The following is a 55716-nucleotide window of genomic DNA, read 5'->3' on the forward strand; positions in this document are numbered from 1 at the left end:
GATTACATCGAGATGTTCTATAACCCTAAGCGTCGACACAGCAGTGCTATGCAGCTGTCTCCAGTAGAGTATGAGAAACGCTATTTCCTGAGCTTGGAGAGTGTCTAGGAAAGCAGGGGCGATTCATGCTTCCACTGTCATTTTAGATAAGAAGGATTTAGAGGGTACCCAATACAAGAGCTTCGTTTTTTACGGCTACCAGCTCAACACTAATTTACATTTTCTTATTTTGAATTACATGATTGAAATTTTACATCAGCAAATGTCTAATTTCCCTATTAGTATGGATTATTCTTCAACATCAACCGTAACTATTGATGTTGATTTGATGATTAAAGACTTAGGTTTGGATACAAAGAGCAAGGGATTCTATAAAGAAGTTCTATACGACCTAAATAGCAGATTAAGCCACTCATCGACAAGATTTGAAATGGTTAATGGAAATATCGTTAATGATAGATACGTTTACAAGTTTGGTTATGACGAAAACAAAAACGTATTCTCCACTGTCTTTGGTGATATCTTCATTGAGTCAATAATCAAGGATACATGGAAGCTTAAAGTTGATTATCTAAGTCAAATGGCATTGAACTCGGGAACCACTAGGATTCTATTCAATCTTTTAAATGCACTAGCTAGGGTTATTGAGGTTAATAGAAAGAAAAAGAAAGTTGCTAGAATTTCAGTTAATACTGCAATAAAGACCCTAGGGCTTACTGGGAATAGGAAAACGAACGTTAGAACTCTTAATGAAGCTTTCGCATATCTAAAAGAAATAGGTTTTGTAGAAAACGTGGATGATGAGAAATCTGGTAATACAGTTACTGTCAAAAACGTTTATCTAAACTCTTCATTTGATTTGGTTAAGTTCGCTGAAAAATTAACCGTTAGTGATAAATCCGCTGGTAAGAAAGATATTGAAGTTGAATATACTGTTATTGAAGAAACTGATTATTTCCCAAATGTCGTTGAACCTACGTTTGTTGCCTCAGAAGAATCATTAACTACTGACCAGCACTTAGCCAAAATTGTTATGACAATGGCTAAGATTGGGATTAACCCCGAGGCTCTTAAAGCTTCTATCCCAGAACAAGCTGTTGATGTTGAGAATTCTGATTCCTCAGCTCCTGAGATTGACCCATGGAATGTTGTTCCTGACTTTGACGCATGGGAACGTGAATCGGATAATTCACCTAAGCCAGAACATACACCACGCAAGGTATGGCCAGATGATGAAATCTATAGCCAATTTGACTGAATACCAGAAAACAATAGAAACGCCATTGGCGTTTTTTTTTGACTTAATTTTCTTATGGTGTATTTGTATGAGTAACAATTACGGAATTTTCCATGTCCTACATACCGGGTTCATTTCTCAAAACAGATGAGTCTCCAGCGTTCTCTGATGCTTTGTATGGCGTAGTCGCTGAGCTTAAAGCACTGGCTTCATACAAGCCCCAAATTACTCATTACAAAGACGAAAAGCAGTCTTATCATGTGAGGTTCATCCTCAATGGAAAGGGCTGTGAAAGCCTCGTTCTGGGTGTTTCACATATGGTAGAGAACTATGCAGATGATGACCGTGTGACGGCTGTTAGCTTACAGTGGCGTGATGGGGTAGGGGAGCTGGAGCTTTCGTTTGTCTAGTCTATGTAACGTGTAGCTTTACATGTATGTAAACTTCTGTTTTACGTTTTGTAAAGTCTATGCGAAATAAAACCAGCTTAATGCTGGCTTGATTTTTCTACAATTAATTTCTGCCTTTAAGGGTAGAATATCTTATTCTAAATATTAGATGTACGATACATTGCGTTACAATAAGGATTATTAAGAAGATTATTAAGAAGATTATTGGGTTTTTTAGAAATAAATCTTTAATTGTGTTGTTGATGCCTGATTCTTCATTATTTACATTAAACATAGCAGATTCTAAGAATGTTATTGGTTTTTTACTAGATATAGCAGATTCATTTCTTTTCCAGTAAATCTCTAACAGATTTTCAAATTCATACCATTCTTCTTTGGTTAATCCATTAGTTTCTAATCTATTGGTATAATAATCTATTTGTTCCTCATAAATTTCATTAACTATCAAATCAGGGTTTTTCATTTTTTCTCGCAACAATTCAACCTTGGATTTATAGCTATTGCTTTCCATAACAGAGGACGTTAAGACATCTATAAGCTGATTTCTTTTTAGTTCGCACCATTCTTTTTCTTCAATACTTTCCCTGACGCATTCCTCATTTTTGTAAATCACTGAGGCTGATACTAATTTGATGTAATCTTTGCTCATGACTCCGTAGATTGTGATTTGAGAGTTAACATCATCAATCATTGTGTTGTATTGCTTATTAAGCTCGTCGTGAGTCTTTTTGCTAACATAAATCAAATCGGTCTTGTTTGTGAAGGTTGGGGTTACATCAGCTATTGCGATGCTTGATAACGCCATTAGTGTCAAAGTAATTAATAATTTCATATTGCTCCTTTTTGTTGTTGGGTACTATAGTTATAGCATTTCATTTAATATTATCAACCCCCTTTATTCACTTTTTTGAATATATTTAGTTTTCATCGAGCACAAAAAAACCAGCTTTTCGCTGGCCTTATTGTTTCTGTTCAATCCTTAAATCTATTTCTCCTTTCCCATCATTCATCATGCTAACGGCACCAAAGCACAATGCTATAACTCCGATGATGAATAATCCCATTACTGTCTTATCTATAATTACAGACGCCTTTGATTTCTTTACGGTTAAGTCTACATATTTGCTCATTCAGTTTCCTTTATTGTTGTTGGGTACTCTAGTTATAGCATTTCAATAATTATTATCAACCCCCTTTATTCACTTTTTTATCAATTATTTCAATTCAACAAAACCAGCTATTGCTGGTTCTAATTTAGGTTGTCTTTGATTTTGCTATTTCTTCAATCAATTTTGCTCTATGTGTAGTGCTACGCTCTTTGCAGCGATAAAGCCTTACTAACGTTTTATTCTTGAATTCATTAATTGCTTTATCTTTTCTGCAGGGTAGGCTGTCTATCTGAATTAATAATGACCTTAATGCAAAACCAATCACTGTCATTGGGAATACAATTGTAAGCAATATCTTCACTTGAATTTGTAATTGATAGGCTTCTTTGAACATATCTGATGGTAGTTTTGTTAAATCCATTTCATTCAATGACTGAATACCAAGGAAGCATATTAATATTACTGTCAATCCAAATAGCACAAATGCTTTTGCGTCCAGACTGTCTTGTTTATTTTTTACGCTTTCAGCATTGATTTCTATTGCTGTTATTCTTTTATCTAGTGAATCTATTTCGCTGTTTGTTCTGCTCAATAGTGTTTCTAGGGTTTTTGAATTTGCTGCTTTCAGTATCGTTTTGAATTTATCCATCGGCTTATAATATATGTTAACTTAAGAATAATGTAGCATTTAGTATTATAATATCAACCCCCTTTATTCACTTTTTTCAATATCATTGGTTAATAAAAAACCGCCTTAGCGGTTAATTACTTCAAGAATACCTTGGTCCCCTTATATTTTTTACTGATTTTGTGCCTAGGGACGTGTTCGTTTATGAAGTCAATAACTTCATCAGATATGATTTGCAATTCTTCGCCTTTGGAACATGCATCTTCTTCTAACTGCATCGCCTTCTCATCCGCTTGCAAGGCTTTAATTTGCTGGTCAGATAAGAAGCCTTCTGAATCATCCCATCCATCTACTCTGGTGTATTTACTTTTTTTAGACATATTATTCTCAGTTGTTTTTATTAGCGTATCATTTAATGACGCAATTTCAATGGCAAAAAACCGCCTCAGCGGTCTTTGTTGATTTCCTCCTTAAATGCTTCATAATTATTTTCAATATGGTTGTCTTTTATTTTCCTGTAAATCTTATCTACACATACGCCATTCGGTATAGCGTCGTTCCTTATAGTTTTTTCTTCATTGTAAATAACCAAAGCCGAGAAAAGATTCCACAATGTAAAGCATGTTAAGAAGCCAGCTAAATTACATATTAGGGGGCTAGTATCTGGAGTCATGGTCAAAATTGAATCAGAATATATATATATGGCAATAGCATTAAAAGTTACATCAAAAGCAAAAGATGCAAGTAAAAGGTTAATTGCAGTCTTTAATTCTTTTTCTTGTTTCCCAATTTTACGCAAGACGAAAAATAATGCTGCACTGGACATTAGCAGCAGACAATACAATTCTGCAAATGATAGTTTGTTAAAAACCAATAATAATCTATGCGTTGTAATCTCCAATGGCTCTAATAGCTTTAGTAAAAATAAATTAAATAACTCACTAGGTATAGGGTCTTTAATTTGTCTAAACCACAACATAACTGTTTGATACGGAAATATTATTAGGTCAGCAAAAAGTCTGAATGACAATGAAATTACTTCAAATATTGCAGGAAGGTAAATGTTAATTAGTATGAGTGTTAATGCTGGGAGACAAGCTAATTTGACAATGTTCTTTATGCTTATCTTTTCTGTTTTGTTTGTTGTGTTGTCCATAATGAGTAAGGAAGTTGGTTAATATATAATTTATCACAATGAAAATGTTAATCAACCTCCTTTATTCACTTTTTTGAAATGATTATTTCGGTCGTGTTGGTTTTATATATTGCCTCAAGATATGCGGTGCAAGGAAATACATAATTACAGTAGTTAAGCATCCTAACAATGACATTTCGCTGTTATTGATGAATGCAACACCTCCAACCCATAGAGCTATAAAGCAGCAATGTAGTCTTCCAATCTTACGGTTATATTTGCTTTCAAGTCTTTCAAGGTAATTTTCTTCATCAGTCACATCTGATGATAAGAACTCGTAGTCTTCTTCTTCAATTTCTTTTAGGCCATGGCTGCTTATCAAGGCAGATTTCAGTTCTTGAATATTCATCATTGCGTATGACAAGTCGTTGAAATGTGAATCGGTGCCTGCATACAAATCTCTGAATGCTAGTAGCTGATTGCGTTTGGTCTTCCTAAGCACGTCTAGCTTTTGCTCAATCATTGCTATGTGGGCTTCATAATCCTGTATTTCAGCAACGATTTTCCTACGGTTAAACCTACCAGCTCCTCCAAGAGAATCACGGGCCATTTTGAGGCTTTCTGTTTCCCATGCCCTGTTCTTGATAAGACGGGTAGCTACCTTTGCGGCGGGAAGAATATCAAAGCTGTAATAGTTGGCTACTGATGATTTGAATACTTCATCTTTGCTCACTGACCAGAATTTGTTCTCTTGTTTTAAAAAATCAAAGGTTTGTTTTTCATCTGCATTTATTTTCATAATAAAGTGTCTTGTTGGTTACAAGTACAATTATCATGATTTCATTATTTATCAACCCTGTTTATTCGTTTTATTCGATATATTATTTTTCGATAAAAAACCAGCTTCGTGCTGGTTGGTTATCTTTCAGTTTTACTTTATGATTTTATTCATGATTTTTGGCGGTAGCCAAATCAAAGCTGATACTATTGCGATTGTTGAAAGAGCCACGCTTTCTTGACTGTAATCTTTCAGGTATTCAGCAATATCACTTTCAAATGTAACTGAGATTAAGAGTGAGCATAGGAACCACCAGAAGAAAAATATATCATTGTATTTTTTGATTTTGGATTTTTTGGTGATTATATCGTTTTGTCTATTGAATTCATCCTCTGTGATTTCCTTAACTTTGTATTCCTTATCAAGCCTATTCTTGAATGCTGTGAAGCTTTCAACTCCGTAATCAGGGCCGTTCACTGAGTTCCTTTTGTTGAGTACCACAAGCTCATATTCATAGAGCATGTTCAGTTTGTTCATGCTATTGGTGATGTTCTGGCGTAGAGCATTGAGCTTCACAATGGCTCTTGGGGTCTGCTTACGGCCATACCAGTTACTTTCTAGGGGTAGGTCTTTCATTTCAGCTATGTAGCCTTCACACATAGCTTTATGCTTAACCAAATATGCTAATGCTTTCTTGGCGGTTAATGCTTCTACGCCATAATGTTCAGAAATCGTTTCTTTGAAAACAGCTTTACCAGCAACGGACCAGAATTTACTGGTTGAATAGATAATTCCTTTGTTCTTAGAGTTCTGTTCTTTGAGTTTCATCTTAATAATCGAAGTTGGTTAATAGTACAAATACCATAACCGTAAATATTATCAACCCTGTTTATTCACTTTATTACTAAGTTTGTGAAAATAAAAAACCAGCATATGCTGGTCTTGGTCTACATAGTAGGCTTGTGTTTTTTCTTGATATCATCATTCTTGTATCTATCTTGGAAGTCGCTGACGTTAATTTCATTCTCTTTAAGCCTAACCATTAGGCGTTTCTTAGCTGTATCATCAAAGTTAGATATTGACTCACGGATTTGGCTCTTATCACCAGAATCGCTTTTGAAGCATCTGATGATACGTTCAATCTCTCTGTGGTCGTCTCTAAATTCCACGGGGAATGACTCAATACCTTTCACTTCGCCTTGATAACTTTTAAGGTATTGTTGAAGCCCATTTTCAGTACCAACAAATTCGTTGCTGAATTGCACTGTACCTTTCTGGGCTTTTATCCAATAGAACAGCTCTGGTTCAGGTGCTACTACTGCAGCTGGTTTTTCATTGAGCTTATCTGCTAAAAACCTACTGTCATTCTCATTGAGCGTGTAAGCCATATCCTTTGCTACATCAGCTAACGGCAAGTCATTTTTGATTGTGTGTAGGAGGGCATTCACATAAAGATGGTCTAATGCACCTGATAGGTAGGTATCAGGCTTTATACCAATTTCACCAGAAATTCTAGCTCTAATTTTCTCCATTGTTTCTGCATTGGTTCTGCATTTTACAGCTACTGCTTCTTCACCTTGATTGCATAACTTGATATCTATCCATCCATCACCTGACCTTTTGATTGTTATTCCATAACCTAATTCCTCAATCCTTTCTACGCTTTTGTATTTCATAATGCACCAGCATTGTTAATTATATTTATTTTATCATGTGCATTATATTGTTCAACTTTGCAATACTAAAATACTGATTCACTTATTTTAGGCGTAAAAAAACCAGCTTAACGCTGGCATTGTTTATTTTTTGTAGTTCGTTTTTAGGAGGATTTTGAAGTAATCTAGTGAGCCATCTGTTATCAAATTCGCTTCATCCGGGTTTAGGTCTTTCGGGAACGAAAGTGTTACAGACCTTCCATTGCCGATTGGCAAGCTGATTGACGTTTCATTAGCTAATTGCTCAGGGTCTATCGCTGCTATCTCTGATATAAGCTCTTCTTGGGTGCTTTCGTGCAATGTCTCAGGGACTGGCAATGGTTCTGTCTGGGCCAAGCCTAGAGCCTCTAAAACTAACCTTCTACCCTCTTGAATGCATGATGTTTCAAATTCAGTATGGGTTTCACTTTTGTAGTTCTTGTATTCATGATAGCAAACCTTGTAAAACCAGCTTTTCAACATTGGTTCAAGTTTTGATGTTTCCATGAATCTTGTTGGATTTTCATTGAAGGTCTTAACCATGAAATTGCAAACATCCAGCACAATGCGTTTTCTACCTTCTCCTAATACTGCAAATTTCAATGTTCTTCTTTTTGGTTCTAGCTTAATGTATTGGTTGTTGTTTTTTATGTGTGCAACATCTACAAATGGAGTAACCGTTAGTTTAATTGTTATTGTCATAATAATCCTCATTGTTGGGTTAATACTAATTAAATCATAGATAATTTTATTATCAACCCCCTTTATTCTATTTAATTAATATATTTTCTATTTCGGCAAATATTAGGTTTTGTCAAAATGGATACTTTGTAGCTGGTTTGTTCTTTGTCTTAAGGTCTTTCTGGAATTCATCTATGTCTATACCACTTGATTTCAGCTTTTTCTCAAGTAGTGAAATGGTGTAGTCATCAAATTTTTTAGCGATTTTCAATAATGTTTCCATTGGGCTTAAATCGGCTTCGTAGTGACTTACCAACATATTCACTGCTTTGACCTCTTTCGATTTATTGGATTCTTCAACTCCTGAAACCAAATCATACACATCATGATTGTATTCGCTGAGCTTGTATTCAGGCTGGTTGTGCATGAAATGGCTTATTGCTCGTAGATTTCCGTCATATAAATGGTCTTCTCTCAAAGATTTGACAAAGCTAGTTAATTGCTCCCTAGAATCTTTAGTAAAAGCAAAGCCTTTATTGTGTTCATTTACTGTATCTGACGCTAGGCACTGCAAGACGTGCCTGTTATCTTCAAGCGTTGATTCTATCAAGTAATCGCCGTTATACTGGTTGTTGTGTTCCAGTAAATAACCAATCGAAAAAATCACTGCCTCCCTAGGCGACATGTTGTTGGTCTTTTGCTTTCTGGATACCTCAGAAAGACACATTTCAATCATGACTCTTACGGATTCGCTTTTTTCAGGATTGTTTTTAATATCCTTGAAATCAATTGTGTAACCGTCAATGACTAACTCATCATCCATTTCTTTGAATATGAATTTTCTCTGCTCATCGGTCCCTATGACAAAATATCTGTCATCTTTGGATATCAAGTATGTGTCACCTGAAATGTGAAAGTTGAAATCTAAGCTTTTAGAGTATTTGTTGCAGAGTAGTGTAAATATGTCATCCCTTTTGAATTCCCTGTCATGGTGAAATACTCTATCTTCTTCGTAACAGGTAGGTTTCATGATATTTGCCATAAATCCTAACTTGTCATTTGTTAGCCTTGTAAACAGCCCGCACTCTACCAGTGTCTTAACTGATTCAATTTCTTGTGTGTCAACGTGGTTGAGTCTTAAATTCAAATAGCTATCAGCGTTACGATAAATATTGCTCCACGACTTATGCACCTTTTGTATCTCTTCAAAGATTGCCGTAGATAAAATTTCATCTGGATTATTTTTTAATCGTTCAAGTAATGGCTTGAAGCTTTCCCCTGTAACGTCATAGGTATTTAGGAATTTAGAAAATATTTTGGTGTGTCCGTATGTTGTGTTATCAACAGATGCGTAATTATAGGTTTGCTCTTCATTCCAGTATTTTGCACTTACATCAGGATTTATAAATTCGCACCTAGCTCTAAGCTCATTGATTAACACTAATACGAATTTTGCTGCTTTCTTTGTTTCTGGTGATTCTAAATCTGCTTTGCCAGCAATTTTTTCAAGTAATACATCGTTTGAGAATTTTTTTAGGTGGTCTTCTTTAAACTTCGAGCGGCTTAAAATTACCTCGGTTATTTCTTCTATTGTATTCATGCTTGTACTCGTTGATATTGTTTTTATAAATCAGTTAGTTTTTTTATGACTGGTTTTTTGCTGGGTTCTTTTCCAAGCTCCATGTCAAATTCTCTTTTCAATCGCATTACGTTTGAGTTTGTATAGTTTTTGAAACGTTGTTCAAGTTCTGCAACAAACTTTTTGTCTTTAAGCAATGCTGTTAATTCGTAACCGCCACCGTAACCATCACTAATATCAACCTGTTTTCCCGGCTGAGTGAGCATTGCTTTTTTTGGTAGGATTACTTTTCCGTCTTCAAATCTCAAATCATCCATATCCTTAAAGTTTGCATCCATGTTTGAATAGTTATCTCCAAGCTCAATTAGTATGTGGTAGATATGCTTATTCATTAGCTGCTCTACATTGAATCCTTGCTTTGTGTGAAGCATATAATCACACATCAATTCACCTCCTAGGTCTTTCAAGCGTTCACTATTTAGTTTTATGCCACGGCCACAATTACAGCCCATTTCCTCTAAGAATCGGATTGATAAATCAGTTAGCTTATCGTAATTGTTTAAGACTTTATCGGATAGGTCGTTAATGTCTATATCGACCTCAAGGCGAATGCCTAATATTTTGTGAGCTATTGCTTTGAATTTGTTGTTGGAGATTTCAACAAGGTTTTCTTTGATGAATTCTTTTATTTCTTCAACGTTCGTTTTAGAGAATTCATTTTTATAGAGCATTGATAGCTCTAAGGCGTTGTCAAAATTTAGTTCTTTTTGTGTAAGCTCTCTACCAATACCTTCCTTTATGGATTTTGATGTTAGCTCATGCTTGTATTTTATAAATTCCTCTAGGAATATCTCATTGTTTATGTCTTCACTTCTCATTATATTTCCAGTAGTTACATATATATTATAATACTTTATTTTAATATTGCAATTATTTCCATGTCATATTTCCGTTTAAATATGGCCTATTATTTAAATTTGTTATTATTCTTTTAGATAATTGAATTTGACAATAGTTATTTTGATGATAAATTGAGTGTAGGGTTTAAGGATTTGTTATATTCTTATTATTTTAATTGTTGGTTGCGGTGCCCCCTAATTCTGGTTGAGATTAGGGGGTTTACTGCATCTATAGGCACAAAAAAGCCCCGATGAAGGGGCTTTGTGATTTCTCTGATTTATCAAATCAGGTAGCAAGCTCTGTTGTATGCCATAGTAGCTAAATCATGTAGGTCAGTGCCTTGGAGCTTCACTTGAAGCCGGGAAAGCTGGCTGTAACACCGGATACTGATGATTTCAGCACTGGTTTTCACCTCGGCATTCACTAGCAGCTCAAACGCTGATTTCAGCTCGTCTTGGGCCGTTTCCGTTGATTGGTCATGGTCGTAGGACTCGATCACCGTTACAGCGTCTTTCAAGGCTTTTAGAGCCTCTGGCTCATTCCAGCCAATGGCTTTGGGGTAAGCCTTCATTGCCAGTTCTACGGCCTTCCTGCTGCCCGTGCTAGTGGATGATTCACTGAACAGGACAAGCTTCAATACCTCAGTCAATTCCTTCTCCATGTGAGGCACGAACAAGGCCCGCATGAAGATAGAGTAGGGTGCAAAGCTCCCACTGCTCAGAAACCGCTTGTATGACCTTGAATGGCTAGGCTCAACAGCTTTTGCAGCAATAGCTTCTGAAATGGTCTTTTTCAGCCGGGGCTTTTGCTTTTCAGTAGCAATGTTGTGAAGCCTGCGAATCTCACTTGAATAGCGTGAATTCCAGTAGGCACGTTTCAACAGGTCATCCACCTGACCTTGAAAATCCCTGTCTTTCATTTCCTAATCCCATTGCATGAAAGCCCCAGTGAAGGGGCTTCGTGGTACGTAATCCGTTCGTACTGGATCATGGCAAATTGCCGTAGCGTTGTCAGTCAGTACCTGACATTGCCTTGTGAATCCTGTGTTCAGCTTCGACCAATGCCGGTGTCTTCCCAGCGTCTGCATAGACTGATTCACCTTCCTCTACCCGGATGACCTCAGAACCTTGCACGTATGGGATTGCCGTTTCTGCTTCCTTTATAGATGTTGTCAGGAGGGTGGCCGTGATGGTGGATTCAGACAGCCCATACACCTCAGAAAACGCCTTGATTTTCACTAGGTCGGCTCGGTGGATCGAGACGTTTACCTCTACCAGATCCTGAGCTTCTGCACCTTTCTCTTCCCAGCTTTTCAGCAGCTCGCGGAAAGTGTTCATGGTTGATCCTCTTTTCACTGGAAGGCACGGTTTACGCGGTTCTCATGGGTTTCTGAATTTTTCCTATTGTGTGCTCGCTTTCTTCATACATCGGGTCACCTTCTTCATCGGTGGCGATGACCTGGCGACCGGGCACATAGGGAAAACTGGCTTCCACTTCTTCAAGCGCGGCCGCGACCAGTTCGCCGAGCAGTTCCTCGGCGGTACGTTTGGGGTACATGTCGATCAGCGCGGCCAGGCGCGCTTCGGACTCCAGGTCCAGATGCAGGACATGGCCGGTTCGGCTCAAGGTGCCGGCGGCATTCTGTTCCCAGTGCTGGGCGAGTTCACGGATTTTCATGATGACCTCTGGTTACGCCTCGAAGGCTGCATGGCATGTGAGTGCTCAACCTTCACTTTAGTTTGCTTTGGCCGATCCCTGCTTGCCATCGCTGCTTGGCTGGGGGCACTCTTGGGTGAATGTCACCGCCCCAATGTGGGAGCGGGCATGCCCGCGAACACCGGCGAAGCCGGTGCCAGCCACCGCGTTGGATTTTTCGCGGGCATGCCCGCCCCCACAGGAAGGGCGTGGAGCCTGGAAGGGATGCAACGGAGAGAGGGGCCAATGACCGATATCGATGTGCGCTTGCGTGAAGATGTGCATGTGTTGGGTGAACTGCTGGGCGAGACCATCCGCCAACAGCATGGCGATGCATTCCTGCAGAAGATCGAAGCCATTCGCCACAGCGCCAAGGCCGACCGTCGCGGCCCCGGGGAGCAACTGAGTTCGACCCTGGCAGACCTTGCCGAGGAAGACCTGCTACCCGTGGCCAGGGCCTTCAACCAGTTCCTTAACCTGGCCAACATGGCCGAGCAGTACCAGTTGATCCGCCGCCGCGATGCCGACCAGCCCGAGCCGTTCGAAGCGCGGGTGCTGCCCGAGTTGCTGGCGCGGCTGAAGCAGGCCGGGCACAGCAACGATGCCCTGGCCCGGCAGCTGGCGAAGCTGGATATCCAGCTGGTGCTCACGGCACACCCCACCGAAGTGGCGCGGCGCACGCTGATTCAAAAGTACGATGCCATTGCCGGCCAACTGGCTGCCCAGGACCACCGCGACCTGACCCCGGCAGAACGCGAGCACGTGCGCGAACGCCTGCGCCGGTTGATCGCCGAGGCCTGGCACACCGAGGAAATCCGACGCACCCGGCCGACCCCGGTCGACGAGGCCAAGTGGGGCTTCGCCGTGATCGAGCATTCGTTATGGCACGCCATCCCCAGCCACCTGCGCAAGGTCGACAAGGCCTTGTTGGACGCTACCGGGCTGCGCCTGCCGCTGGAGGCCGCCCCTATCCGCTTTGCCTCGTGGATGGGCGGGGACCGCGACGGCAACCCCAACGTGACCGCCGTGGTGACCCGCGAGGTGCTGCTGCTGGCCCGCTGGATGGCTGCCGACCTGTTCCTGCGCGACATCGATGCGTTGGCCGCCGAGTTGTCCATGCAGCAGGCCAACGCCGCCCTGCGCCAGCAGGCCGGCGACAGCGCTGAACCCTACCGGGCGGTGCTCAAGCAGTTGCGCGACCGCTTGCGCGCAACGCGTGCCTGGGCGCACTCGGCGTTGAACAGCAGCCAGCCGCCCAGCGCCGAGGTGCTGGTCGACAATCGTGACCTGATTGCCCCACTGGAACTGTGCTACCAGTCCCTGCATGAGTGCGGCATGGGCGTTATCGCCGAGGGGCCGCTGCTGGACTGCTTGCGCCGCGCGGTCACATTCGGCCTGTTCCTTGGTCGGCTCGACGTGCGCCAGGACGCGGCCCGGCACCGTGACGCCCTGACCGAAATCACCGATTACCTGGGCCTGGGCCGCTACGCCGACTGGGATGAAGAGCAGCGCATCGAATTCCTCCAGGCCGAGCTGAAAAACCGCCGGCCGCTGCTGCCGGCACACTTCAAGCCGCAGGCGGATACGGCCGAGGTGCTGGCCACCTGCCGCGTAGTGGCGGGTGCACCCGCTGCCTCGTTGGGCTCTTACGTCATCTCCATGGCCGGGGCTGCCTCGGATGTGTTGGCGGTACAACTGCTGCTCAAGGAAGCTGGCCTGACCCGGCCGATGCGCGTGGTGCCATTGTTCGAAACCCTCGCCGACCTGGACAACGCCGGGCCGGTGATGCAGCGCCTGCTGGGCCTGCCAGGTTACCGTGCAGGGCTGCGCGGCCCGCAGGAGGTCATGATCGGCTACTCCGACTCCGCCAAGGACGCCGGGACCACCGCAGCGGCCTGGGCGCAGTACCGTGCCCAGGAAAACCTGGTGCGTATCTGTGCCGAGCATCAGGTCGAACTGCTGCTGTTCCATGGCCGCGGCGGCACTGTGGGCCGTGGCGGTGGGCCTGCCCATGCGGCGATCCTGTCACAGCCACCGGGCTCGGTGGCTGGGCGTTTCCGTACCACCGAGCAGGGCGAGATGATCCGCTTCAAGTTCGGTTTACCGGGCATTGCCGAGCAAAACCTCAACCTGTACCTGGCTGCCGTACTCGAAGCCACGCTGTTGCCACCGCCGCCGCCGCAGCCGGCCTGGCGCGAAGTCATGGACCAGCTGGCCGCCGATGGCGTCAAGGCGTACCGCAGTGTGGTGCGGGACAACCCGGACTTCGTCGAGTATTTCCGCCAGTCGACGCCGGAACAGGAACTGGGGCGCCTGCCACTGGGCAGCCGCCCGGCGAAACGCCGCGCCGGTGGCATCGAAAGCCTGCGGGCCATCCCATGGATCTTCGGCTGGACCCAGACGCGGCTGATGCTGCCGGCCTGGTTGGGCTGGGAAACCGCGCTGAGCAATGCCCTGGCGCGTGGCCAAGGCGAACTGCTGGCGCAGATGCGCGAACACTGGCCGTTCTTCCGCACCCGCATCGACATGCTGGAAATGGTACTGGCCAAGGCGGATGCGCAAATTGCCGAGGCCTACGACGAACGTCTGGTGCAACCGCAGCTGCTGCCTTTGGGGGCGCACCTGCGCGACCTATTGTCGCAGTCTTGCCAGATAGTGCTTGGCCTGACCGGGCAGCCGGTGCTACTCGCGCACAGCCCCGAGACACTGGAATTCATCAGCTTGCGTAACACCTACCTGGACCCGCTGCACCGCCTGCAGGCCGAATTGCTGGCGCGCTCGCGCAGCCGCGAAGCCGCTCTGGACAGCCCATTGGAGCAGGCCTTGCTGGTAACGGTGGCGGGCATTGCCGCCGGCTTGCGCAACACCGGTTGAGCGCAGGGCCGTGTGCGGCAGTCGGCATGCCGTAACGGCTGTACGGCAGCAGCGAAAGGGTGGTTGCGCCGGGCGCAACCACCTGCCTGCTTGGTCGCAAGTGGCGCATTCCTGCAACTTTGGGACGCTTGTCTGGCTGCCGGGCGCTGTGTATCTTGAGCAGCCCTCTGACCGAATTATGGTCATACCCGATTTTCCGGACTTGGCCCTGGTCGCCGAATCCATTGAAGTTCATAAAAAAATTTGAGGAGCACAAGATGCGCGTTATTCTGCTGGGAGCTCCCGGGGCCGGTAAAGGTACTCAGGCAAAGTTCATCACCGAAAAGTTCGGTATCCCCCAAATTTCCACCGGTGACATGCTGCGTGCTGCCGTCAAGGCCGGCACCCCGCTGGGCCTGGAACTGAAGCAAGTCATGGATGCCGGCCAGCTGGTGTCCGACGAGCTGATCATCAGCCTGGTCAAGGAGCGCATCGCCCAGCCGGATTGCGCCAACGGCTGCCTGTTCGACGGCTTCCCACGGACCATTCCACAGGCCGAAGCCATGGTTGCGGCCGGTGTCGATATCGACGCCGTGGTTGAAATTGCCGTCGACGATGAAGAAATCGTGGGTCGCATGGCAGGTCGCCGTGTCCACCTGGCCTCGGGCCGTACCTACCACATTCAGTACAACCCGCCGAAAGTGGAAGGCAAGGACGACGTCACTGGCGAAGACCTGATCCAGCGCGACGACGACAAGGAAGAAACCGTTCGCCATCGCCTGTCGGTCTACCACAGCCAGACCAAGCCGCTGGTGGACTTCTACCAGAAGCTGTCGGCGGCCAATGCTGGCAAGCCGAAGTACAGCCACATCGAAGGCGTAGGCTCGGTTGAAGCCATCACTGCCAAGGTCCTGGCAGCCCTGAGCTGATCCAGCACCTGGCGCACGGTCCGCTTTTTGTGGGAGCGGCCTTGTGTCGCGAAAGGACTGCACAGCAGCCCCATCAATTTTTGCCACGTCGCTGACACCCTGGGGCCGCTTTGCGGCCCTTTCGCGACGCAAGGCCGCTCCCACAGGGGCCATACAGCGGCCCCTTGGGGACACAACGGCGCAGCTGCTCTATAATGCCGCACTTTTTCTTCGCACCTGGATACCCGTTCGATGACCACCCTGTTGGCCCTGGATACCGCCACCGAAGCCTGTTCCGTTGCGCTGCTGCATGACGGCAAGGTAACCAGCCATTACGAGGTGATCCCGCGCATGCATGCCCAGAAGCTGCTGCCGATGATCAAGCAGTTGCTGGCCGATTCCGGTGTGGCACTGAATGCGCTCGATGCCATCGCCTTTGGCCGGGGCCCGGGTGCATTCACCGGTGTGCGTATCGCCATCGGTGTGGTACAGGGGCTGGCGTTCGCCCTCGAGCGCCCGGTGCTGCCGGTCTCCAACCTTGCCGCGCTGGCCCAGGGCGCGTTGCGCGAGCAAGGCGTGCAGCAGGTCGCCGCGGCCATCGATGCGCGTATGGACGAGGTGTACTGGGGGTGCTACCAGGCCACGGCGGGGGAAATGCGCCTGGTCGGCAGGGAGGCCGTGTTGCCACCCGAGCAGGTGGCGCTGCCGTTAGAGAGCACCGGTGCCTGGTTCGGTGCCGGCACGGGTTGGGGTTATGCCGAACGCCTGGCAGTGAAAGTCGCGGCCAGCGATGCCCAGGCCCTGCCCAGCGCTGTGGACGTACTGGCCCTGGCCGGTTTTGCCTGGGCGCGTGGCGAGGCAGTTACCGCCGAACAGGCGCAGCCGGTGTATCTGCGCGACAATGTAGCTACCCCGAAGCAGCAATGACTGCTGTCCGTCGGTTATTGCCGATCACACTAAAACCTTTTGCGCAATCTGTGGTCCAGTTATCAATGAAGCATTAGCGACGGAGCTCTGATGCTGCTAAATTGCCATCATTGATCCCGAGTGCTCATGCCATGCGTATCGACGGTTTCTCATCGCAGTACCCGATCAAGCGCACGCCGCGCAAGGCCGCGGTGCGCGAGGATGCGGTCGATGATGCAGAGGTCGTCGATGACCTTGAAGCCGCGCAACCTGAGCCCGCCGCTCGCCGCCTTGGCGCTGGTCTGCCAGCCCGCCAGCAGGACATGGTTTTCCCTCGCGCCCGTGACCGGCGTACCGCCAATGCCTTGGCCAGTTACCTGAGCACCGCCGGTTTTACCGACTGGGACATGGAAGTACTAGGGCTCGACCTGTACATTTGATGGATGAGTCCATCACCCCTGCCTTACTTTCTCGGTTGCCCGTCATGGAGTGAAAACGCCTGGCGCGACTACCTGTACCCCGCCGACGCCAGCAGCGGCCAGATGCTGGGCTTCTACAGCCAGGTGTTCAACGCGGTAGAGGGCAACACCACCTTCTACGCCCGGCCTGCCCCTGGCACCCTTGCCCGCTGGGCACAGGTAATGCCCGCACATTTCCGGTTCACCGCCAAGTTCCCCCGCGACATCAGCCACGCTGGTGACCTGCGCGACCAGCTGGAGCCTGCCTTCGATTTCACCCGGTTGATGGCGCCATTGGGCAGGCGAGTGTCCCCCTACTGGTTGCAATTGCCGGCCCAGTTCGGCCCTGCGCGCCTGGGCGAGCTGTGCCATTTTCTGGATGAGCTGGCGGTGCCTGTGGCAGTTGAAGTGCGTCACCAGGCGTTTTTCGCCAAGGGTGAAGAGGAGCGCATGCTCAACCGGGTGCTGCACGAGCGCGGCGTCGAGCGTATCTGCCTCGACCCGCGCGCGCTGTTCAGCTGCACTTCGCGTGACCCTGCCGTGCTGCATGCGCAGTCGAAAAAGCCCAAGGTGCCGCCGCGCCCGGCCGCCTTTACCCAACACCCGCAGGTACGCTTCATCGGCCACCCGGAACTGCAAGCCAACGACGTGTTTCTCACCCCGTGGGTAGACAAGGTGGCCAGCTGGATCGAAGAAGGCCGCAGCCCCTATATCTTCCTGCATACCTCGGACAACCGCCTGGCGGCGGCACTTGTCCGGCATTTTCACCAGCGCCTGATGCTGCGTTTGCCGGGCCTTGCCGCGCTGCCGGAATTGCCGCGCGCACCCGAGGTCGAACAACTGGGGCTACTGTGACCCTTCCCTGACTGCCGGAGGTTCCACCATGGATGTGCAAACCCTGCGAGCCGAAGCCTTCAAGGCCTTGCACCAGCGTGACGGTGCATTCGTCATCCCCAACCCGTGGGATGCCGGGTCGGCCAGGCTGTTGGCGAGCCTGGGCTTCGAAGCGCTGGCCACTACCAGCGCCGGCCTGGCCTTCAGCCTGGGCCGCCCGGATGCCGAAGGGGCCCTGAGCCTGGACGACACATTGGACAACGCCGGTGAAATCGTCGACGCTACCGCGTTGCCGGTGGCCGCCGATCTGGAAAACGGCTTCGGCGACCTGCCCGAGGACTGCGCGCAGACCATTCTGCGTGCCGCCGAGGTTGGCCTGGTGGGTGGGTCTATCGAAGACGCCAGCGGCCGCCATAATGCGCCCATCTATGATATCGGCCTGGCGGTGGAGCGTGTACGCGCCGCAGTGCAGGCTGCCCGGAGCCTGCCGTTCCCGTTCACCCTGTGCGCCCGTGCAGAAAACTTGCTGCACGGGCGCATGGACCTGGACGACACCATCCTGCGCCTTCAGGCCTACGCCGAAGCGGGGGCCGATGTGCTGTATGCGCCTGGCCTGCGAACGGTGGAAGAAGTGCGCGCGGTGGTGCAGGCCGTGGCCCCGCGGCCGGTGAACGTGCTGATGGGCATGGCCGGCGTGGCGTTGAGCGTCAACCAGTTGCAGGACCTTGGCGTGCGCCGCATCAGCCTTGGCTCGTCGCTGGCCCGTGCGGCCCTGGGTGCGTTGCAGCGGGCCGCACTGGAAGTCCATGACCAGGGCACCTTCGGCTACGCAGACCAGGCTTTGCCGTTCGCTCAGCTCAACGACCTGTTCCGCCGTTGATGCGGGCCCTGACGCTGCTGGCCGGCCTGCTGTTGTTGGCCGTGCTTGCCTGGCAACAGGGCTGGCGCCTGCCCGCGCCGTGGAACCCCTGGGCGCCGTTGGATGTGCGCCAACCACCCAATTGGCTGACCCCCTACAAGCTGGCGCGGCTGCGGGATGACCCCGCGCTGTGCCGCCAGGCACTGGCCACCAGCCAACTGCGCTACCGGGCACAGGCCGACAGCCCGGCCTCGGCCAACTGCCCGCTGGAAAATGTGTGGCGTATCGAAGCCGGCAAGGCGCGCCTGAGCAGCAGCTTTCTGGCCAGTTGCCCGCTGGCGGTGGCGTATGCACTGTTCGAAAACCACGCCTTGCAGCCTGTCGCGCAGCGGGTGTTGGGTCAGCCGGTGACCCAGGTCGACCATTTGGGCAGCTTTGCCTGCCGCAACGTCTACCACCGCAAGCAGGGCCGCCTGAGCCAGCACGCGACGGCCAACGCCCTGGACATCAGCGGCTTTCGCCTGCAGGACGGTCAGCGCATCGTTCTGGCGCGTGACTGGCAGGCGGGTGGGGCCAAGGCGCAATTCCTGCGCGAGGTGCAGCAGGCTGCCTGCCAAAGCTTCAGCACTGTGTTGGGGCCCGACTACAATGCCGCGCACCACAATCACTTCCACCTGGACATGGGCCGCTGGCAGGTCTGCCGCTAAGGTCAGGCGTAGGCGCGCACGTTGTTCAGCACCACCGGGCGCGCCCAGTGGAGGTCGAACGCCAGGTCGGTCTGCTGCTTGCTCAGCGTGGCATCGTCGAACGGTTCGGCGGCGGGTGGCAACAAGTCGCTTTCCAGTTCGGCGATGGGCAGGAACAGCGGGCGTGGGCTAGGGCCCGGTCCGGGCTCGGGCAGCGGCTGACCCTGGCTCATCACCACCGGGCGCAGCCAGCTGTTGTTGATGTCGAGCTGGCGCTGTTGCTCGATCAGTTCCATGGCGCTGAAAGGCTCGGGGGCCGGCGGCAGGAGGCTGGCTTCCAGCTCGGCCTTGGGCAGAAACAGCGGCTCGGGTGGGACTACGCGGGTATCCTGCACCGGGCAGGCGCGCTGCGCGTCGATCATGGCCAGCGCGCGGGCGCCGCCGGTCGGTTCGCCGCTGTCCTGGTCGTACTGCACGAACGACTGGCTGATGCTGTCTACCGACTCTTCCTGGCGCTCGGCCATGGCCCGGGCGAAAAAATCCTGCCACAGGTGGCTGACGCCCCCGAGTGCCTGGGTGTTGTGCTGACTGTAGTTGCCGACAGGCGACAAATAGGTCAAGCCGATGGGAAGAGTATCTGACATGGCAGTCGCGCGCGTTGTGCTCTGGCAGAATAGCGGGATATTGCCTGTATCGGCCGTGGCGGCCGATACCTTAACGGCTGGGTTCAATTTCTAGGTGTTGAAGATGGAAGAGCAGGGCGCAGGTATCCGGGTCGAGGCGCTAACGGCCGAATTCGCAGCACAGGCCGCTGCATGGGCCGAGCGCCTGGCGCTGCCGTTGCAGGGCGATGAGGCCGGGTTTGCCGTGCAGGTGGGCGTTGATGGCTTGCAGATCCAGCAATTGGGCCCGCAGGCACCGGGGCCGGTGCGGGTGGACTTTGTCGAAGGCCAGGCCGCGCACCGGCGCCAGTTTGGCGGTGGCAACGGGCAGATGATCGCCAAGGCCGTGGGCATCGCCCAAGGCGTGCGACCGCAGGTGCTGGATGCCACGGCGGGGCTGGGCAAGGACGCGTTCGTGCTGGCCAGCCTGGGCTGCCAGATGACCTTGATCGAACGCCAGCCGCTGATAGCCGCGCTGCTGGAAGATGGCCTGGCGCGCGCCCGGCTGGATGAAGAAGTGGGGCCGATTGTCGGGCGCATGCGCCTGCTGACCGGCAATGCCATCGAGCGCATGCGCGCCTGGGAAGGCGAGGCGCCGCAGGTGATCTACCTCGACCCGATGTTCCCGCATCGCGACAAGAGTGCTTTGGTGAAGAAGGAGATGCGTGTGTTCCGGCCCTTGGTCGGTGACGACCTGGATGCCCCGGCCCTGCTCGAAGCCGCCCTGGCGCTGGCCAGCCACCGGGTGGTGGTGAAGCGCCCACGCAAGGCGCCGATCATTGACGGGCCGAAACCCAGCCATAGCCTTGAGGGCAAGTCGAGCCGGTACGACATCTACCCGAAGAAAGCGCTTAAAGCCTGACCTTTATCTGACCGGCTATTGCGGCCGATGTGGGAGCGGGCGAGCCCGCGAAGCAGGCACCGCAGTGGTTGGCACGGGCTGCGCCCGTGTTCGCGGGCCTGCCCGCTCCCACAGGCATTGAGCAAGATTCAGCATTCGAGACAACAGGGCTGCCGCCAAATGCCCGTGTCTGCTTCACGGCTGAAACGCCCGCAAGAACACCCCAACCACCTCGCGCACATGCGCTTCTGCCTCATCACCTTCCAGCGGCCCCGCACAGCCGAGCAATAGCCGGTAATCCGGGGCCCCCTTGACCAGGCAGAAGAAGTGCTCCGCTGCCCGCAGCGGGTTGTCGATACGCAGCAGCCCACGCTCATCCGCCTCGCGCAGCAGCGCTTCCATCCCGGCCAGCACACGCTTGGGCCCGGCCTCGTAGAAGTACTCGCCAAAGCTTGCATCCAGGCTGCCCTGGGCCATGATCAGGCGGCTGAGCTTGACCGCTTCGTCACTGCTGATCAGCGCCTGGAAACCACGGGCGATGTTCAGCAGCACGTCTTCGACCTGCGCACCCGCGGGGTACTCGAACAACAGGTCCGGCAGCTGAGTCTGGCAAGTGGCCATGACCGCTGCACAGAACAGCGTCTGCTTGTCGGTGAAGTGGCTGTACACGGTGAGCTTAGAAACACCTGCCGCCGCAGCGACCGCATCCATGCTGGTGTTGGCGTAGCCAAGGCTTAAGAACAGCGACTTGGCAGCTTCGAGAATCGCCTCGCGCTTGGCCAGGTCCTTGGGCCGGCCTGGGCCGATGGGTGCGTCGTTGGGCATTGTGGTCTGCATGTGGTTGATCAAGCTCCCATATTACCGGCTGGAGCGGTTTCCAGCAGTGATCGTAGCCATCGTCAGGCGATTTCTTATCGACGCTGGCTTCTCGGCAGCAGTTCCCTGACTTAATATACCCGCCAGTACAAATATTCGAAGTACCCTCTGCGAAAGGATTCATCATGTTGCGCCAGGCCTTGTCCATCGCGTTGCCCGCCGCCGTCGCCGTGCTTCTGGCGGCGTGCGAACAGGAAGCCGCCGCCCCCGCCGCCCCGCGCCCGGCGTTGGTGGTGCAGCCGCAGCCAGCCGAAGCGGGGGCCGCCAGTTACCCCGGTGAGGTGCGTGCGCGCTTCGAGCCGGAACTGGCGTTCCGTATTGCCGGCAAGGTCAGCAAGCGGCTGGTCGAAGAAGGGCAGCAGGTCAAGGCCGAGCAACCGCTGGCCGAGCTGGACCCGCAGGACGTACGCCTGCAACTGGAAGCTAACCGCGCACAACTGGCCGCCGCCGAAGCCAACCTGGCACTGGTGCGCACCGAGCGTGATCGCTACCAGAAGCTGCTGGACCGGCAGATGGTCAGCCATTCTCAATATGACAATGCCGAAAACCTCTACCGTGCCGGCCTGGCCCGCCTGAAGCAGGCCAAGGCGCAGTTCGACGTGGCCGGGAACCAGGCAGCCTATGCCGTATTGCGTGCGCCCCAGGCCGGGGTGATTGCCAAGCGCCAGGTGGAAGTGGGCCAGGTGGTGGCCGCTGGGCAAACCGCCTTCACCCTCGCCGCCGATGGTGAGCGCGAGGTGGCCATCGCCCTGCCAGAGCAGCAGTTCGCCCGGGTCGCCATCGGCCAACCGGTGAGTGTGGAGCTGTGGTCGCACCCGCAGGCGCGCTTCCAGGGGCGCATCCGCGAGCTGTCACCCGCGGCCGATCCGCGCTCGCGCACCTTCGCCGCCCGCATCGCCTTCACCACGTCGGCTGCCCCGGCCGAACTGGGCCAGAGCGCCCGGGTATTCATTGCTACCGAAGGCCTGATCCCATTGTCTGTACCGCTGTCGGCGGTCACCGCCGAAGACGGCCAGGCCTATGTCTGGCGGGTGAACAAGGACAGCCGCCTGGAGCGGGCCGTGGTGCGCCTAGGTGCGTACGGCAACGATAGCGTGCCCGTGCTCGAAGGGCTGGCCGCCGATGACTGGGTGGTGGCCGCCGGTGGTCATGTATTGCGTGAGGGGCAGCGGGTACGCCCCGTCGACCGCAGCAACCGCGTAGTGAACCTGACGGCCAAGGAGTAAGTCCCGATGGGTTTCAACCTTTCTGCCTGGGCGCTGCGCAACCGCCAGATCGTCCTGTTCCTGATGATCCTGCTGGCGGCCATTGGCGCCATGTCCTACACCAAGCTGGGCCAGAGCGAAGACCCGCCGTTCACCTTCAAGGCCATGGTCATTCGTACCCTGTGGCCCGGTGCCACGGCCGAGGAAGTGTCGCGCCAGGTAACCGAGCGCATCGAGAAAAAGCTGATGGAAACCGGTGAGTACGAGCGGATTGTCTCGTTTTCCCGGCCTGGCGAATCGCAGGTCACGTTCATGGCCCGCGACTCGCTGCACTCCAAGGACATTCCCGAGCTGTGGTATCAGATCCGCAAGAAGGTCGCGGACATTCGCCATACTTTGCCGCCGGAAATCCAGGGCCCCTTCTTCAACGACGAATTCGGCACTACCTTCGGCAATATCTATGCACTGACCGGCAAGGGCTTCGATTACGCCGTGCTCAAGGACTATGCCGACCGGATCCAGATCCAGCTGCAGCGGGTCAAGGACGTGGGCAAGGTCGAGCTGATCGGCTTGCAGGACGAGAAAGTCTGGATCGAACTGTCCAACCTCAAGCTGGCTACCCTGGGGGTGCCGCTGCAAGCGGTGCAGAACGCCCTGCGCGAACAGAATGCAGTCAGCACCGCCGGCTTCTTCGAAACCCCCAGCGAGCGCCTGCAACTGCGGGTAAGCGGTCGCTTCGACAGCGTCGAGCAGATTCGCCAGTTCCCGATTCGGGTGGGCGACCGCACCTTCCGCATTGGCGATGTCGCCGAAGTGTACCGTGGCTTCAATGACCCACCCGCACCGCGCATGCGCTTCATGGGCGAAGAGGCCATTGGCCTGGCGGTGTCGATGAAGGATGGCGGCGACATCCTGGTGCTGGGCAAGGCGCTGGAAAGCGAGTTCGAACGCCTGGCGCACAACCTGCCGGCCGGCATGGAGTTGCGCAAGGTCTCGGACCAGCCCGCGGCGGTCAAGGCCGGTGTCGGCGAGTTCGTGCAGGTGCTGGCCGAGGCGCTGGTCATCGTGCTGCTGGTCAGCTTCTTCTCCCTGGGCCTGCGGACCGGCCTGGTGGTGGCGCTGGCCATCCCCCTGGTGCTGGCCATGACCTTCGCGGCCATGCATTACTTTGGCATCGGCCTGCACAAGATTTCGCTGGGGGCGCTGGTACTGGCCCTGGGCTTGCTGGTAGACGATGCGATCATTGCCGTGGAAATGATGGCGATCAAGATGGAGCAGGGTTACGACCGCCTCAAGGCGGCCAGTTACGCCTGGAGCAGCACGGCCTTCCCGATGCTCACCGGCACCCTGATCACCGCAGCGGGCTTCTTGCCCATCGCTACGGCGGCCTCCAGCACCGGCGAATACACCCGCTCGATCTTCCAGGTGGTGACCATTGCCTTGCTGGCATCGTGGCTGGTCGCCGTGGTGTTCGTGCCTTACCTGGGCGAGCGCCTGCTGCCCGACCTGGCCCGGCTGCACGCCGCCCGTCATGGCCAGGCGCCAGACCCTTATGCCACGCCGTTCTACCAGCGTGTGCGGCGGGTTGTGGCGTGGTGTGTACGGCGCCGCAAGACGGTGATCCTGCTGACCATCGCGGCCTTCATCGGCAGCATCCTGCTGTTCCGCTTCGTGCCCCAGCAGTTCTTCCCGGCGTCCGGGCGCCCGGAACTGATGGTCGACCTGAAGCTGGCCGAAGGTGCATCGCTGGCCAATACCGCCGAGCGCGTCAAGCAATTGGAGGCGCTGCTCGCGCAGCAGGATGGCATCGACAACTATGTGGCCTACGTGGGCACCGGTTCGCCGCGCTTCTACCTGCCACTGGACCAGCAACTGCCGGCCGCCAGCTTCGCCCAGTTCGTGGTGCTGGCCAAGTCGATGGACGACCGCGAGCGCCTGCGCAGCTGGCTGATCGCCACGGTGGACCAGCAGTTCCCCGAGTTGCGCGCCCGGGTCACCCGCCTGGAAAACGGCCCGCCCGTGGGTTACCCGGTGCAGTTCCGGGTCACGGGCGAGCACATCGAGAAGGCGCGGGCGCTGGCCCGTGAGGTGGCCGCCAAGGTGCGCGAGAACCCGCATGTGGTGAATGTGCACCTGGACTGGGAGGAACCGAGCAAGGCGGTGTTTCTGAGCATCGACCAGGACCGTGCCCGTGCGTTGGGCGTGAGCACCGCGCACCTGGCGAGTTTCCTGCAAAGTTCGCTGACCGGCACCACCGCCAGCCAGTACCGCGAAGACAACGAGCTGATCGAGATACTGCTGCGCGGTACGCTGCAGGAGCGCAGCGAGCTGGGCAACCTGGGCAGCCTGGCGTTGCCGACCGACAACGGCCAGAGCGTGGCGCTGTCGCAGGTCGCGACCCTCGAGTATGGCTTCGAGGAGGGCATCATCTGGCACCGTAACCGCCTGCCGACGGTGACCGTGCGGGCAGACATCTACGACAAGGCGCAACCTGCGACACTGGTGAAGCAGATTCTGCCTTCTTTGCAGGGCATTCGCGCCAAGCTGCCCGACGGTTACCTGTTGGAAGTGGGCGGCACGGTGGAAGATGCCGAGCGCGGGCAGAAATCGGTGAACGCCGGCATGCCGCTGTTCATCGTGGTGGTGTTGAGCTTGCTGATGATCCAGCTGCGCAGCTTCACGCGCACGCTGATGGTGTTCCTGACCGCGCCACTGGGGTTGATCGGCGTGACCCTGTTCCTGCTGGTGTTCCGCCAGCCGTTCGGCTTTGTCGCCATGCTCGGCACCATTGCCCTGGCGGGGATGATCATGCGCAATTCGGTGATTCTGGTTGACCAGATCGAGCAGGACATTGCAGCAGGGATGGACCGCTGGCAAGCGATCATCGAGGCCACGGTGCGGCGCTTCCGGCCGATCGTGCTGACCGCGCTGGCCGCGGTGCTGGCCATGATCCCGCTGTCGCGTAGCGTGTTCTACGGGCCGATGGCGGTCGCGATCATGGGTGGCCTGATCGTGGCCACGGTGCTGACGTTGTTGTTCCTGCCGGCGTTGTACGCGGCCTGGTTCAGGGTAAAGCAGCGTTGAAGACCCAGGCGCGAGCGTGCAGGCAGCTTGCGCCCTGGGTGTTGAAGGCGCCGGCCCTTACCAGCTCAGGCAGCTGTTGGTGCGGCCTTTGCACGGGCCGTGGCCGCTGACGGCGGCAGGTGCTATGCGGGCCTGGTCCTGAGCGACGAAAGTCTCTTTCCAGGCCAGGCGCTTGCCGTGCGGGTTACGGTTGGTGGCCTGGTAGCGCAGGCTTACCTGGTAAGCATGGCCTTCCTTGAGCGTTGCCCCATCGATCATGAAGCTGAAGGTCTGGGGCAGCGCCAGTTCGCCTTGCTGCTCGATGGTCAGCACGGGCTGCAGGACGGAACTGCCTTTGGCAGCGCCGAAGCCCTCCAGTTTTTCACTCAGGACCAATACGTAACTCGCCGAAGCGTCCGGTGTTATCCGGTCTTGGCTTTCGCAGTCGATGAATATCTGGAAATGTGGGGTGGAGGGCATAGCGGAAACTCCTCGTCGAAAAGAGCCGCCATCCTGCACCCTGCTGTTGGCCGAGGGAGCGGGGAAAGGCGGTACAGGCAAAACGACGCAGAGGCAGCGGCCGCGCGGGTTCACGCAGACCGCTGCTGTGGCACCACGCGTTATCAGAGCGTGCCGAAGACCTTCTTGGCCAGGCTGGTAGCTGCGGCGGCCGGGTTCTGGCGAATGTTCTGCTCTTGCTTGCCGATCATCTCGAACAGACCGTCCAGCGCCTTCTCGGTCACGTAGTTCTCGATGTTGGCGTCATCCTTGACCAGCCCCAGGCCTTTGGCCTGCGCGGCGAAGGCGTTGTACTGCTGAGCCACGCCAACCTGGTCGGTGGCCTGCTTGACGACCGGCAGGAACTTGGCCCGAATCTGCTCGCGGCTGCTCTTGTTCAGGTACTGGGTGGCGGAGTCGTCACCGCCGCTGAGAATGCCCTTGGCGTCGGTCACGCTCATGTTCTTCACGGCGTCTACCAGAATCGCCTGAGCCTGCGGCACGGCCTTTTCGGCGGCCTTGTTCATGCTGGCTTCCAGGGCTTCGACCTGTTCGCCCTTGCCGAACATCTTCATCGCTTTGGCGGCCTTGCCCAGGTTGCCCGGCAGTTCGATACGCACGTCCGGGTTGTTGTTGAAGCCGCCTGGGGTGCTGAGCTGCTTGACCGCCAGCTGCGCGCCTTGGGTGAGGGCATCTTTCAGGCCGCCGGTGGCGTCCTTCTGGCTCAGGTCGCCCAGCGACAGGGCCAGCGCGCTGGCCGACAGCAGCAGGCCGGCGCACAGGGTGGTGAAGCGCAGGGAAGTGCGGATCATGAAGCGTTCCTTGTAAACAGATGAATACGGGTATCAGCGAACCTGGTCGAGCTTGACGCGCACGGGTTGCGGGTCGGAGCCGTCGAGCAGCACGCCATGGTGTTCGGTATTGATGAACAGCAGTTTGCCGCCCAGCTCGATGCGCGCGCTCAGCGCATAGCGGTGGCCGGGTTTGACCTGGCGCGGATCGTAGCTGAGGTGGAACGGCAGCGGCACGTTGCCTTTGACCGGGCCGGCCTGGCGGGCCAGGGTCACGGCCGGGGCGTCCAGCAACGACACGTCCTGCAGTTCGACGCTCAGGGTGGCGGCCGGGGGCAGGGCAATGCGCTGCAGGTAGAAGACTTCGCCATCCAGGCTGGCCTGGGCGGGCGGGGTTTGGCTGGAGCAGGCTGCGAGCAGGGATGCGCAACACAGCATAAAGAGCTTTTTCATGGAATCTCCGTTGTCCTTGGAGCCGGCTTGTGGCCAACCCCAGGGACTTTAGCGGATTTTCCCTAATCAATCATGGAGCACGACCAGGGGCGTCGCCACGTTATCGACCACCACGCGTTCGGTGCCAGACAAGGTGTGAGGGTTTACGGCGTGGTGGGTGGTGTTGATGAACTGCAGTTGCCCGTTCTGCTCGATGCGCACGGCCAGCACGTAGCTGCCGCGCGGGTCGAGCTTGCTGAGGTCGCAGGCCAGTTGCAGCTTGATCGGCAGTACACCGGCGCACTGAAGGCGCAGCTCGGCCTGGCTGACGGCCGGCGCGTCGGCACGGGACACGTCGAGCAGGCTCAGTAGCACCTGGGCGGAGGCTGGCAGGTAGTTGTCGCTGGAAGAAACGATTTCGACGTCGATCGATTTGATCTGGTTCATGGTAGTGCTCCTTGAGAGGGGGAAAGCACGGCGATGCTGTCCCCTCTCAAGGCCTGGCGGCAGACAGAAAAGCTACCCTTGCACCACGTCTGAAGGCTCGTCGCGATGCAGCGCCACCTGGCGGATGGACAGGCGCAGCTCGGCCGACAGCACGCGCTTGGCCACGCCCTCGGCCAGTTCGCCGAGCTTGTCGTGGTAACCCAGCTTGCCTTGGGCATCGGCATGCAGCACGCCTTGCTGGAGCAAGGTCTGGATGAAGTGGCGGAACAGCGTCTTGTCGAAGAACTCCGGGGCATTCAGGCCATGCAGGATCGACAGGCGCTGGGCCATCATCACGCACAGGTCTTCCAGCGCTTCGGCGCTGAGGCTGTTCTGCCCGCTGTTGAGCAGCAGGGACGTGGCCATGTAGAAACGCTGCAGCGTCTGGGTGATGGTGCGGGCGAGCAGGGTCAGCAGCACGAACTGCCGCGAGCTGGGCGGCGGGCGCACATAGATGTCGTTGTCCTGGCGCAGCAGGCCTTGCTCGACCAGCGCCGCCAGCCACTGGTCGATGACGTCGTCCAATTGCTGCGGCGCCCAGCGCAGGAACAGTTCGGCCTGCAAATACGGGTACAGCGCGTGCACATATTGCCCCAACAGTTCGCGGCTCATGCGCGAGCTGCTGAGGAAGAAGCTGGCCAGCAGCGCCGGCAGGGCGAAGATGTGCAGCACGTTGTTGCGGTAGTAGGTCATCAGCACCGCATTGCCTTCGTCCAGGTACAGGATGCGGCCCAGGGCGTCCTTCTGCTCGGCGACCAGGTTCATGCCGCGCACGTGTTCGATCAAGGCCTGGCCGTCACCCTCGGGCAGGGTGATGTGCGGCGAGTAGGGCACCTGGCGCAGCAGGGCCAGGTACAGGTCGAGCACGCGGACCAGGGCGCGTTCATCCAGGGCCAGGCGGCTGGTGGACAGCAATGCCATGGCCACCAGGTTGACCGGGTTGATGGCCGCCGCCTCGTTGAGGTGGCGGGCCACGGTCTCACCCAGGCGATGGGTAGTGGCGTTGAGCCAATCCGGGCGGTATTGCGGGCCATGCTCCTGCTCACGCCAGCCAGGTTGTTGCTCGTCGAGGAAGCCGGCCAGGCGGATCGGCTCGCCAAAGTTGACCGACACCTGGCCAAAGCGCTGCCTCAGCGCGCCGAACACCTTGAAGATATCGAATATCGACTCTTTCTTCTTGCTGGCACCGCGCAGCTCGCCCAGGTAGGTGCGGCCTTCGAGCACGCGCTCATAGCCGATGTAGACCGGCACGAACACGATGGGCGTGCGCGACGAACGCAGGAAGCTGCGCAGGGTAATGGCCAGCATCCCGGTGCGCGGTTGCAGCATGCGCCCGGTACGGGAACGGCCGCCTTCGACGAAGTACTCCACCGGGAACCCCTTGGTGAACAGGGTGTGCAGGTATTCGTTGAACACCGCGGTATAGAGTGGGTTGCCCTTGAAGGTGCGGCGCATGAAGAACGCCCCGCCACGGCGCAGCAGGTTGCCGACCACCGGCATGTTGAGGTTGATGCCCGCGGCCACGTGCGGTGGCGTGAGGCCGTTGCGGAACAGCAGGTACGACAGCAGCAGGTAGTCGATATGGCTGCGGTGGCAGGGCACGTAGATCACTTCGTGGCCGGGCGCGATGCCCTGCACCTGCTCGATGTGGTTGACCTTGATGCCGTCGTAGATCTTGTTCCAGAACCAGCTGAGCACCACCTCCAGGAAGCGGATGGCAGTGTAGGTGTAGTCAGAGGCAATCTCGTTGCCGTAGCGCAAAGCCTGGGCTTCGGCCTTGGCCAGCGGCAGGTTTTCGCGCTGCGCCTCTTCGGCGATGGCCTGGCGCACCAGCGGTGCATGAACCAGCCCCTTGACCAGGTTGCGCCGGTGCGAAAGGTCGGGGCCGATGACCGCGGTCTTGAGGTTGCGAAAATGCACGCGCATCAGGCGCTGGGCCATGCGCACGGTGCGTTCGTGGCCTTTGTTGTGCTGCACCAGTTCGCGCAGGTGGATGGGGGCAGAGAACTGCACGCGGGTTTTGCGCCCGAGTATCAGTACGGTCAGCAGCCGCCGCAAACGCCCGGTCACTGCCCAACTGTCGGCAAACAGCAGTTTCCACGGGCTGGACTCGCTGGCCGGGGTCTGGCCCCAGAACACGCTGACCGGAATGATCTGCGCATCTTCCTCGGCATGCTGGGTAACGGCAGCTACCAGGCGCTCGAGGGTGGGCGGGGCGCCACGCTTGTCCTGGCGGCCCAGCCAGTCGGGGTCGGGGGTCAGGTAGAAGAACGCAGCGGGTTCCTGCAGCGGACCGACCGTTACCGGCAGCACCGGGCGCGGCAGCCCTGCCTTGGTGCACTCGTGGTCGAGTACGACCAGGTCGGTGAGCGCCGGCGTAGGCAAGGCGTAGATCACTGGCCGGCTGCGGTCCAGGTTCAACGACATGGCCGACTGGTTGATGGTTTCGGAGCGCACCCACAGGTACAACAGGCGACGCAGGGCGCCGAAAATCAGGCGGCGCAGGGGGGAACGGGTCATGGGGTGTGTGCCCTGGGTGTGATGTTCAGGTGAGTATCCAGTTAATTAGTCTGCCGTATGTGCGTAAGTTCAGCAAAAATCGGCCAACAGCGGGACCGTCATCAATTTTTTTTGTGCTGTGGCATATACTCGGCCTGCCACTTGCAGGTTATTTCGGCAAGCGGCGTTGGCACGGGGCAGGTAAGCCCATGCCTGCACGGCGATCTTCACAATAAAAAACCGGAGTAGTTCAGATGTCGTCTCGTGAGACTGGGAATGTAAAGTGGTTCAACGATGCCAAGGGTTATGGCTTCATTCAGCGCGAAGGTGGTGCGGATGTATTCGTCCACTATCGGGCGATTCGCGGTGAGGGCCATCGTACCCTGGTCGAAGGGCAGCGGGTTGAATACGCTTGCGTGCAGGGCCAGAAAGGCCTGCAAGCCGAAGACGTGGTAGGCCTCTGAGCCTTAAGCTATAAGCTTCAAGCTGCAAGTGACCGTGTACTTGCAGCCTGATGCGAGCCTTCTTGAAACTTGCAGCTTGAAGCTTCAAGCTCAAGACGTACGCCAGGTGATTTCCTCTTCACCGTCGGCGCTGATGCGGACCCAGCGGTCGGCATCTTCCTCGCCGTCTTCCTCGACCCAGCCACCCGGCGCGCAGCGTACTTCCACCCCCAGTGCGGCGAATGCAGCGCGGGCGCAGGCAATATCGTCGGCCCAGGGGGTCTGGTCGCTTTCCAGGTACAGGCTGTTCCATTTCCCTACAGCCTTCGGTAACCAAGTGACCGGAATGTTACCGGCCTGGCATTTGAAGGTCTGGCCTTTCTGCTTCCATTCGCTGCACGGGCCGATCGCCTGGGCAAGCCACCCGGCAATCTGTTTGTGGTCGACGTCGGCGTCCTTCAGGTAGATCTCGATATCAGGTTGGCGCATAAGGGCTCCGGGTGTGCTCAGTCTTGGCGCACAAAATAGTCATAACGCATGGAAACCGTTACCTCGAACGGCTCGGGCTGGTCGATTACCCGTGCACGTTTTTCGGCGCTGGCGCGCCAGCCGTGTGGGGTCATGGCCAGCAGGTCGGCGCGGGCCTTGGGGGCGGCCAGGCTCAGGCGCAACGCCAGGGTTTCGCTGTGGGCATGGACCATGCCCTCGGGGACCAGGGCCAGGTGCTTGTCGTCGGCGTAAGGGCGTACTTCATCGTAGAGCACTTCGCGCAGTTCCATCAGGTGGCCGCTGGTCGGGCCTACCCGCATCAGGCCACCGCCGGGGCTGAGCAGGCGTTTGGCTTCGGCCCAGTCCAGCGGGCTGAATACGCTGGCGATGAACTGGCAGCTGGCATCGGCCAGCGGTACGCGGGCCATGCTGGCGACCATCCAGGTGACAGCCGGTGCGCGGCGGCAGGCACGCTTGACCGCCTCGCGGGAGATATCCAGGGCGTAACCGTCGGCCGCGGGCAGGGCCTGGGCCAACTGCGCGGTGTAGTAGCCCTCGCCGCAGCCAATGTCCAGCCACGCACCGGGCTGGCGCTCGGCGGCCAGTTCGGCCAGGCGCTGGGCCACCGGCGCGTAGTGGCCGCCGTCGAGAAAGTCGCGACGTGCCTCGACCATGGCCTGGTTGTCACCCGGGTCACGGCTGTTCTTGTGCTGCACCGGCAGCAGGTTCAGGTAGCCCTGGCGGGCCCGGTCGAAGCGGTGGCCTGCCGGGCAGGCCACGCCGTTGTCGACTTGCGCCAGCGGCGCCTGGCAAAGGGGGCAGGCAAGCATCAGGCGAGCAACCGGACCAGGGTCTGGTAGTAGATTTCAGTCAGCAGGTCGAGGTCGCTGGCCAGAATCCGCTCATCCACCTGGTGGATGGTGGCGTTGACCGGGCCCAGCTCGACCACCTGGGTGCCCAGGGTGGCGATGAAGCGGCCATCGGACGTGCCGCCGCTGGTCGACGGTTGGGTGTCGCGGCCGGTGACACCTTTGATGCTGGCCGAAACGGCACCCAGCAGCTCGCCCGGCTCGGTGAGGAACGGCAGGCCTGACAGCGCCCAGTCGATCGACCAGTCCAGTTCGTGCTTGTCGAGGATCGCCGACACCCGCGCCTGCAGGCCTTCGACGGTGGACTCGGTGGAGAACCGGAAATTGAACAGCGCAGTCAGCTCGCCCGGAACCACGTTGGTGGCACCGGTGCCGGAGTTGAGGTTGGAGATCTGGAAGCTGGTCGGCGGGAAGAATGCATTGCCTTCGTCCCAGTGCTCGGCTGCCAGCTCCGCCAGGGCCGGTGCGGCCAGGTGAATGGGGTTGCGCGCCAGGTGCGGGTAGGCCACATGGCCCTGTTTGCCGCGCACGGTCAGCTTGGCGCCCAGCGAGCCACGGCGGCCGTTCTTGACCACGTCACCCAGCAGGGTGGTGCTGGACGGTTCGCCGACGATGCACCAGTCCAGGCGCTGGTTACGTGCTTTGAGGCGTTCGACCACAGCCTTGGTGCCGTGGTGGGCCGGGCCTTCCTCGTCGCTGGTGATCAGGAACGCGACCTTGCCGCGGTGGTCGGGGTAATCCTGCACGAAGCGTTCGCTGGCAACCACCATGCAGGCCAGGCTGCCTTTCATGTCAGCTGCGCCGCGGCCGCAGAGCATGCCGTTGGCGTCGATCAGCGCATCGAACGGTTCATGTTGCCATTGCTGCACCGGGCCGGTGGGCACCACGTCGGTGTGGCCGGCGAAGCACAGTACCGGGCCTTCCTGCTGGCCATGGGTCGCCCAGAAATTGTCGACGTCTTCGATGCGCATCGGCTCGAGCTGGAAGCCCACGGCGCCGAGGCGGTTCATCATTTGCGCCTGGCAATCGGCGTCGACGGGGGTGACGGAGGGGCGACGGATCAGGTCGCAGGCCAGTTGAAGGGTAGGCGAGAGCTCGGCAGGGGCCGTCATGGGGAACTCCGGGGCAAGGCAAGGCGGGGAAATCTGAGGGGCGTTATCTTATAGCAAACCAGTCGCGAAAGGGGCGCCAAGCGCCCCCAACATCTCAAGCCTGCTGCGCCTCGGCAGCCTTGTGCGCAGGCTTGGGCAGCGACGACAGCAGCGCCATCACCAGTGCCGCCACGTACGGCAACGACTGCACCAGCAGCATGGCCATCCAGAAGCGCATGTCCGAACTCGGCAGCCCCTGCACTAGGTAGATACCCAGCGCTGCGCCCCACAACAGCAGCATGATGAACAGTTCCTCGCGCGCCTCGGCAATCGCCACCAGCAAGCCATGGCTGTCGGCATGCTTTGGCGTGCGGATGAACGGCATGCTGCTGGTGAAGAACCCGTACAGCACCGCTTTGGCGATGGTATGCGACAGCGCCAGCCCCGCCAGCGCCGCCGCGAAGGCATCCTTCATGTTTACCCCCACCGCGCGCCGGTAGAGGAACAGGATCTTGCCGACCTTGAAGAAGAACAGCGCCAGCGGCGGGATGGCGAAAATCATCAGTGGCGGGTCGACCCGGTGCGGCACGATGATCATCGCGGCCGACCACAGCAGCGCGCCGATGGTGAAGAAAATGTTCATGCCATCGGCGATCCAGGGCAGCCAGCCGGCCAGGAAGTGGTAGCGCTGGCCGCGCGTCAGCTGGCTACCCGTGCCGCGCAGCAGGGCGCCGGCGTGGTGCTTGATGATCTGGATGGCACCGTATGCCCAGCGGAAGCGCTGTTTCTTGAAATCGATGAACGTGTCGGGCATCAAGCCCTGGCCATAACTGTTGTGGGCGTAAGCCGCCGACAGGCCTCTCTCGAACACGCGCAGGCCCAGTTCGGCGTCCTCGCAGATACACCACTCGGCCCAGCCCAGTTCTTGCAGCACGCTGCGCCGGGTCATGGTCATGGTGCCATGCTGGATGATCGCGTCACGGTCGTTGCGGGTGACCATGCCGATGTGGAAGAAGCCCTTGTATTCGCTGTAGCACAGCTTCTTGAATGCACTTTCGTGTTGGTCGCGGTAGTCCTGCGGCGACTGCACCACGGCAATTTTCGGGTCGGCGAAGTGCGGCACCATGTGCTTGAGCCAGTTGCGGTCGACGCAGTAGTCCGAGTCGATCACCGCGATCACTTCGGCGTCTGGCGCGGTGTGCGGGATCAGGTAGTTCAGCGCGCCGCCCTTGAAGCCAGCCAAGGGTGCGACGTGGAAGAACTTGAACCGTTCGCCCAGTTTCTCGCAATGGGCCTTGAGCGGTTCCCACACGGCCGGGTCCTTGGTGTTGTTGTCGATCACCAGCACTTCATAATCGGGGTAGTCCAGCGCGGCCAGGGCGTCGAGGGTCTGCTTGACCATTTCTGGCGGCTCGTTGTAGCACGGTACATGCACCGACACCTTGGGCCGGTAGGCGCTGTCGGCCTGTACTGGCAGAAACTCGCGGCGGCGCTTGTGGATCCACACCGCCTCGGCCAGTTCATGCGCCTCGGTGAGTAGCACGATGAACACCCCCAATGCGCCGAGCGCCAGCAACACGCCGACGGTCAGGCTGAACCAGGTGCTGTATTGCTGGCTGTAGTCGTAGGCGATCCACACCAGCACCGACCCGCACAGGAAGGTGATGAACGTCAGGAAGGTCCGGCCGCGTTGGCGCAAGGCCGAGCCGTCGATGAACAGCACCATCAGCGCGATCATGGCCAGCACCACCGACGCGACCGCCAGGGCGCGCCACTGCGGAATCGCCACCACGGGCCCCTCGAAATTGAACTTCTGCTGGCGCTCGGCGTTGTAGACGCCCCAGTAAGCGCCTACCGAGCCTTCGTCACTGGCCTTCCAGGGCTGGTCATAGGCTTCGATTACAAAATAGTTGTAGCCACGGCGGTTGAGCGTGTTGACCAAGGTGCGCAGGTAGATGGCCTGATCGGCCTGGGTGGCATCGGCCCCCCCGCGCATGCGGCCATTGCTCGGCCAGCCGACCTCCGACAGCAACAGCGGCTTGCGGGGGAACTGCTGCTTCAGCTCGCGGGCACGGTCGAGCACGAACTCCACCGAGTCTTTCATCGGCACGAATTCCCAGTAAGGCAGGATGTGCGCGGCAATCAGGTCGACGTGCCTGGCCAGCTCCGGGTGTTCCTTCCAGATATGCCACTGCTCACTGGTGGTTACCGGGACCTTGACCGCGGCACGTACCCTGTCCAGGTACTTGATGAGGTTTTCCGGTGTCACTTCTTCGCGGAACAGCGCCTCGTTACCCACCACTACGCGCACCACGCTGCGCGAGGTATTGGCCAACTCGATGGCGGTGGCAATTTCCCGCTCGTTGCGTTCGAGGTCGGGGCTGATCCAGATGCCCAGTGTCACCCGCAGGCCGAACTCTTCGGCCAGCCGTGGGATGTCTGCCTGGGTGCCTTCCACGGTGTAGATGCGGATGCTGTCGGTCAGTTTGCTCAGTTGTTCCAGGTCCTGACGCATTTCTTCGTCACTGGGGTACTGGCCCTTTTGCGGGCTTTCACCCAGGCGGAACGGCGAATACGAGAAGCCAGAGATTTGTTCTGGCCAGGCGGGCGCGGAAACCGGGCGATTGATCAGCGCCCAGAAGCCGGTGAACAACGCAGCGATGGCCAGCACCACAACCAGGTTCAGGCCGAATTTACGTGAAGACATTGTCGTCCATTTCTGTCGAAGTGATAGGACATTAAAGCAGGGTTAGTAGTCCATTTCCTAACGGTGCAGGCCTTGGGCTCGCTGGCATATAATGCGCGCCGGTTTTTTGGGGTATGAACATGAGTACAGAAGATCCGCGCTTCGCCGGCGTAGCCCGGTTGTACGGCGATCAAGGCTTGCAACGCCTGGGCCAGGCCCATGTGGCGGTGGTCGGGATTGGCGGGGTGGGTTCGTGGGTGGCCGAAGCGCTGGCGCGCAGTGGCGTGGGCGAAATCACCCTGTTCGACCTGGACGATGTCTGCGTCAGCAACACCAACCGCCAGGCCCACGCCCTGGAAGGGCAGGTGGGGCGCCCCAAGGTCGAGGTCATGGCCGAGCGCCTGCGGGCGATCAACCCGGCCTGCACGGTGCATGCAGTCGCCGATTTCGTCACCCGCGACACCATGGTCGAGTACATCACCGAACACCTGGACTGCGTGATCGACTGCATCGACAGCGTCATGGCCAAGGCCGCGCTGATCGCCTGGTGCCGCCGGCGCAAGATCGCCATCGTCACCACCGGGGGGGCCGGCGGGCAGATCGACCCCACGCAGATCCAGATCGCCGACCTCAACAAGACCTTCAACGATCCGCTGGCCTCGCGGGTCCGCTCTACGTTGCGGCGTGACTACAACTTCTCGCGCAATGTCAGCCGCAACTATGGCGTGCCGTGTGTGTTTTCCAGTGAGCAGCTGCGTTACCCCAAAGGCGATGGCAGCGTGTGCCTGCAGAAAAGCTTCGTTGGCGAAGGCGTGCGGCTGGATTGTGCCGGCGGCTTTGGCGCGGTGATGATGGTGACCGCCACCTTTGGCATGGTGGCAGCGAGCAAGGCGATAGAGAAACTGGTGGCCGGTGCGCGACGGCCATCGGAGCGGGTCAAGCCCGTGTAAATCCTTGTAGGAGCGGCCTCGTGTCGCGATGGGGCGCGCAGCGCCCCCAACGATGTTGGCCCCCACCCCAGTTAACGTTTGACCACCAGCTCTGCCATGCGCTGCAACACCGCATGCAGCCCATTGCTGCGCGACGGCGACAGCTGGCGCTCCAGCCCCAGCTGGCTGAACCACCCCCGCAGGTCGAGCGCCAGCAGTTCATCGCTGGTCAAACCCTGCACCCGCACCAGCAACAAGGCCAGCAGGCCGCGTAACAAACGGGCATCGCTACCGGCCTTGAACCGCCATGCGCCATCGGCCTGCTCGGCCACCAGCCACACCAGGCTTTCGCAACCGTGCACCCGGTTGGCCTCGGTTTTTTCGTTGGCGGCCAGCGGCTCCAGCCGGTCGCCCCATTGCATCAGCAAGCGAGCACGCTGTTCCCAGCCCTTGCCCTGTTCAAACGCGGCCAGCGCCTGTAGCGCCTGTTCCGGCAGGCTCATCGCAACAACTCCAGGCCTTGGTCCAGCGCGTCGAAGAAGCGCTGCAGGTCGCTGCTGTCGTTGTACAAGCCCAACGACACACGGATCGCACCCTCCAGGCCCAGCCCCTTCAGCAGCGGCATGGCGCAGTGGTGCCCGGCACGCACGGCAATGCCCTGCTCGGTGAGCAGGTGGGCGATATCGGCATTGTGCACGCCTTCGATGACGAAGCTGGCCAGCGCCGCCTGTGGCGTGCCCAGCACCCGGATACCCTCGCGGTCGGCCAGGCCGCGCAGCAGTTGCTGATGCAGGCTGTTTTCGTGGGCGGCGACCGCGTGGCTATCGAGGCTGGCCAGGTAGGCAAGGGTCGCGCCCAGGCCGATCACCCCGGCAATGGGCGGGGTGCCCGCTTCGAAACCCAACGGCGCCGGGCGGAAGCTGGCGCTATGGTAGTCGGCCAGTTGCACCATCTCGCCGCCAAACTGCCAATGGCGCAGCAGCTCGAAGGCCTGGCTGCGGCCGTAGAGCACGCCGACACCGTCCGGGCCATACAGCTTGTGGCTGGAAAACACATAGAAGTCGCAGCCCAGCTGCTGCACATCATGGCGCCCATGGACCACGCCCTGGGCGCCGTCGACCACGGTCACCGCACCTTGCGCACGGGCATGGGCCAGCAGGGCAGGCAAGGGCTGCCAGGTGCCCAGCACGTTGGACAACTGGCTGACGGCCAGTACCCGGGTGCGTGGACCAACCAATTGCAGGGCCTGGTCCAGGTCGATGTGGCCGTGAATGTCCAGCGGCAGTACCACCAGGCGCAGGTCGTGCCGCTGCGCCAGTTGCTGCCAAGGCAGCAGGTTGGCGTGGTGCTCCAGCGCGCTGACGGCAATTTCGTCGCCCGCTTCGAAGCGGTGCTCCAGGCCATAGGCCAGCAGGTTCAAGGCCGAAGTGGCGCCATGGGTGAACACGATCTGTCGGGCATCGGCGGCGTTGAGCCAGGCGGCCACCTTGTTGCGGCTGGTTTCGAAAGCCTGGGTCGCCAGTGCGCCGGGCAAGTGCTGGGCGCGGTGCACATTGGCTGCGCCATGGGCGTAGTAATGGCCCAGGGCATCCAGCAAGGCTTGCGGCTTCTGGGTGGTGGCGGCGCTGTCCAGGTATGTCTGGTGCTGCCGTTGCAGGGCGTCGATGGCGGGGAAATCGGCACGCCAGGGGGAGGGCTGGAACATGATCGCGGGGCCTGGAATGAAAAACGGGTCTGGCGTGTTGGCGCCAGACCCGATGTTAACACCTCAAACCGTGCAAGGTTCTCAGTTGTGGGCGTGCAATGCTTCGTTCAGCTCGATGGCCGACTTGTGGGTCTTGCATTCCACTGCGCCGTTCAGCGAGTTGCGGCGGAACAGCAGGTCGGTCTGGCCAGCCAGGTCACGCGCTTTGACCACCTTGACCAGTTCGTTGTTCTCGTCCAGCAGGTTCACCTTGGTGCCGGCAGTGATGTACAGGCCCGCTTCAACGGTGTTACGGTCACCCAGCGGGATACCGATACCGGCGTTGGCGCCGATCAGGCAGCCTTCGCCGACCTTGATGACGATGTTGCCGCCACCGGACAGGGTGCCCATGGTAGAGCAGCCGCCGCCCAGGTCCGAGCCCTTGCCGACGAATACACCAGCGGAAACCCGGCCTTCGATCATGCCCGGGCCTTCGGTGCCAGCGTTAAAGTTGACGAAGCCTTCGTGCATGATGGTGGTGCCTTCGCCAATGTAGGCGCCCAGGCGCACACGGGCGGTGTCGGCGATACGCACGCCGGCGGGGACCACGTAGTCGGTCATTTTCGGGAACTTGTCCACCGAGAACACTTCCAGCAACTCGCCTTTGAGGCGTGCTTCGAGTTGCAGTTCGGCCAGTTCGCTCAGGTCGACCGCACCCTGGTTGGTCCAGGCCACGTTCGGCAGCAGCGGGAAGATGCCGGCCAGGCTTACGCCGTGTGGCTTGACCAGGCGGTGCGACAGCAGGTGCAGCTTGAGGTACGCCTCTGGGGTCGAAGCCAGCGCAGCGTCTTCGGCCAGCAGGGTGGCGACCAGCGGCTTGTGGCTTTCGGCCAGGCGGGTCAGCAGCGCGGCCTGGGCGGCATCCACGCCTTTCACCGCTTCGGCCAGTTGGGCGGCCTGGGCGTTGCTGAAGGCGATGGCCTGGTTGCCACCCTGGTAACCAAGAACAGGCGCGACTGCGGCGACCAGTTCGGCGCTTGGGTTGAGCAGGGGTTGTGCGTAGAACACTTCCAGCCAGGCGCCCTGGCGGTTCTGGGAGCCGACACCGAAGGCCAGGCTGAACAGGGTATTGGACATGTGATTACCTCGTGCGAAATAGGGTAGGGGCTCAGGCGAAGGCTGCGGCGTACAGGTCAGGCTTGAAGCCGACCAACGTGCGCGCGCCAAGGTCGAGCACCGGGCGCTTGATCATCGACGGCTGGGCCAGCATCAGCTCGACGGCCTTGGCCTGGTCGAGGTCTGCCTTGCTGGCGTCGTCCAGCTTGCGGAACGTGGTGCCGGCACGGTTGAGGATGACTTCCCAACCGTGTTCGTCGCACCAGCGGTTCAGGCTGTCACGGTCGATGCCTTGGGTCTTGTAGTCGTGGAATTCGTAGGCGATGGACTGGTCTTCGAGCCAGGTACGCGCTTTTTTCATGGTGTCGCAGGCTTTGATGCCGTAGAGCGTGTAGGTCATTGTGTGCATTGGGGATCACAGGTTGCCCCAAACTCTCCGTTTTTCGATTTCAGTCGCGGGATTATGCGGGAACGGAGATGTGAGCGCCACGGGTGTGCTTGTCTTGGGTTTTGCAGGCGCCGCAGATGTGCCGGTCTTGGGTCTTGCATCGCTTATGAGATCGAGCGCCGCCCGCGCGGCGCTTCGCGGCTAAAGCCGCTCCTACATTTGTTTCGGGCCAATTATGCCTGTGGAATTTGCGCGCGAACGCCTTGGCGCATGTCTCGATATTGCGTCGTACAAACGAGGCGGTCGCGCGCGCCTGCACAGGATGGACTGGCCCGAAACAAATGTAGGAGCGGCTTTAGCCGCGAAGCGCCGCGCGGGCGGCGCTCGATCTCACAGGCGCTGCAAGACTCACGGCAGGCCCAACCACCCAACCGAAGTATCATCATGTTACATATTCATCCGCCACCTGCGACTATCGTGCAGCGGCCCCGGTTCGCCGATCGCCGCTAACATATTGTTTCAATGGCGATGTTTCGCCCTGTTGTCGTTTCTGGTTCACAAAGGAAGCCTTACCGGATGCAGTCCGCCTACACCGTCCTCATCCTGTTGACCTTGGTCAGCCTGTCGAAACTGGTCGGTCGCCTGATTCCGCTGCCCTTGCCGCTGGTGCAGATCGCCGCTGGCGCCTTGCTGGCGTGGCCGACCCTGGGCCTGCATGTGGCGCTGGACCCCGAGCTGTTCCTGTTTCTGTTCCTGCCGCCACTGCTGTTCGCCGATGGCTGGCGGATTCCCAAGCGCGAACTGTGGCGCCTTCGAGGGCCGGTGGTGGCGCTGGCGGTAGGGCTGGTGCTGTTTACTGTGGTCGGGGCCGGTTACTTCATTCACTGGCTGATGCCCAGCATCCCGCTGCCGGTTGCCTTCGCCTTGGCCGCCGTGTTGTCGCCGACCGACGCCGTTGCCGTATCGGCCATTACCCAGGACCGCCTGCCCACCCCGCTGATGCATATGCTGCAGGGCGAGGCGCTGATGAACGACGCCTCTGGCTTGGTGACCTTCAAGTTCGCCCTGGCGGCGGCAATCACCGGGGCCTTCTCGCTGGCCGACGCCAGCTTCAGCTTCGTGCTGGTAGCACTGGGGGGCCTGGCAGTGGGCGTGGCCCTGAGCTGGCTGATCGGCCGCCTGCGCATGTGGATGATCACCCGGGGCTGGGACGACCCTGCGACCCATGTCGTGTTCATGCTGCTGTTGCCGTTCGCGGCTTATGTACTGGCCGAGCGGCTGGGCGTGTCGGGCATTTTGTCGGCAGTGGCCGCTGGCATGATGCAGAGCTGGCTCGACCTGCTGCCACGCCAGACCAGCACCCGGCTGCTCAACCGCAGCGTCTGGTCGCTGCTGGAGTTCGCCTTCAATGGCCTGATTTTCCTGCTACTGGGCCTGCAGTTACCGGACATCATCAAGGCTGTGGTCAGCCACGAAACCACCGTGTGGCCGACCCTGGCCTACCGCTGCCTGGATGTGCTGGCGATTTTTGCCGCGCTGATCCTGCTGCGTTTCATCTGGGTGCAGAGTATCTGGCGCGCGATCGGCGTGCTGCGCCGCTGGCGCGGTAAGCCGGCGCTGGTGCTGGTGCCTACGGCGCGCTCCTGCTGGCTGCTGACCTTCGGCGGCGTGCGGGGTGCAGTGACCCTGGCGGGTGTGATGTCGGTGCCATTGCTGATGGGGGCAGGTAAGGCGTTCCCGGAACGGGACCTGCTGATTTTCATCGCGGCAGGGGTGATCCTGCTATCGCTGGTCAGCGCCTGTATCGCCTTGCCGCTGTTGCTGCGCGGGGTGACCAAAAGCGCCGACGAGCGCTTGCAACAGGAGGTGCAGGAAGCCTGGCGGCGCACGGCAGAAGCGGCGATCCATGCCTTGGAGGCGGAGGAAGTGATCGACAGCAATGCGCCGCAGGATGCAGACCAGGCAACCATGGCCACGGAACTGAAGGCGCGCCTGATGGCGGAGTACCGGGATGAGCTGGACAGTTATAACGACACGGCCGAAGCCAAGGCACTGGCCGAGCAGATGGATTTGCTGGAGCGCCGCTTGCGCCTGCGGGCGCTAAGGGCGCAGCGGCTGGAGCTGTACAACCTGCATCGTCAGCACGAGGTGGGCGATGAGGTGGTGCGGCAGGTGCTGGGCGAGCTGGACATGAGTGAGGCGAACCTGGGGCAGGTCAAATAAAGCGCTGGCGCTGCCTTGCAGCAACAGGCCTCTCACCTACCCCGGTAGGAGCAACGGTCTTACTGCAAATTTTAAAAGCCTGCGCGATTCGTTGTGGGAGCGGGCTTGCCCGCGAAGCAGGCGACGCGGTGTCTGGCACCGGCTTTGCCGGTGTTCGCGGGCATGCCCGCTCCCACAGGGCCTGCGCTGGCTTGGAGTTGCCGCCGAACTTGCAGGAGCAACTGTCTTGCTAAAAATTTGAAAAGCCTGCGCGATTCATTGTGCGGGCAAGCCCGCGAAGCAGGCGACGCGGTGTCTGGCACCGGCTTTGCCGGTGTTCGCGGGCATGCCCGCTCCCACAGGAACCGCGTACAAACCGCCCCCCGATCCTGTCAGCGGCTTTGCAGAAACGCGCGAATGCGCTCGGCAGCTTCGATGCACTCGGCCAGCGGTGCAACCAAGGCCATGCGGACACGCCCGGCCCCCGGGTTCACACCATCCACTTCCCGCGAAAGGTAAGATCCCGGCACCACCGTCACATGCTGGGCTTCGAACAGGTCACGGGTGAACTCGGCATCGTCGCCAGGCACCTTGGCCCACAGGTAGAAGCTGCCGTCCGGGCGCTGTACGTCCAGTACCGGCTGCAGGATCTCCAGCACGGCATCGTATTTGGCGCGGTACTGGTCGCGATTTTCGCGCACATGCGCTTCATCCTGCCAGGCGGCGATGCTCGCCAGTTGGGTTTGCACCGGCATGGCGCAGCCGTGGTAGGTACGGTACAGCAGGAATGGCTTGATGATGTCGGCGTCGCCGGCAACGAAGCCCGAGCGCAGGCCCGGCAGGTTGGAGCGCTTGGACAGGCTGTGGAAGACCACGCAACGTTTGAAGTCGCTGCGGCCCAGCTCCGCGCAAGCGCTCAACAGGCCCGGCGGCGGTGCGTCTTCGTCGAAGTACAGTTCGCTGTAGCACTCATCGGCGGCGATCACGAAATCATGCTCGTCGGCCAGGGCAATCAGCGTTTTCAGGGTGTCCATGGGCACCAGCGCCCCGGTCGGGTTGCCCGGCGAGCACAGGAACAGGATCTGGCAGCGCTGCCAGACATCGGCCGGAACGGCGTCGAAGTCCGGGTTGAAGCCATTGGCTTCCAGGCACGGCAGGTAGTGTGGGGTAGCACCGGCCAGCAGGGCTGCGCCTTCATAGATCTGGTAGAACGGGTTCGGGCTGACCACCAGGCCGTCATCGACGCGGTTGACCACGGCCTGGGTGAAGGCGAACAGCGCCTCGCGGGTGCCATTGACCGGCAGGATATGACGGTCGGCGTCGAGCCAGCCGGCGGGCACGCCAAACCGCTGCTCGCACCACTGGCCAATAGCCTGGCGCAGCGCCGGCAGGCCGAGGGTGCTGGGATAGACAGCCAGCTTGTCGAGGTTGTCGGCCATGGCCTGGGCGACGAACGCCGGCGATTCGTGCTTCGGCTCACCGATCGACAGGGCGATGGCGCGTTTGTCCGCCGCAGGCTTCACGGTGCCCAGCAGGGCGCGGAGCTTTTCGAACGGGTAGGGCTGAAGCTGGGTCAAGGCATGGTTCATCGGCGCAAGGTCTCGTCAATCGTCTAATCGTTAAATGGTCAGGCGGCTCGGGCTGGTGTCGCTGCCTTGGCCGGCCTGCAGCTGCTGCACGATAGCTTCCTGCAGGCGGCTGCACAGTTGCGGGTCGGACAGCGGCTGGTTGTCGGCATCGGTGATGAAGAACACGTCTTCGACCCGTTCGCCGAGGGTGGCGATCTTGGCGTTCTGCAGTGACAGGTCGAATTCCAGGAAAATCCGCCCCAGCCGGGCCAGCAGGCCAGGGCGGTCGGGGGCCGTGATCTCGAGAATGGTCACCGGCCGTTGGGCATCGTTGAGGATGGTCACCTGTGGCGGGAAGTCGAAGTGCTTGAGCTGGCGGGGCACCCGGCGCTGAATGATGGTCGGGTAGTTCTCGGGGTTGCGCAAGGCTTCGCTCAGGCCGTCGCGAATCTGCCGCACCCGTTGCGGGTTGTCGCCAATCGAGCCGCCGTCGTTGTCCAGCACGATGTAGGTGTCGAGGGTGAACTGGCTGCTGGAGGTGATGATTCGCGCGTCGTGAATGTTCAGGTTCAGCTGCGACATGGCCGCTACTGTCACCGCAAAGAAGTCGTGCTGGTCCGGGGCGTAGATGAAGATCTGCGTGCCACCCTCGAACTCGCGCTGGGTAGTTTCCTTGATCAGCACCAGAGGGCCGCCATCGGCGGGCTGCTGCAGGATCGCATCACTGTGCCAGGCCACGTCGGCCGCAGTGTGCTTGAGGAAGTAGTCATCGCCCAGCTGCGACCACAATTGTTCGACGTCGTCCGGGTCGGTGCCCTCGCGCACCAGGATGTCCAGGGCCGCCGACTGGGTCTGGCGAATCTGCTCTTCGCGGTCCAGCGGGTTTTCCAGGCCGCGGCGCAAGGCCCGCTTGGTCTCGGTGTAAAGCTGGCGCAACAGGCTGGCGCGCCACGAGTTCCACAAGCTGGGGTTGGTGGCATTGATATCGGCCACGGTCAGCACGTACAGGTAGTCCAGGCGCGTTTCGTCGCCGACGTGCAGGGCAAAGTCGTTGATCACCTGCGGGTCGGACAGGTCCTTGCGCTGGGCGGTGGTAGACATCACCAGGTGGTTGAGCACCAGCCAGACGATCAGCCGGCTGTCCCACGCGGGCAGTTGGTGGCGTTCGCAGAACTTCTGCGCGTCTACTGCACCGAGCTCCGAGTGGTCACCGTGGCGGCCCTTGCCGATGTCGTGGTACAGGCCGGCCAGGTAGATCAGCTCGGGTTTGGGCAGGCGCCCCATCAGCTTGCTGGCCAGCGGAAACTTCTCGGACACCGGTGTGTACTGCAGCTTGCGCAGATGCTTGATGAGGTTGAGGGTGTGCGCATCCACGGTATAGATGTGGAACAGGTCGTGCTGCATCTGCCCGACGATCAGGCCGAACTCGGGCAGGTAACGCCCCAGGATGCCGTAGCGGTTCATTCGGCGCAGGTTACGGTGTATGCCGATCTCGCACTTGAACAGCTCGATGAACAGGCTGGTATTGCGGATGTCGGTGCGGAACGTGTCGTCGATCAGGTGCCGGTGTTCGCGCAGCAGGCGCACGGTATCGGCGCGTACACCCTTGATTTCCGGGTGCTGGGCCATCAGCACGAACATCTCCAGCATGGCGAACGGCGTGCGCTTGAATACGTTCGGCCGGGTGGCCTCGATATAGCCGTCATGCAGGCGGAAGCGCGCATTCAGCGGCTGGGTGCTGCCACTGTCCTCGTCGGCGAGGATGACCTCCTCGAAGTGCTGGATGATCAGGTCGCACAGCTGGCTGATGCTCATCACCACCCGGTAGTACTGGGTCATGAACTGCTCGATCGCCCGCTTGGGGTTCTCGTCGTGGTAGCCCAGCAGTTCGGCCAGGCTGCGCTGGTGGTCGAACAGCAGGCGGTCTTCGGCGCGGCCGGCCAGCATGTGCAGGGCGTAACGCACCTTCCATAGAAAGTCCTGCGACGAGGCCAGCAGTTCGTTCTCGCTTTCCAGCAGGAAGCCTTCGCCAGCCAGTGCGAGCAGGTTCAAGGTGCCGTATTGGCGGCGCGCCACCCACAGTACGGTCTGGATATCGCGCAGGCCGCCAGGGGACCCTTTGACGTTGGGCTCCAGGTTGTACTCGGTGTCGTTGTACTTGTGGTGGCGGGCCTTGAGTTCGGCGCGCTTGGCCAGGAAGAACTCCTTGCTCGGCCACATGTGCGCGGTGCTGGTCACGTCCAGCATGCGTTGGCGCAACGGCTCCGGGCCGGCAATGGTGCGGCTTTCCATCAGGTTGGTGATCACCGTGAGGTCGGCGCGGGCCTGTTCGGCACACTCGTCCACGGTACGCACGCTCTGGCCGACTTCCAGGCCTATGTCCCACAGCAGGGTCAGAAACCGTTCGATGGCATCGCGGTACTGTTCATGCTCGGCAGCCCCCAGGAGGATCAGCAGGTCGATGTCCGAATGCGGGTGCAATTCACCGCGCCCGTAGCCACCCACCGCAACCAGGGCGATGCCGCTGTGGTCCCCCCAGTCGAACTGGTTCCAGGCTTGTTGCAGGATATTGTCGACCAGCCAGGCACGGGCCTCGATCAGCGGGCGAATGTCGCCGCCGGCGCGGAAACGCTTGTCGAGCACCTCGCCGGCCAGGCGGATGGCTTTCTTGAAAGCGGCGATAGGGCTCGCCTTGAGGGCCAGTTCCGCCTGGAACTGGCCGCGGTCGAACAGTTCGGGGTCCACCTGGGGCATCGCGTCACGTTCCTGTCGTGGGTTGGCCGGGATCAGGCCGAGGTGCGCGGGATCGTGTCGTCCTTGCGCAGGGTGAAGATCTCGTAGCCGGTCGCAGTCACCACCAGGGTGTGCTCCCATTGGGCCGAGAGCTTGCGGTCCTTGGTGATGGCGGTCCAGCCGTCGCCCAGCACCTTGGTGTCGGCCTTGCCCTGGTTGATCATGGGTTCGATGGTGAAGGTCATGCCTTCCTTCAGTTCCATGCCCGTGCCTGCGCGGCCGTAGTGGAGGATCTGCGGTTCTTCGTGGAACACCTTGCCGATACCGTGGCCGCAGAATTCACGCACCACCGAGAAGCCGTTCTTTTCGGCGTGCTTCTGGATGACTTCACCGATGTCGCCCAGGCGGCACCCCGGCTTGACCAGTTCAATGGCCTTGTACATGCATTCCTGGGTCACCTTGGACAGGCGCTCGGCCCATGCTGGCACGGTGCCGACATGGAACATGCGGCTGGTATCGCCGTGGTAGCCGTCCTTGATCACGGTGACGTCGATGTTCAGCGTGTCACCGTCCTTGAGCGGCTTGTCGTTGGGGATGCCGTGGCAGACCACATGGTTGATCGAGGTGCAGATCGACTTCGGGTAGCCTTTGTAGTTGAGCGGCGCCGGGATGGCCTGCTGAACATTGACGATGTAGTCGTGGCACAGGCGGTCCAGCGCTTCGGTGGTGACGCCGGGCTTGACGTGTTCCTCGATCATTTCCAGCACTTCGGCAGCCAGGCGGCCAGCGATGCGCATCTTTTCGATGTCTTCTGCGGTCTTGATGGTAACGGTCATTACAGGCTCTCTACGGCGCCGTGCACGGCGCGAATAAACGGGAAAGGGCTTATTCTATCAGAGCGTCCAGCTGCAAGCTGCAAGTGGCAAGTGGCAAGTGGCAAGTGGCAAGTGGCAAGTGGCAAGTGGCAAGTGGCAAGCTACAAGAAGAAGCGGATCGTGCGTCGGCTGCTTTTTGCTTTTGCTTTTGCTTTTGCTTTTGCTTTTGCTTGAAGCTTGAAGCTTGCAGCTTGCAGCTGCTTCCACCGGGTTCCGTTTGCCCGCGGTCTGTGGTATAACATGCGCCGCTTTCGGGCACGACCCCGTCAGCATTTAACCCACACACGTGTCGACACGATGACCTGGGTGCCCCGAGTTGCAGAATTCGCGGGTTGGTCATTGGGATACGTGGAGGCCCAACCCGACTTATCAAGGAACTATCATGTCCCAAGTCAATATGCGCGATATGCTGAAGGCCGGTGTGCACTTCGGCCACCAGACCCGTTACTGGAACCCGAAAATGGGCAAGTACATTTTCGGCGCGCGTAACAAGATCCACATCGTCAACCTGGAAAAAACCCTGCCAATGTTCAACGACGCTCTGTCGTTCGTAGAGCGCCTGGCCCAGGGCAAGAACAAGATCCTGTTCGTCGGCACCAAGCGTTCCGCCGGCAAGATCGTCGCCGAGCAAGCTGCTCGTTGCGGTTCGCCATACGTTGACCACCGTTGGTTGGGCGGCATGCTGACCAACTACAAAACCATCCGCGCCTCGATCAAGCGTCTGCGCGACCTGGAAACCCAGGCCGAAGATGGCACTTTCGCCAAGCTGACCAAGAAAGAAGCCCTGATGCGCTCCCGCGACCTGGAAAAACTGGATCGCAGCCTGGGCGGCATCAAGGACATGGGTGGTCTGCCAGACGCTCTGTTCGTTATCGACGTTGATCACGAGCGCATCGCGATCACCGAAGCCAACAAACTGGGTATCCCGGTCATCGGCGTTGTCGATACCAACAGCAGCCCGGAAGGTGTTGACTACATCATCCCAGGTAACGATGACGCCATTCGCGCTATCGAGCTGTACATGACTTCGATGGCTGACGCTGTCATCCGCGGCCGCAACAACGTTGCCGGCGGCACTGAAGTCTACGCTGAAGAAGCGGCTGCACCTGCTGCTGAGTAATAGGCGCTAGCGTCTACTTGGCACGCGAAAAGGGGGCTCTGCCCCCTTTTTGCCACCTTGAAATCCTGCTGTCAGCATCGGCCCCGCATCATGGGCCTGCTGGAACACAAACGGCGGATTTGCAGAATTTAACGCCCGTGACCAACGGGTGGAATGGTTGAAAAACTTTCCAAGAGGATTTTGAAATGGCAGCAATTACTGCAGCGCTGGTCAAAGAACTGCGCGAGCGTACCGGCGAAGGCATGATGGATTGCAAAAAGGCCCTGGAAAAGGCCGGCGGCGACATCGAAAAAGCCATTGACGACATGCGTGCCTCGGGCGCCATCAAGGCCGCCAAAAAGGCTGGCAACGTCGCTGCTGAAGGCGCTATCGCGGTCAAGACCGACGGTAAATCCGCCGTTCTGCTGGAAGTGAACTCGCAGACCGACTTCCTGGCCCTGCAAGACGACTTCAAGAACTTCGTTGCTGAAAGCCTCGAAGAAGCCTTCGCCCAGAAGCTGACCGACGCTGCGCCGCTGATCGCTTCGCGTGAAGCTGCTCGTGAAGCCCTGGTCGCCAAGTGCGGCGAGAACGTCAACATCCGCCGCCTGGTGCGCGTCGAGGGTGACGTTGTGGGTGCCTACCTGCACGGCAACAAGATCGGTGCCGTTGTTGTCTTGAACGGCGGCGACGTCGAGCTGGCCAAGAACATCGCCATGCACGTGGCTGCGTCGAACCCTGAGTTCCTGGATTCGTCGGAAATCTCCGCCGAGGCCATCGAGCGTGAGAAGGGCGTGTTCCTGCAGCTGAACGCTGACAAGATCGCCGGCAAGCCAGAGAACATCGTTGAGAACATGATCAACGGCCGTATCACCAAGTTCAAGGCTGAAGCCTCGCTGAAAGAGCAGGCTTTCGTCATGAACCCGGAAGTCAAAGTTGGCGAGCTGGCCAAGAAAGCCGGTGCTGAAATCGTTTCCTTCACCTACTTCAAAGTAGGCGAGGGCATCGAGAAGCCAGTCGACGACTTCGCTGCTGAAGTTGCCGCTCAGGTAGCTGCTGCCAAGCAGTAAGACAGCCCCGTCTGTCGCCCCAAAGAGGCTGCCCGCTCACGCGCGCAGCCTCTTTGTCAAAGCGGGAACGGTTTACAGAAACCGCTGCTCGCGGACGCAACCGTTGCGTCACGTTACAGTTACAAGCAGGCTCAAGCAGCCCGCCAGAATTTTACAAACGCCGCAGGAGAGATTCGCAATGGCTCAGCAGGGCAGTGGTCATCAGGCTCGCTATAAACGCATTCTACTCAAACTTAGCGGCGAGGCCCTGATGGGCTCGGAAGAGTTCGGGATCGATCCCAAGGTCCTGGATCGCATGGCGCTGGAAGTCGGCCAACTGGTCGGTATCGGTGTTCAGGTCGGCCTGGTGATCGGTGGTGGCAACCTGTTCCGTGGCGCGGCGCTCAGTGCAGCCGGCATGGACCGTGTTACCGGCGACCACATGGGGATGCTGGCCACCGTGATGAATGCCCTGGCCATGCGCGACGCGCTGGAGCGGGCGAACATCACTGCCATCGTCATGTCGGCGATCTCCATGGTGGGTGTCACCGATCATTACGACCGTCGCAAAGCCATGCGTCACCTCAACGCCAAGGAAGTCGTGATTTTCGCCGCCGGTACTGGCAACCCGTTCTTCACCACCGACTCTGCCGCTTGCCTGCGCGCCATCGAAATCGATGCCGACGTGGTATTGAAGGCAACCAAGGTCGATGGTGTATACACTGCAGATCCATTCAAAGACCCGCATGCCGAGAAGTTCGATCATCTGACCTACGATGAAGTGCTGGATCGCAAGCTGGGGGTAATGGATCTCACGGCAATCTGCCTGTGCCGCGACCACAAGATGCCGCTGCGCGTCTTCAACATGAACAAGCCCGGCGCCCTGCTGAACATCGTGCATGGCGGCGCGGAAGGAACTCTGATCGAGGAAGTCCAGAAATGATCAACGATATCAAGAAAGACGCGCAGGAGCGCATGACCAAGTCCCTCGAGGCCCTGGCTCGCAACCTGGCGGCCATCCGTACGGGTCGCGCTCACCCAAGCATCCTGGATACCGTCAGGGTCACTGCCTGGGGCAGCGAGATGCCGCTGAACCAGGTGGCTGCAATCACCGTCGAAGATGCCCGCACGCTGAAGATCGTCGCCCACGACAAGAACCTCAGCGCGGCTATCGAAAAAGCCATCCTCACCTCTGACCTGGGCCTGAACCCGTCCAGCGCCGGTACCACCATTCGCGTGCCGATGCCGGCCCTGACCGAGGAAACCCGCAAGGGCTATACCAAGCAGGCCAGCGCTGTTGCCGAAGACGCCAAGGTAGCCGTGCGCAACGTGCGCCGCGACGCCCTGGCCGACCTGAAGAAGCTGACCAAGGACAAGGAAATCAGCGAAGACGAAGAGCGTCGCGCCGCTGATGACATCCAGAAGCTGACCGACAAGTTCGTTGCCGAAGTCGATGCTGCCTTCAAGGCCAAGGAAAAGGACCTGATGGCCGTCTGAGGCCGGGGTTTTTTAATGGAAAAGACCAAGCCAGCGGTGCCGTCCTCGGTGCCGCGTCATGTCGCGATCATCATGGACGGCAACAACCGCTGGGCAAAAAAACGCCTGCTGCCCGGCGTTGCCGGGCACAAGGCGGGTGTCGACGCCGTTCGCGCGGTCATCGAAGTCTGTGCCCAGTCCGGGGTCGAGGTGCTGACCCTGTTCGCCTTCTCCAGTGAAAACTGGCAGCGCCCCGCCGAAGAAGTCGGTGCGCTGATGGAGCTGTTCTTCTCGGCCCTGCGCCGTGAGGCCAAGCGCCTCAACGAAAACAATATCAGCCTGCGTATCATCGGTGACCGCTCGCGGTTCCACCCGGAGTTGCAGGCTGCCATGCGTGAGGCCGAGGCGCTGACCGCCGGCAACAACCGCTTCATCCTGCAAATCGCTGCCAATTACGGCGGCCAGTGGGACATTGCCCAGGCCGCGCAACGGCTGGCGCGGGAAGTGCAAGCCGGGCACCTGCGCCCGGACGACATTACCCCTGGCCTGCTGCAGACGTGCCTGGCAACCGGTGAGCTGCCGTTACCGGACCTGTGTATCCGCACCGGTGGCGAGCATCGCATCAGCAATTTCCTGCTGTGGCAGCTGGCATATGCCGAGCTGTATTTCTCCGACCTGTACTGGCCGGACTTCAAACACGAGGCCATGCGTAAAGCCCTGGCCGATTTCGCTTCGCGCCAGCGCCGCTTTGGTAAGACCAGCGAGCAGGTCGAGGCTGGAGCTCGTGCTTAATGCTTAAACAACGCATCATTACCGCGCTGATCCTGCTGCCGGTTGCGCTGGGTGGTTTCTTCCTGCTCAACGGTGGGGATTTTGCCCTGTTCATCGGCTTCGTAGTGACCCTCGGTGCCTGGGAGTGGGCGCGCCTGGCCGGCCTGATGGCCCAGCCGCTGCGCATTGCCTACGCCCTGGTGGTGGCCGGGGCGCTGATGCTGCTGTACATCCTGCCGGAGCTGGCCCCCTGGGTGCTCGGCGCCGCAGTGATCTGGTGGGGGTTGGCGACCTGGCTGGTGCTGACCTATCCACGCAGCAGCGAGTTGTGGGCCAGTGCTGCCTGCCGGCTGCTGATCGGCCTGCTGGTATTGCTGCCCGCCTGGCAGGGGTTGGTGCTGCTCAAGCACTGGCCGCTGGGCAACTGGCTGATTCTCTCGGTCATGGTGCTGGTGTGGGCTGCCGACATCGGCGCGTACTTCTCTGGCCGTGCATTCGGCAAGCGCAAGCTGGCCCCGCAGGTCAGCCCCGGCAAGAGCTGGGAAGGCGTGTATGGCGGGCTGGCGGTCAGCTTGCTGATCACCCTCGGTGTGGGCATAAGCCGCGACTGGGGCGTTGGCCAGGTGCTGCTCGGTTTGCTGGGTGCTGCGCTGCTGGTGATGGCCTCGGTGGTCGGTGACCTGACCGAGAGCATGTTCAAGCGCCGCTCCGGCATCAAGGACAGCAGCAACCTGCTCCCCGGTCACGGCGGTGTGCTCGACCGCATCGACAGCCTGACGGCAGCGATCCCGATCTTTGCCGTGTTGTTGTGGGCTGCCGAATGGGGTGTCATGTGACTCGCCCGCAACGTATCACCGTGCTCGGTGCCACCGGCTCCATCGGCCTGAGCACCCTGGACGTGATTGCCCGGCACCCTGATCGCTACCAGGCGTTCGCCCTCAGTGGCTATTCGCGTGTGGACGAACTGCTGGCCCTGTGCGTGCGCCACCGCCCGGCGTTCGCCGTGGTGCCGAGCAGTGAAGCGGCCATGCGGTTGCGTGTAGGTCTGGCGGCGGCCGGTTGTGCAACCGAGGTGCTCGAAGGCGACGCCGGGCTGTGCCAGGTGGCATCGGCAAGTGAAGTGGACGCCGTGATGGCGGCCATCGTCGGGGCTGCCGGCTTGCGGCCCACCTTGGCGGCTGTTGAGGCGGGCAAGAAGGTCCTGCTGGCCAACAAGGAAGCACTGGTGATGTCAGGGGCCCTGTTCATGGACGCCGTGCGGCGCCATGGCGCCGTGCTGCTGCCGATCGACAGCGAGCACAACGCTATCTTCCAGTGCATGCCTGGCGACTATGCCCGTGGCCTGAGTGCGGTGGGGGTGCGGCGGATCCTGCTGACGGCTTCCGGTGGCCCGTTCCGTGAAACGCCCGTCGAAGCGCTGATGGGGGTGACCCCGGAGCAAGCCTGTGCGCACCCTAACTGGTCGATGGGGCGCAAGATCTCCGTGGATTCGGCCAGCATGATGAACAAAGGGCTGGAACTGATCGAAGCCTGTTGGCTGTTCGATGCTGCGCCGGCCAAGGCCGAAGTGGTGGTGCACCCGCAGAGCGTGATCCACTCGCTGGTCGACTACGTGGATGGCTCGGTCCTTGCCCAGCTGGGCAACCCGGACATGCGCACCCCGATCGCCAACGCCCTGGCCTGGCCCGAGCGGATCGACTCCGGGGTGGCGCCGCTGGACCTGTTCGCCGTCGCCCGTCTGGATTTCCAGGCGCCCGACGAACAACGCTTCCCTTGCCTGCGCCTCGCGCGGCAGGCTGCCGAAGCCGGCAACAGTGCCCCTGCCGTGCTCAATGCCGCCAACGAAGTGGCGGTGCAAGCATTTCTCGAGCGGCGTATTCGCTTCCCGGAGATCGCGGGTATGATCGAACAGGTACTCGAGCAGGAACCTGTGGTGCCCCTGCCTTCCCTGGACGCGGTATTCGCCGCCGACCAGCGGGCCCGGGAGCTTTCCCGGGAGTGGCTGCGCCGCCACGGCCGCTGATGCAGGCTCGCTACGGTGCGTGAGGGGGCAGGGTATTGCCCCGCCCCGCTGAATATCATTCGGAGATGGACATGACAGCGCTCTACATGATTATCGGCACCCTCGTGGCCCTGGGGGTGCTGGTGACCTTTCATGAATTCGGCCACTTCTGGGTCGCGCGCCGCTGTGGCGTGAAGGTGCTGCGTTTTTCGGTGGGCTTCGGCACGCCGCTGCTGCGCTGGCATGACCGCCATGGCACCGAGTTCGTCGTGGCGGCGATCCCGCTGGGCGGCTACGTGAAGATGCTCGACGAGCGCGAAGGTGATGTGCCGCCGGCGTTGCTCGGCCAGTCGTTCAACCGCAAGCCGGTAGGCCAGCGTATCGCCATTGTCGCGGCCGGCCCGATCGCCAATTTCCTGCTGGCAATCGTGTTCTTCTGGCTGCTGGCGATGCTGGGTACCCAACAGGTTCGCCCGGTCATTGGTAGCGTCGATGCCGGTAGCCTGGCGGCGTCCGCCGGGCTGGCCGCAGGTCAGGAAATCGTCTCTGTGGACGGCAAGCCGACCAGCGGTTGGGCGGCGGTCAACCTGCAGCTGGTGCGGCGCCTGGGCGAGAGCGGCACCTTGCAGGTTGGCGTGCGCGACGATGGCGCCAGTGCCGAGCGCCAGTTGCAGGTCAAGCTGGACAGCTGGTTGAAGGGCGCCGATGAGCCAGACCCGATCCAGTCCCTTGGGCTGCACCCATGGCGCCCGGCGATTGCGCCGGTGCTGGCCGAGGTCGACCCGAAAGGGCCGGCTGCCGCTGCGGGCCTCAAGAGTGGTGACAAGCTGCTGGCGGTCGACGGCGTTGCCGTGACCGAATGGCAGCAGGTGGTCGACAGTGTACGTGCCCGGCCGGATGCCAAGGTGCAGGTCCGCGTGGAGCGCGACGGTGCTGCCCTCGACGTGCCGGTGGTCCTGGCCCACAAGGGCGAGGGCAAGGCCGTTGCCGGGTACCTGGGGGCCGGGGTCAAAGGTGGCGAATGGCCTGCCAGCATGCTTCGCGAAGTCAGCTATGGCCCGCTGGAGGCGGTGGGCGAGGGCTTGTCACGCACCTGGAACATGAGTGTCCTGACCCTCGAATCGCTGAAGAAAATGCTGTTCGGGGAGCTCTCGGTAAAAAACTTGAGTGGACCGATAACCATTGCTAAAGTGGCGGGCGCTTCAGCCCAGTCCGGCATCGGGGATTTCCTGAATTTCCTCGCCTACCTGAGCATAAGCCTGGGGGTTCTTAACCTGCTGCCCATCCCGGTACTCGATGGGGGGCATTTGCTGTTTTATCTGGTCGAGTGGGCGCGCGGTCGTCCGCTGTCGGATCGGGTGCAAGGTTGGGGGGTCCAGATCGGTATCAGTTTGGTCATAGGGGTGATGTTGCTCGCCCTGATCAACGATCTGGGTCGACTATAAAGCTTCGCTCAATTGCGAACCCGCCGTTTTTTCACGGCGGGTTGTTTATTGCCAGTTGGAATAAAAGGACTTCATGAAACGTCTGCTGCTAACTGCGG

At 58.2% G+C, this 55716-nt stretch carries 57 protein-coding genes (1 of these 57 only partly in view); 25 read left to right on the top strand and 32 right to left on the bottom strand.

Annotated elements, in window-relative coordinates:
- The 3 genes from DMX12_RS14250 to DMX12_RS14255 form a co-directional block, all read left to right on the top strand.
- Positions 1–108, top strand: a 108-nt coding sequence (locus DMX12_RS14250) for an IS3 family transposase (protein ID WP_135192744.1), incomplete at its 5' end; no start/stop codon positions are given.
- A complete protein-coding gene (locus DMX12_RS29005) occupies positions 101–1258 on the top strand; it encodes a hypothetical protein (protein ID WP_146226829.1) in 1158 nt (385 codons plus the stop codon). The genes DMX12_RS14250 and DMX12_RS29005, both read left to right, overlap by 8 nt.
- Before the next feature lie 92 nt (positions 1259–1350).
- A complete protein-coding gene (locus DMX12_RS14255) occupies positions 1351–1647 on the top strand; it encodes a hypothetical protein (protein ID WP_110678200.1) in 297 nt (98 codons plus the stop codon).
- 103 nt (positions 1648–1750) lie between these two features.
- On the opposite strand, the gene DMX12_RS14260 is transcribed toward DMX12_RS14255, so the two are convergent.
- The 14 genes from DMX12_RS14260 to DMX12_RS14300 all read right to left on the bottom strand — a co-directional run bounded on the left by DMX12_RS14260 (position 1751) and on the right by DMX12_RS14300 (position 11828).
- Positions 1751–2479, bottom strand: coding sequence for a hypothetical protein (locus tag DMX12_RS14260; RefSeq protein WP_110678202.1), 729 nt, complete (start codon positions 2477–2479; stop codon positions 1751–1753).
- A 127-nt stretch (positions 2480–2606) separates the two neighbouring features.
- Positions 2607–2777, bottom strand: a complete 171-nt coding sequence (locus DMX12_RS29295) for a hypothetical protein (RefSeq protein ID WP_156089066.1) — start codon at positions 2775–2777, stop codon at positions 2607–2609.
- A gap of 124 nt (positions 2778–2901) precedes the next feature.
- Positions 2902–3405 carry a hypothetical protein gene (locus DMX12_RS29010; protein WP_146226830.1) on the bottom strand — a complete coding sequence of 168 codons (504 nt, stop codon included), beginning with the start codon at positions 3403–3405 and terminating at the stop codon, positions 2902–2904.
- Positions 3406–3521: 116 nt separating this feature from the next.
- Entirely contained in the window at positions 3522–3764 is a 243-nt protein-coding gene (locus DMX12_RS14265) for a hypothetical protein (RefSeq protein WP_110678204.1), read from the bottom strand.
- A gap of 65 nt (positions 3765–3829) precedes the next feature.
- The gene (locus DMX12_RS29015; protein ID WP_146226831.1) at positions 3830–4540 is read right to left on the bottom strand and encodes a hypothetical protein; all 711 of its coding nucleotides are present in this window, start codon (positions 4538–4540) and stop codon (positions 3830–3832) included.
- An 82-nt stretch (positions 4541–4622) separates the two neighbouring features.
- Entirely contained in the window at positions 4623–5318 is a 696-nt protein-coding gene (locus tag DMX12_RS29020) for a hypothetical protein (RefSeq protein WP_146226832.1), read from the bottom strand.
- A 132-nt stretch (positions 5319–5450) separates the two neighbouring features.
- Entirely contained in the window at positions 5451–6125 is a 675-nt protein-coding gene (locus DMX12_RS14270; RefSeq protein WP_146226833.1) for a hypothetical protein, read from the bottom strand.
- A gap of 119 nt (positions 6126–6244) precedes the next feature.
- On the bottom strand, positions 6245–6973 hold the full coding sequence (locus DMX12_RS14275) for a hypothetical protein (RefSeq protein WP_014860579.1): 729 nt from the start codon (positions 6971–6973) through the stop codon (positions 6245–6247).
- A gap of 123 nt (positions 6974–7096) precedes the next feature.
- Entirely contained in the window at positions 7097–7693 is a 597-nt protein-coding gene (locus tag DMX12_RS29025) for a hypothetical protein (protein WP_135007171.1), read from the bottom strand.
- Between the two features lie 112 nt (positions 7694–7805).
- Entirely contained in the window at positions 7806–9272 is a 1467-nt protein-coding gene (locus DMX12_RS29030; protein WP_143486391.1) for a hypothetical protein, read from the bottom strand.
- 23 nt (positions 9273–9295) lie between these two features.
- Positions 9296–10129: a hypothetical protein gene (locus DMX12_RS14285; protein WP_110678212.1), complete on the bottom strand. Its 834-nt coding sequence runs from the start codon at positions 10127–10129 to the stop codon at positions 9296–9298.
- A 302-nt stretch (positions 10130–10431) separates the two neighbouring features.
- Positions 10432–11070 carry a hypothetical protein gene (locus DMX12_RS14290; protein WP_110678215.1) on the bottom strand — a complete coding sequence of 213 codons (639 nt, stop codon included), beginning with the start codon at positions 11068–11070 and terminating at the stop codon, positions 10432–10434.
- A 91-nt stretch (positions 11071–11161) separates the two neighbouring features.
- Positions 11162–11488 (bottom strand): hypothetical protein, encoded by a 327-nt coding sequence (locus tag DMX12_RS14295; protein WP_110678217.1) that lies wholly within the window; start codon positions 11486–11488, stop codon positions 11162–11164.
- Positions 11489–11519: 31 nt separating this feature from the next.
- Positions 11520–11828 (bottom strand): hypothetical protein, encoded by a 309-nt coding sequence (locus tag DMX12_RS14300; protein ID WP_110678219.1) that lies wholly within the window; start codon positions 11826–11828, stop codon positions 11520–11522.
- A gap of 264 nt (positions 11829–12092) precedes the next feature.
- On the opposite strand from DMX12_RS14300, the gene ppc reads away from it, so the two are divergent.
- The 7 genes from ppc (at position 12093) to DMX12_RS14335 (ending at position 19371) form a co-directional block, all read left to right on the top strand.
- The gene (gene ppc / locus DMX12_RS14305) at positions 12093–14720 is read left to right on the top strand and encodes a phosphoenolpyruvate carboxylase (RefSeq protein WP_054890345.1); all 2628 of its coding nucleotides are present in this window, start codon (positions 12093–12095) and stop codon (positions 14718–14720) included.
- 257 nt (positions 14721–14977) lie between these two features.
- Positions 14978–15628, top strand: a complete 651-nt coding sequence (gene adk / locus DMX12_RS14310; protein ID WP_110678221.1) for an adenylate kinase — start codon at positions 14978–14980, stop codon at positions 15626–15628.
- Between the two features lie 231 nt (positions 15629–15859).
- Positions 15860–16534, top strand: coding sequence for a tRNA (adenosine(37)-N6)-threonylcarbamoyltransferase complex dimerization subunit type 1 TsaB (gene tsaB / locus DMX12_RS14315; protein WP_009686987.1), 675 nt, complete (start codon positions 15860–15862; stop codon positions 16532–16534).
- 131 nt (positions 16535–16665) lie between these two features.
- Positions 16666–16953 (top strand): hypothetical protein, encoded by a 288-nt coding sequence (locus tag DMX12_RS14320; protein ID WP_054912872.1) that lies wholly within the window; start codon positions 16666–16668, stop codon positions 16951–16953.
- A 3-nt stretch (positions 16954–16956) separates the two neighbouring features.
- Positions 16957–17826: a DUF72 domain-containing protein gene (locus DMX12_RS14325; protein WP_110678223.1), complete on the top strand. Its 870-nt coding sequence runs from the start codon at positions 16957–16959 to the stop codon at positions 17824–17826.
- Positions 17827–17854: 28 nt separating this feature from the next.
- On the top strand, positions 17855–18685 hold the full coding sequence (locus DMX12_RS14330; RefSeq protein ID WP_110678225.1) for an oxaloacetate decarboxylase: 831 nt from the start codon (positions 17855–17857) through the stop codon (positions 18683–18685).
- On the top strand, positions 18685–19371 hold the full coding sequence (locus DMX12_RS14335; RefSeq protein ID WP_110678227.1) for an extensin family protein: 687 nt from the start codon (positions 18685–18687) through the stop codon (positions 19369–19371). The genes DMX12_RS14330 and DMX12_RS14335 overlap by 1 nt, the downstream gene beginning before the upstream one ends.
- Positions 19372–19373: 2 nt before the next feature.
- Here DMX12_RS14335 and DMX12_RS14340 read toward each other — a convergent pair whose 3' ends face one another.
- On the bottom strand, positions 19374–19994 hold the full coding sequence (locus DMX12_RS14340; protein WP_110678230.1) for an energy transducer TonB: 621 nt from the start codon (positions 19992–19994) through the stop codon (positions 19374–19376).
- Positions 19995–20097: 103 nt separating this feature from the next.
- Between DMX12_RS14340 and DMX12_RS14345 the strand changes: the two genes are divergently transcribed.
- Positions 20098–20874: a class I SAM-dependent methyltransferase gene (locus DMX12_RS14345; protein ID WP_110678233.1), complete on the top strand. Its 777-nt coding sequence runs from the start codon at positions 20098–20100 to the stop codon at positions 20872–20874.
- A 174-nt stretch (positions 20875–21048) separates the two neighbouring features.
- Here the strand turns inward: DMX12_RS14345 and DMX12_RS14350 are convergent, their stop codons facing one another.
- Entirely contained in the window at positions 21049–21690 is a 642-nt protein-coding gene (locus DMX12_RS14350; protein WP_110678288.1) for a TetR/AcrR family transcriptional regulator, read from the bottom strand.
- Positions 21691–21854: 164 nt separating this feature from the next.
- Between DMX12_RS14350 and DMX12_RS14355 the strand changes: the two genes are divergently transcribed.
- The gene (locus tag DMX12_RS14355) at positions 21855–22955 is read left to right on the top strand and encodes an efflux RND transporter periplasmic adaptor subunit (RefSeq protein WP_110678235.1); all 1101 of its coding nucleotides are present in this window, start codon (positions 21855–21857) and stop codon (positions 22953–22955) included.
- Positions 22956–22961: 6 nt separating this feature from the next.
- Positions 22962–26018 (top strand): efflux RND transporter permease subunit, encoded by a 3057-nt coding sequence (locus tag DMX12_RS14360; RefSeq protein WP_110678237.1) that lies wholly within the window; start codon positions 22962–22964, stop codon positions 26016–26018.
- Positions 26019–26075: 57 nt separating this feature from the next.
- Here the strand turns inward: DMX12_RS14360 and DMX12_RS14365 are convergent, their stop codons facing one another.
- From DMX12_RS14365 to plsB, 5 genes are all read right to left on the bottom strand, one after another.
- Positions 26076–26477, bottom strand: coding sequence for a hypothetical protein (locus DMX12_RS14365; RefSeq protein ID WP_110678239.1), 402 nt, complete (start codon positions 26475–26477; stop codon positions 26076–26078).
- Positions 26478–26620: 143 nt separating this feature from the next.
- The gene (locus DMX12_RS14370) at positions 26621–27307 is read right to left on the bottom strand and encodes a DUF4197 domain-containing protein (protein ID WP_110678241.1); all 687 of its coding nucleotides are present in this window, start codon (positions 27305–27307) and stop codon (positions 26621–26623) included.
- Positions 27308–27340: 33 nt separating this feature from the next.
- Positions 27341–27739, bottom strand: coding sequence for a YbaY family lipoprotein (locus DMX12_RS14375; RefSeq protein WP_110678243.1), 399 nt, complete (start codon positions 27737–27739; stop codon positions 27341–27343).
- A gap of 66 nt (positions 27740–27805) precedes the next feature.
- Positions 27806–28165: a YbaY family lipoprotein gene (locus DMX12_RS14380; RefSeq protein ID WP_110678245.1), complete on the bottom strand. Its 360-nt coding sequence runs from the start codon at positions 28163–28165 to the stop codon at positions 27806–27808.
- A gap of 72 nt (positions 28166–28237) precedes the next feature.
- Positions 28238–30724 carry a glycerol-3-phosphate 1-O-acyltransferase PlsB gene (plsB, locus tag DMX12_RS14385; protein WP_110678247.1) on the bottom strand — a complete coding sequence of 829 codons (2487 nt, stop codon included), beginning with the start codon at positions 30722–30724 and terminating at the stop codon, positions 28238–28240.
- A 233-nt stretch (positions 30725–30957) separates the two neighbouring features.
- On the opposite strand from plsB, the gene DMX12_RS14390 reads away from it, so the two are divergent.
- On the top strand, positions 30958–31167 hold the full coding sequence (locus DMX12_RS14390; RefSeq protein WP_003252255.1) for a cold-shock protein: 210 nt from the start codon (positions 30958–30960) through the stop codon (positions 31165–31167).
- Between the two features lie 90 nt (positions 31168–31257).
- Here the strand turns inward: DMX12_RS14390 and DMX12_RS14395 are convergent, their stop codons facing one another.
- From DMX12_RS14395 to DMX12_RS14410, 4 genes are all read right to left on the bottom strand, one after another.
- Complete coding sequence (locus DMX12_RS14395; protein WP_009686969.1) at positions 31258–31635, bottom strand: hypothetical protein; 378 nt, start codon at positions 31633–31635, stop codon at positions 31258–31260.
- 17 nt (positions 31636–31652) lie between these two features.
- Positions 31653–32465, bottom strand: coding sequence for a putative RNA methyltransferase (locus tag DMX12_RS14400; protein ID WP_047150000.1), 813 nt, complete (start codon positions 32463–32465; stop codon positions 31653–31655).
- Positions 32465–33616, bottom strand: coding sequence for a succinyl-diaminopimelate desuccinylase (gene dapE / locus DMX12_RS14405; protein WP_110678249.1), 1152 nt, complete (start codon positions 33614–33616; stop codon positions 32465–32467). The genes DMX12_RS14400 and dapE overlap by 1 nt, the downstream gene beginning before the upstream one ends.
- A 94-nt stretch (positions 33617–33710) precedes the next feature.
- A complete protein-coding gene (locus DMX12_RS14410; RefSeq protein ID WP_110678251.1) occupies positions 33711–36302 on the bottom strand; it encodes a glycosyltransferase in 2592 nt (863 codons plus the stop codon).
- Between the two features lie 119 nt (positions 36303–36421).
- Between DMX12_RS14410 and tcdA the strand changes: the two genes are divergently transcribed.
- Positions 36422–37231 (top strand): tRNA cyclic N6-threonylcarbamoyladenosine(37) synthase TcdA, encoded by an 810-nt coding sequence (gene tcdA, locus DMX12_RS14415; protein WP_009686964.1) that lies wholly within the window; start codon positions 36422–36424, stop codon positions 37229–37231.
- 71 nt (positions 37232–37302) lie between these two features.
- Here tcdA and DMX12_RS14420 read toward each other — a convergent pair whose 3' ends face one another.
- The 4 genes from DMX12_RS14420 to DMX12_RS14435 form a co-directional block, all read right to left on the bottom strand.
- The gene (locus tag DMX12_RS14420; RefSeq protein ID WP_110678253.1) at positions 37303–37713 is read right to left on the bottom strand and encodes a SufE family protein; all 411 of its coding nucleotides are present in this window, start codon (positions 37711–37713) and stop codon (positions 37303–37305) included.
- Positions 37710–38915, bottom strand: a complete 1206-nt coding sequence (locus tag DMX12_RS14425; RefSeq protein ID WP_054890074.1) for a cysteine desulfurase — start codon at positions 38913–38915, stop codon at positions 37710–37712. Before DMX12_RS14425 ends, DMX12_RS14420 begins: the two co-directional genes overlap by 4 nt.
- Before the next feature lie 81 nt (positions 38916–38996).
- A complete protein-coding gene (dapD, locus tag DMX12_RS14430) occupies positions 38997–40031 on the bottom strand; it encodes a 2,3,4,5-tetrahydropyridine-2,6-dicarboxylate N-succinyltransferase (protein ID WP_009686960.1) in 1035 nt (344 codons plus the stop codon).
- Positions 40032–40062: 31 nt separating this feature from the next.
- A complete protein-coding gene (locus tag DMX12_RS14435) occupies positions 40063–40410 on the bottom strand; it encodes an ArsC family reductase (RefSeq protein WP_054881204.1) in 348 nt (115 codons plus the stop codon).
- 564 nt (positions 40411–40974) lie between these two features.
- Between DMX12_RS14435 and DMX12_RS14445 the strand changes: the two genes are divergently transcribed.
- Complete coding sequence (locus DMX12_RS14445) at positions 40975–42621, top strand: Na+/H+ antiporter (protein ID WP_054890073.1); 1647 nt, start codon at positions 40975–40977, stop codon at positions 42619–42621.
- Positions 42622–42992: 371 nt separating this feature from the next.
- Here the strand turns inward: DMX12_RS14445 and dapC are convergent, their stop codons facing one another.
- Genes dapC through map form a run of 3 tightly spaced genes read right to left on the bottom strand, consistent with a single transcriptional unit; the run spans position 42993 to position 47737 of the window.
- Positions 42993–44189: a succinyldiaminopimelate transaminase gene (dapC, locus tag DMX12_RS14450; protein WP_110678255.1), complete on the bottom strand. Its 1197-nt coding sequence runs from the start codon at positions 44187–44189 to the stop codon at positions 42993–42995.
- A 30-nt stretch (positions 44190–44219) separates the two neighbouring features.
- Positions 44220–46922 carry a [protein-PII] uridylyltransferase gene (locus tag DMX12_RS14455; RefSeq protein WP_009686956.1) on the bottom strand — a complete coding sequence of 901 codons (2703 nt, stop codon included), beginning with the start codon at positions 46920–46922 and terminating at the stop codon, positions 44220–44222.
- A gap of 32 nt (positions 46923–46954) precedes the next feature.
- Positions 46955–47737, bottom strand: a complete 783-nt coding sequence (gene map / locus DMX12_RS14460) for a type I methionyl aminopeptidase (RefSeq protein ID WP_009686955.1) — start codon at positions 47735–47737, stop codon at positions 46955–46957.
- A 421-nt stretch (positions 47738–48158) separates the two neighbouring features.
- Here map and rpsB point away from each other — a divergent pair, with 421 nt between their 5' ends.
- From rpsB to bamA, 9 genes are all read left to right on the top strand, one after another.
- The gene (gene rpsB / locus DMX12_RS14470; protein ID WP_003252287.1) at positions 48159–48896 is read left to right on the top strand and encodes a 30S ribosomal protein S2; all 738 of its coding nucleotides are present in this window, start codon (positions 48159–48161) and stop codon (positions 48894–48896) included.
- Between the two features lie 185 nt (positions 48897–49081).
- On the top strand, positions 49082–49945 hold the full coding sequence (gene tsf, locus DMX12_RS14475; protein WP_009686951.1) for a translation elongation factor Ts: 864 nt from the start codon (positions 49082–49084) through the stop codon (positions 49943–49945).
- A 178-nt stretch (positions 49946–50123) separates the two neighbouring features.
- Positions 50124–50867, top strand: coding sequence for a UMP kinase (gene pyrH, locus DMX12_RS14480; RefSeq protein WP_009686950.1), 744 nt, complete (start codon positions 50124–50126; stop codon positions 50865–50867).
- A complete protein-coding gene (gene frr / locus DMX12_RS14485) occupies positions 50864–51421 on the top strand; it encodes a ribosome recycling factor (RefSeq protein WP_029886984.1) in 558 nt (185 codons plus the stop codon). Before pyrH ends, frr begins: the two co-directional genes overlap by 4 nt.
- Before the next feature lie 15 nt (positions 51422–51436).
- Positions 51437–52192 carry a polyprenyl diphosphate synthase gene (uppS, locus tag DMX12_RS14490; RefSeq protein WP_009686947.1) on the top strand — a complete coding sequence of 252 codons (756 nt, stop codon included), beginning with the start codon at positions 51437–51439 and terminating at the stop codon, positions 52190–52192.
- The gene (locus tag DMX12_RS14495; protein ID WP_009686946.1) at positions 52192–53007 is read left to right on the top strand and encodes a phosphatidate cytidylyltransferase; all 816 of its coding nucleotides are present in this window, start codon (positions 52192–52194) and stop codon (positions 53005–53007) included. The genes uppS and DMX12_RS14495 overlap by 1 nt, the downstream gene beginning before the upstream one ends.
- On the top strand, positions 53004–54194 hold the full coding sequence (ispC, locus tag DMX12_RS14500; protein ID WP_110678257.1) for a 1-deoxy-D-xylulose-5-phosphate reductoisomerase: 1191 nt from the start codon (positions 53004–53006) through the stop codon (positions 54192–54194). The genes DMX12_RS14495 and ispC overlap by 4 nt, the downstream gene beginning before the upstream one ends.
- A 71-nt stretch (positions 54195–54265) precedes the next feature.
- Positions 54266–55618 (top strand): RIP metalloprotease RseP, encoded by a 1353-nt coding sequence (gene rseP, locus DMX12_RS14505; RefSeq protein ID WP_110678259.1) that lies wholly within the window; start codon positions 54266–54268, stop codon positions 55616–55618.
- A gap of 73 nt (positions 55619–55691) precedes the next feature.
- Positions 55692–55716, top strand: partial view of an outer membrane protein assembly factor BamA gene (gene bamA / locus DMX12_RS14510; protein ID WP_110678261.1) — the beginning only. The gene runs 2336 nt beyond the window's last position; the window shows 25 of its 2361 coding nt (coding positions 1–25); its start codon is at positions 55692–55694; its stop codon lies beyond the right edge, outside the window.

The organism is Pseudomonas sp. MB-090624, from assembly GCF_003205245.1.
GTDB classification, from domain to species: domain Bacteria; phylum Pseudomonadota; class Gammaproteobacteria; order Pseudomonadales; family Pseudomonadaceae; genus Aquipseudomonas; species Aquipseudomonas juntendi.

Bases quoted from the DNA above. Each gene is read 5' to 3' on its own strand.
- DMX12_RS14435 (WP_054881204.1), bottom strand. From the start codon at position 40,410: ATGACCTACACGCTCTACGGCATCAAAGCCTGCGACACCATGAAAAAA.
- DMX12_RS14285 (WP_110678212.1), bottom strand. From the start codon at position 10,129: ATGAGAAGTGAAGACATAAACAATGAGATATTCCTAGAGGAATTTATA.
- DMX12_RS29020 (WP_146226832.1), bottom strand. From the start codon at position 5,318: ATGAAAATAAATGCAGATGAAAAACAAACCTTTGATTTTTTAAAACAA.
- rseP (WP_110678259.1), top strand. From the start codon at position 54,266: ATGACAGCGCTCTACATGATTATCGGCACCCTCGTGGCCCTGGGGGTG.
- DMX12_RS14275 (WP_014860579.1), bottom strand. From the start codon at position 6,973: ATGAAATACAAAAGCGTAGAAAGGATTGAGGAATTAGGTTATGGAATA.
- DMX12_RS14340 (WP_110678230.1), bottom strand. From the start codon at position 19,994: ATGTCAGATACTCTTCCCATCGGCTTGACCTATTTGTCGCCTGTCGGC.
- map (WP_009686955.1), bottom strand. From the start codon at position 47,737: ATGACCGTTACCATCAAGACCGCAGAAGACATCGAAAAGATGCGCATC.
- DMX12_RS14270 (WP_146226833.1), bottom strand. From the start codon at position 6,125: ATGAAACTCAAAGAACAGAACTCTAAGAACAAAGGAATTATCTATTCA.
- adk (WP_110678221.1), top strand. From the start codon at position 14,978: ATGCGCGTTATTCTGCTGGGAGCTCCCGGGGCCGGTAAAGGTACTCAG.
- tsf (WP_009686951.1), top strand. From the start codon at position 49,082: ATGGCAGCAATTACTGCAGCGCTGGTCAAAGAACTGCGCGAGCGTACC.
- DMX12_RS14400 (WP_047150000.1), bottom strand. From the start codon at position 32,465: ATGCTTGCCTGCCCCCTTTGCCAGGCGCCGCTGGCGCAAGTCGACAAC.
- DMX12_RS14410 (WP_110678251.1), bottom strand. From the start codon at position 36,302: ATGTCTTCACGTAAATTCGGCCTGAACCTGGTTGTGGTGCTGGCCATC.
- DMX12_RS14330 (WP_110678225.1), top strand. From the start codon at position 17,855: ATGGATGTGCAAACCCTGCGAGCCGAAGCCTTCAAGGCCTTGCACCAG.
- DMX12_RS14260 (WP_110678202.1), bottom strand. From the start codon at position 2,479: ATGAAATTATTAATTACTTTGACACTAATGGCGTTATCAAGCATCGCA.
- DMX12_RS14345 (WP_110678233.1), top strand. From the start codon at position 20,098: ATGGAAGAGCAGGGCGCAGGTATCCGGGTCGAGGCGCTAACGGCCGAA.
- DMX12_RS14455 (WP_009686956.1), bottom strand. From the start codon at position 46,922: ATGCCCCAGGTGGACCCCGAACTGTTCGACCGCGGCCAGTTCCAGGCG.
- pyrH (WP_009686950.1), top strand. From the start codon at position 50,124: ATGGCTCAGCAGGGCAGTGGTCATCAGGCTCGCTATAAACGCATTCTA.
- DMX12_RS29010 (WP_146226830.1), bottom strand. From the start codon at position 3,405: ATGGATAAATTCAAAACGATACTGAAAGCAGCAAATTCAAAAACCCTA.
- DMX12_RS14320 (WP_054912872.1), top strand. From the start codon at position 16,666: ATGCGTATCGACGGTTTCTCATCGCAGTACCCGATCAAGCGCACGCCG.
- dapC (WP_110678255.1), bottom strand. From the start codon at position 44,189: ATGAACCATGCCTTGACCCAGCTTCAGCCCTACCCGTTCGAAAAGCTC.
- dapD (WP_009686960.1), bottom strand. From the start codon at position 40,031: ATGTCCAATACCCTGTTCAGCCTGGCCTTCGGTGTCGGCTCCCAGAAC.
- DMX12_RS14335 (WP_110678227.1), top strand. From the start codon at position 18,685: ATGCGGGCCCTGACGCTGCTGGCCGGCCTGCTGTTGTTGGCCGTGCTT.
- DMX12_RS14370 (WP_110678241.1), bottom strand. From the start codon at position 27,307: ATGATCCGCACTTCCCTGCGCTTCACCACCCTGTGCGCCGGCCTGCTG.
- DMX12_RS14495 (WP_009686946.1), top strand. From the start codon at position 52,192: ATGCTTAAACAACGCATCATTACCGCGCTGATCCTGCTGCCGGTTGCG.
- DMX12_RS29295 (WP_156089066.1), bottom strand. From the start codon at position 2,777: ATGAGCAAATATGTAGACTTAACCGTAAAGAAATCAAAGGCGTCTGTA.
- DMX12_RS14445 (WP_054890073.1), top strand. From the start codon at position 40,975: ATGCAGTCCGCCTACACCGTCCTCATCCTGTTGACCTTGGTCAGCCTG.
- DMX12_RS14290 (WP_110678215.1), bottom strand. From the start codon at position 11,070: ATGAAAGACAGGGATTTTCAAGGTCAGGTGGATGACCTGTTGAAACGT.
- uppS (WP_009686947.1), top strand. From the start codon at position 51,437: ATGGAAAAGACCAAGCCAGCGGTGCCGTCCTCGGTGCCGCGTCATGTC.
- DMX12_RS29030 (WP_143486391.1), bottom strand. From the start codon at position 9,272: ATGAATACAATAGAAGAAATAACCGAGGTAATTTTAAGCCGCTCGAAG.
- tcdA (WP_009686964.1), top strand. From the start codon at position 36,422: ATGAGTACAGAAGATCCGCGCTTCGCCGGCGTAGCCCGGTTGTACGGC.
- DMX12_RS14425 (WP_054890074.1), bottom strand. From the start codon at position 38,915: ATGTTCCAGCCCTCCCCCTGGCGTGCCGATTTCCCCGCCATCGACGCC.
- DMX12_RS29025 (WP_135007171.1), bottom strand. From the start codon at position 7,693: ATGACAATAACAATTAAACTAACGGTTACTCCATTTGTAGATGTTGCA.
- DMX12_RS14265 (WP_110678204.1), bottom strand. From the start codon at position 3,764: ATGTCTAAAAAAAGTAAATACACCAGAGTAGATGGATGGGATGATTCA.
- DMX12_RS14365 (WP_110678239.1), bottom strand. From the start codon at position 26,477: ATGCCCTCCACCCCACATTTCCAGATATTCATCGACTGCGAAAGCCAA.
- plsB (WP_110678247.1), bottom strand. From the start codon at position 30,724: ATGACCCGTTCCCCCCTGCGCCGCCTGATTTTCGGCGCCCTGCGTCGC.
- DMX12_RS29015 (WP_146226831.1), bottom strand. From the start codon at position 4,540: ATGGACAACACAACAAACAAAACAGAAAAGATAAGCATAAAGAACATT.
- DMX12_RS14325 (WP_110678223.1), top strand. From the start codon at position 16,957: ATGAGTCCATCACCCCTGCCTTACTTTCTCGGTTGCCCGTCATGGAGT.
- DMX12_RS14390 (WP_003252255.1), top strand. From the start codon at position 30,958: ATGTCGTCTCGTGAGACTGGGAATGTAAAGTGGTTCAACGATGCCAAG.
- DMX12_RS14420 (WP_110678253.1), bottom strand. From the start codon at position 37,713: ATGAGCCTGCCGGAACAGGCGCTACAGGCGCTGGCCGCGTTTGAACAG.
- DMX12_RS14395 (WP_009686969.1), bottom strand. From the start codon at position 31,635: ATGCGCCAACCTGATATCGAGATCTACCTGAAGGACGCCGACGTCGAC.
- frr (WP_029886984.1), top strand. From the start codon at position 50,864: ATGATCAACGATATCAAGAAAGACGCGCAGGAGCGCATGACCAAGTCC.
- DMX12_RS14295 (WP_110678217.1), bottom strand. From the start codon at position 11,488: ATGAACACTTTCCGCGAGCTGCTGAAAAGCTGGGAAGAGAAAGGTGCA.
- DMX12_RS14300 (WP_110678219.1), bottom strand. From the start codon at position 11,828: ATGAAAATCCGTGAACTCGCCCAGCACTGGGAACAGAATGCCGCCGGC.
- DMX12_RS14380 (WP_110678245.1), bottom strand. From the start codon at position 28,165: ATGAACCAGATCAAATCGATCGACGTCGAAATCGTTTCTTCCAGCGAC.
- DMX12_RS14255 (WP_110678200.1), top strand. From the start codon at position 1,351: ATGTCCTACATACCGGGTTCATTTCTCAAAACAGATGAGTCTCCAGCG.
- tsaB (WP_009686987.1), top strand. From the start codon at position 15,860: ATGACCACCCTGTTGGCCCTGGATACCGCCACCGAAGCCTGTTCCGTT.
- DMX12_RS14350 (WP_110678288.1), bottom strand. From the start codon at position 21,690: ATGCAGACCACAATGCCCAACGACGCACCCATCGGCCCAGGCCGGCCC.
- DMX12_RS14375 (WP_110678243.1), bottom strand. From the start codon at position 27,739: ATGAAAAAGCTCTTTATGCTGTGTTGCGCATCCCTGCTCGCAGCCTGC.
- rpsB (WP_003252287.1), top strand. From the start codon at position 48,159: ATGTCCCAAGTCAATATGCGCGATATGCTGAAGGCCGGTGTGCACTTC.
- dapE (WP_110678249.1), bottom strand. From the start codon at position 33,616: ATGACGGCCCCTGCCGAGCTCTCGCCTACCCTTCAACTGGCCTGCGAC.
- ppc (WP_054890345.1), top strand. From the start codon at position 12,093: ATGACCGATATCGATGTGCGCTTGCGTGAAGATGTGCATGTGTTGGGT.
- DMX12_RS14360 (WP_110678237.1), top strand. From the start codon at position 22,962: ATGGGTTTCAACCTTTCTGCCTGGGCGCTGCGCAACCGCCAGATCGTC.
- DMX12_RS14355 (WP_110678235.1), top strand. From the start codon at position 21,855: ATGTTGCGCCAGGCCTTGTCCATCGCGTTGCCCGCCGCCGTCGCCGTG.